Annotated in this window: 47 protein-coding genes and 4 tRNA genes (1 of these 51 running past the window's edge); 22 read left to right on the forward strand and 29 right to left on the reverse strand. The window is 56.1% G+C overall.

Annotation, left to right across the window (positions count from 1 at the left end; all coding sequences use genetic code 11):
- Positions 1–270 precede the first annotated feature (270 nt).
- Complete coding sequence (locus tag PZA18_RS18090; RefSeq protein WP_284102277.1) at positions 271–1,236, reverse strand: MBL fold metallo-hydrolase; 966 nt, start codon at positions 1,234–1,236, stop codon at positions 271–273.
- A 102-nt stretch (positions 1,237–1,338) separates the two neighbouring features.
- Here PZA18_RS18090 and PZA18_RS18095 point away from each other — a divergent pair, with 102 nt between their 5' ends.
- Entirely contained in the window at positions 1,339–2,229 is an 891-nt protein-coding gene (locus tag PZA18_RS18095) for a LysR family transcriptional regulator (protein ID WP_284102278.1), read from the forward strand.
- 18 nt (positions 2,230–2,247) lie between these two features.
- On the opposite strand, the gene PZA18_RS18100 is transcribed toward PZA18_RS18095, so the two are convergent.
- Positions 2,248–2,865: a histidine phosphatase family protein gene (locus PZA18_RS18100; RefSeq protein WP_284102279.1), complete on the reverse strand. Its 618-nt coding sequence runs from the start codon at positions 2,863–2,865 to the stop codon at positions 2,248–2,250.
- Between the two features lie 636 nt (positions 2,866–3,501).
- Between PZA18_RS18100 and PZA18_RS18105 the strand changes: the two genes are divergently transcribed.
- The gene (locus PZA18_RS18105; RefSeq protein ID WP_284102280.1) at positions 3,502–4,269 is read left to right on the forward strand and encodes an iron-containing redox enzyme family protein; all 768 of its coding nucleotides are present in this window, start codon (positions 3,502–3,504) and stop codon (positions 4,267–4,269) included.
- 262 nt (positions 4,270–4,531) lie between these two features.
- The gene (zigA, locus tag PZA18_RS18110; RefSeq protein WP_284102281.1) at positions 4,532–5,749 is read left to right on the forward strand and encodes a zinc metallochaperone GTPase ZigA; all 1,218 of its coding nucleotides are present in this window, start codon (positions 4,532–4,534) and stop codon (positions 5,747–5,749) included.
- Positions 5,750–5,765: 16 nt separating this feature from the next.
- Here the strand turns inward: zigA and PZA18_RS18115 are convergent, their stop codons facing one another.
- A complete protein-coding gene (locus PZA18_RS18115; protein WP_284102282.1) occupies positions 5,766–6,773 on the reverse strand; it encodes a 2-dehydropantoate 2-reductase in 1,008 nt (335 codons plus the stop codon).
- Positions 6,774–6,860: 87 nt separating this feature from the next.
- Between PZA18_RS18115 and PZA18_RS18120 the strand changes: the two genes are divergently transcribed.
- The 7 genes from PZA18_RS18120 to PZA18_RS18150 all read left to right on the forward strand — a co-directional run bounded on the left by PZA18_RS18120 (position 6,861) and on the right by PZA18_RS18150 (position 15,398).
- The gene (locus PZA18_RS18120) at positions 6,861–7,322 is read left to right on the forward strand and encodes a (2Fe-2S)-binding protein (RefSeq protein WP_284102283.1); all 462 of its coding nucleotides are present in this window, start codon (positions 6,861–6,863) and stop codon (positions 7,320–7,322) included.
- Positions 7,319–9,481 (forward strand): xanthine dehydrogenase family protein molybdopterin-binding subunit, encoded by a 2,163-nt coding sequence (locus PZA18_RS18125; protein WP_284102284.1) that lies wholly within the window; start codon positions 7,319–7,321, stop codon positions 9,479–9,481. Before PZA18_RS18120 ends, PZA18_RS18125 begins: the two co-directional genes overlap by 4 nt.
- An 86-nt stretch (positions 9,482–9,567) precedes the next feature.
- A complete protein-coding gene (locus PZA18_RS18130) occupies positions 9,568–11,208 on the forward strand; it encodes an AIPR family protein (protein ID WP_284102285.1) in 1,641 nt (546 codons plus the stop codon).
- 40 nt (positions 11,209–11,248) lie between these two features.
- Positions 11,249–12,220, forward strand: coding sequence for an XdhC family protein (locus PZA18_RS18135; protein WP_284102286.1), 972 nt, complete (start codon positions 11,249–11,251; stop codon positions 12,218–12,220).
- Positions 12,207–12,806 carry a nucleotidyltransferase family protein gene (locus PZA18_RS18140; protein ID WP_284102287.1) on the forward strand — a complete coding sequence of 200 codons (600 nt, stop codon included), beginning with the start codon at positions 12,207–12,209 and terminating at the stop codon, positions 12,804–12,806. The genes PZA18_RS18135 and PZA18_RS18140 overlap by 14 nt, the downstream gene beginning before the upstream one ends.
- Before the next feature lie 229 nt (positions 12,807–13,035).
- Positions 13,036–13,554: a hypothetical protein gene (locus PZA18_RS18145; protein WP_284102288.1), complete on the forward strand. Its 519-nt coding sequence runs from the start codon at positions 13,036–13,038 to the stop codon at positions 13,552–13,554.
- Between the two features lie 212 nt (positions 13,555–13,766).
- The gene (locus tag PZA18_RS18150) at positions 13,767–15,398 is read left to right on the forward strand and encodes a GGDEF domain-containing response regulator (RefSeq protein ID WP_284102289.1); all 1,632 of its coding nucleotides are present in this window, start codon (positions 13,767–13,769) and stop codon (positions 15,396–15,398) included.
- A 38-nt stretch (positions 15,399–15,436) separates the two neighbouring features.
- On the opposite strand, the gene PZA18_RS18155 is transcribed toward PZA18_RS18150, so the two are convergent.
- The 7 genes from PZA18_RS18155 to PZA18_RS18185 form a co-directional block, all read right to left on the reverse strand.
- Positions 15,437–15,787: a DUF3147 family protein gene (locus PZA18_RS18155; RefSeq protein WP_284102290.1), complete on the reverse strand. Its 351-nt coding sequence runs from the start codon at positions 15,785–15,787 to the stop codon at positions 15,437–15,439.
- A 114-nt stretch (positions 15,788–15,901) separates the two neighbouring features.
- Positions 15,902–16,504, reverse strand: a complete 603-nt coding sequence (locus PZA18_RS18160; RefSeq protein ID WP_284102291.1) for a peroxiredoxin — start codon at positions 16,502–16,504, stop codon at positions 15,902–15,904.
- A 234-nt stretch (positions 16,505–16,738) separates the two neighbouring features.
- Entirely contained in the window at positions 16,739–17,434 is a 696-nt protein-coding gene (locus PZA18_RS18165) for a 2OG-Fe(II) oxygenase (RefSeq protein ID WP_284102292.1), read from the reverse strand.
- A gap of 149 nt (positions 17,435–17,583) precedes the next feature.
- Positions 17,584–17,979 (reverse strand): hypothetical protein, encoded by a 396-nt coding sequence (locus PZA18_RS18170; RefSeq protein ID WP_284102293.1) that lies wholly within the window; start codon positions 17,977–17,979, stop codon positions 17,584–17,586.
- 103 nt (positions 17,980–18,082) lie between these two features.
- A complete protein-coding gene (gspE, locus tag PZA18_RS18175) occupies positions 18,083–19,558 on the reverse strand; it encodes a type II secretion system ATPase GspE (RefSeq protein ID WP_284102294.1) in 1,476 nt (491 codons plus the stop codon).
- Positions 19,555–21,693 (reverse strand): type II secretion system secretin GspD, encoded by a 2,139-nt coding sequence (gene gspD / locus PZA18_RS18180; protein ID WP_284102295.1) that lies wholly within the window; start codon positions 21,691–21,693, stop codon positions 19,555–19,557. The genes gspE and gspD overlap by 4 nt, the downstream gene beginning before the upstream one ends.
- 10 nt (positions 21,694–21,703) lie before the next feature.
- Positions 21,704–22,558: a type II secretion system protein N gene (locus PZA18_RS18185; RefSeq protein WP_284102296.1), complete on the reverse strand. Its 855-nt coding sequence runs from the start codon at positions 22,556–22,558 to the stop codon at positions 21,704–21,706.
- A 375-nt stretch (positions 22,559–22,933) separates the two neighbouring features.
- Between PZA18_RS18185 and PZA18_RS18190 the strand changes: the two genes are divergently transcribed.
- From PZA18_RS18190 to hrpA, 5 genes are all read left to right on the forward strand, one after another.
- Positions 22,934–23,009, forward strand: a tRNA-Val gene (locus tag PZA18_RS18190).
- A 24-nt stretch (positions 23,010–23,033) separates the two neighbouring features.
- Positions 23,034–23,110: transfer RNA gene (locus PZA18_RS18195), tRNA-Asp, on the forward strand.
- A 90-nt stretch (positions 23,111–23,200) separates the two neighbouring features.
- Positions 23,201–23,276: transfer RNA gene (locus PZA18_RS18200), tRNA-Val, on the forward strand.
- Positions 23,277–23,316: 40 nt separating this feature from the next.
- Positions 23,317–23,393, forward strand: a tRNA-Asp gene (locus tag PZA18_RS18205).
- 192 nt (positions 23,394–23,585) lie between these two features.
- Positions 23,586–27,566 (forward strand): ATP-dependent RNA helicase HrpA, encoded by a 3,981-nt coding sequence (gene hrpA / locus PZA18_RS18210; protein WP_284102297.1) that lies wholly within the window; start codon positions 23,586–23,588, stop codon positions 27,564–27,566.
- 311 nt (positions 27,567–27,877) lie between these two features.
- Here hrpA and PZA18_RS18215 read toward each other — a convergent pair whose 3' ends face one another.
- From PZA18_RS18215 to PZA18_RS18225, 3 genes are all read right to left on the reverse strand, one after another.
- Positions 27,878–28,480: an O-methyltransferase gene (locus PZA18_RS18215; protein WP_284102298.1), complete on the reverse strand. Its 603-nt coding sequence runs from the start codon at positions 28,478–28,480 to the stop codon at positions 27,878–27,880.
- 33 nt (positions 28,481–28,513) lie between these two features.
- Positions 28,514–29,002 (reverse strand): pantetheine-phosphate adenylyltransferase, encoded by a 489-nt coding sequence (gene coaD / locus PZA18_RS18220; RefSeq protein ID WP_284102299.1) that lies wholly within the window; start codon positions 29,000–29,002, stop codon positions 28,514–28,516.
- Between the two features lie 84 nt (positions 29,003–29,086).
- A complete protein-coding gene (locus PZA18_RS18225) occupies positions 29,087–31,135 on the reverse strand; it encodes a winged helix-turn-helix domain-containing protein (RefSeq protein ID WP_284102300.1) in 2,049 nt (682 codons plus the stop codon).
- A 354-nt stretch (positions 31,136–31,489) separates the two neighbouring features.
- Between PZA18_RS18225 and PZA18_RS18230 the strand changes: the two genes are divergently transcribed.
- The gene (locus PZA18_RS18230) at positions 31,490–33,241 is read left to right on the forward strand and encodes an MBL fold metallo-hydrolase (protein WP_284102301.1); all 1,752 of its coding nucleotides are present in this window, start codon (positions 31,490–31,492) and stop codon (positions 33,239–33,241) included.
- A 121-nt stretch (positions 33,242–33,362) separates the two neighbouring features.
- Here the strand turns inward: PZA18_RS18230 and PZA18_RS18235 are convergent, their stop codons facing one another.
- From PZA18_RS18235 to hisC, 10 genes are all read right to left on the reverse strand, one after another.
- Entirely contained in the window at positions 33,363–34,346 is a 984-nt protein-coding gene (locus tag PZA18_RS18235) for a peptide ABC transporter ATP-binding protein (protein ID WP_284102302.1), read from the reverse strand.
- Entirely contained in the window at positions 34,339–35,322 is a 984-nt protein-coding gene (locus PZA18_RS18240; protein WP_284102303.1) for an ABC transporter ATP-binding protein, read from the reverse strand. The genes PZA18_RS18235 and PZA18_RS18240 overlap by 8 nt, the downstream gene beginning before the upstream one ends.
- 7 nt (positions 35,323–35,329) lie before the next feature.
- A complete protein-coding gene (locus PZA18_RS18245; RefSeq protein WP_284102304.1) occupies positions 35,330–36,250 on the reverse strand; it encodes an ABC transporter permease subunit in 921 nt (306 codons plus the stop codon).
- Positions 36,251–36,260: 10 nt separating this feature from the next.
- Positions 36,261–37,271, reverse strand: coding sequence for an ABC transporter permease subunit (locus PZA18_RS18250; RefSeq protein ID WP_284102305.1), 1,011 nt, complete (start codon positions 37,269–37,271; stop codon positions 36,261–36,263).
- A 195-nt stretch (positions 37,272–37,466) separates the two neighbouring features.
- Positions 37,467–38,405, reverse strand: coding sequence for a formimidoylglutamase (hutG, locus tag PZA18_RS18255; RefSeq protein WP_284102306.1), 939 nt, complete (start codon positions 38,403–38,405; stop codon positions 37,467–37,469).
- Positions 38,406–38,611: 206 nt separating this feature from the next.
- Positions 38,612–40,438, reverse strand: coding sequence for a GYF domain-containing protein (locus PZA18_RS18260; RefSeq protein WP_284102307.1), 1,827 nt, complete (start codon positions 40,436–40,438; stop codon positions 38,612–38,614).
- Positions 40,439–40,765: 327 nt separating this feature from the next.
- The gene (locus tag PZA18_RS18265) at positions 40,766–41,422 is read right to left on the reverse strand and encodes a hypothetical protein (protein ID WP_284102308.1); all 657 of its coding nucleotides are present in this window, start codon (positions 41,420–41,422) and stop codon (positions 40,766–40,768) included.
- A gap of 193 nt (positions 41,423–41,615) precedes the next feature.
- Positions 41,616–42,635, reverse strand: coding sequence for a 3-deoxy-7-phosphoheptulonate synthase (gene aroF, locus PZA18_RS18270; RefSeq protein ID WP_284102309.1), 1,020 nt, complete (start codon positions 42,633–42,635; stop codon positions 41,616–41,618).
- Between the two features lie 313 nt (positions 42,636–42,948).
- Entirely contained in the window at positions 42,949–43,620 is a 672-nt protein-coding gene (elbB, locus tag PZA18_RS18275) for an isoprenoid biosynthesis glyoxalase ElbB (protein WP_284102310.1), read from the reverse strand.
- Between the two features lie 65 nt (positions 43,621–43,685).
- The gene (gene hisC / locus PZA18_RS18280; protein ID WP_284102311.1) at positions 43,686–44,783 is read right to left on the reverse strand and encodes a histidinol-phosphate transaminase; all 1,098 of its coding nucleotides are present in this window, start codon (positions 44,781–44,783) and stop codon (positions 43,686–43,688) included.
- Positions 44,784–45,255: 472 nt separating this feature from the next.
- Between hisC and PZA18_RS18285 the strand changes: the two genes are divergently transcribed.
- The gene (locus tag PZA18_RS18285) at positions 45,256–45,534 is read left to right on the forward strand and encodes a hypothetical protein (protein WP_284102312.1); all 279 of its coding nucleotides are present in this window, start codon (positions 45,256–45,258) and stop codon (positions 45,532–45,534) included.
- Between the two features lie 402 nt (positions 45,535–45,936).
- Here PZA18_RS18285 and PZA18_RS18290 read toward each other — a convergent pair whose 3' ends face one another.
- The 3 genes from PZA18_RS18290 to pheA form a co-directional block, all read right to left on the reverse strand.
- Complete coding sequence (locus tag PZA18_RS18290) at positions 45,937–46,518, reverse strand: LOG family protein (RefSeq protein WP_284102313.1); 582 nt, start codon at positions 46,516–46,518, stop codon at positions 45,937–45,939.
- A gap of 146 nt (positions 46,519–46,664) precedes the next feature.
- The gene (locus tag PZA18_RS18295; RefSeq protein WP_284102314.1) at positions 46,665–47,057 is read right to left on the reverse strand and encodes a nuclear transport factor 2 family protein; all 393 of its coding nucleotides are present in this window, start codon (positions 47,055–47,057) and stop codon (positions 46,665–46,667) included.
- Positions 47,057–48,130, reverse strand: coding sequence for a prephenate dehydratase (gene pheA / locus PZA18_RS18300; protein ID WP_284102315.1), 1,074 nt, complete (start codon positions 48,128–48,130; stop codon positions 47,057–47,059). The genes PZA18_RS18295 and pheA overlap by 1 nt, the downstream gene beginning before the upstream one ends.
- 144 nt (positions 48,131–48,274) lie before the next feature.
- Between pheA and PZA18_RS18305 the strand changes: the two genes are divergently transcribed.
- Positions 48,275–49,693 (forward strand): aspartate aminotransferase family protein, encoded by a 1,419-nt coding sequence (locus tag PZA18_RS18305; RefSeq protein WP_308447421.1) that lies wholly within the window; start codon positions 48,275–48,277, stop codon positions 49,691–49,693.
- Positions 49,694–49,965: 272 nt separating this feature from the next.
- On the opposite strand, the gene PZA18_RS18310 is transcribed toward PZA18_RS18305, so the two are convergent.
- Positions 49,966–51,771 carry a S8 family serine peptidase gene (locus PZA18_RS18310; RefSeq protein WP_284102316.1) on the reverse strand — a complete coding sequence of 602 codons (1,806 nt, stop codon included), beginning with the start codon at positions 51,769–51,771 and terminating at the stop codon, positions 49,966–49,968.
- A gap of 1,307 nt (positions 51,772–53,078) precedes the next feature.
- On the opposite strand from PZA18_RS18310, the gene PZA18_RS18315 reads away from it, so the two are divergent.
- From PZA18_RS18315 to PZA18_RS18330, 4 genes are all read left to right on the forward strand, one after another.
- A complete protein-coding gene (locus PZA18_RS18315) occupies positions 53,079–53,639 on the forward strand; it encodes a DUF6891 domain-containing protein (RefSeq protein ID WP_284102317.1) in 561 nt (186 codons plus the stop codon).
- Positions 53,632–54,291 carry a hypothetical protein gene (locus PZA18_RS18320; protein WP_284102318.1) on the forward strand — a complete coding sequence of 220 codons (660 nt, stop codon included), beginning with the start codon at positions 53,632–53,634 and terminating at the stop codon, positions 54,289–54,291. The genes PZA18_RS18315 and PZA18_RS18320 overlap by 8 nt, the downstream gene beginning before the upstream one ends.
- A 161-nt stretch (positions 54,292–54,452) precedes the next feature.
- On the forward strand, positions 54,453–54,884 hold the full coding sequence (locus PZA18_RS18325; RefSeq protein ID WP_284102319.1) for a response regulator: 432 nt from the start codon (positions 54,453–54,455) through the stop codon (positions 54,882–54,884).
- 88 nt (positions 54,885–54,972) lie between these two features.
- On the forward strand, positions 54,973–55,965 hold the full coding sequence (locus PZA18_RS18330; RefSeq protein WP_284102320.1) for a GGDEF domain-containing response regulator: 993 nt from the start codon (positions 54,973–54,975) through the stop codon (positions 55,963–55,965).
- A gap of 40 nt (positions 55,966–56,005) precedes the next feature.
- Here the strand turns inward: PZA18_RS18330 and PZA18_RS18335 are convergent, their stop codons facing one another.
- The gene (locus PZA18_RS18335; protein WP_284102321.1) at positions 56,006–56,788 is read right to left on the reverse strand and encodes a substrate-binding periplasmic protein; all 783 of its coding nucleotides are present in this window, start codon (positions 56,786–56,788) and stop codon (positions 56,006–56,008) included.
- Positions 56,789–56,800: 12 nt separating this feature from the next.
- A protein-coding gene (locus tag PZA18_RS18340; RefSeq protein ID WP_284102322.1) for a M64 family metallopeptidase crosses the window boundary here: on the reverse strand, positions 56,801–57,671 show its 3' end. 1,067 nt of this gene lie beyond the right edge of the window; 871 of the gene's 1,938 nt are visible here — the last part of the coding sequence; the start codon falls outside the window, past its right edge; it ends in the stop codon at positions 56,801–56,803.

Below are 57,671 nucleotides of genomic sequence, written 5' to 3' on the forward strand. Positions count from 1 at the left end.
GTTTGTTGCGTCGTTTGGGTTCTTCCCCCCCCCCCCCCCCCCCCCCCCCCCCCCCCCCCCCCCCCCCCCCCCCCCCCCCCCCCCCCCCCCGCGACCGGAAACAAAACGTCAACAGAGCCTAGCCATCAGTATAGAAACTGCGGGACGTACTGCAGGCAACATGCCGACCAGCATTCAGCCATCAGCCATGAAAAATGCCCGCCCCATCGTCATGGCACGATGGGGCGGGCATCGACTGGCGCCACGCGTCAACGCGGCAACGAGAACCGCTTATTTCTTGCTCAAGTCTTTATAGGCCGCCGGTACATTCAGGCCCGGATGCACCCAACCGAACAAGGCATAACCAGCAAATTCCGGCATGGCAACCTGCTTCACGGTCTGCTCCAGGCTCAGCCCCTGATCAACCGCCGTCTGAACCTGCTTGCGCACGGTATCGAGATAATTGATGTGCCAGTTCAGATCATCGCGCGTCATCGGCACGCCGTGGCCCGGCACAATGCGGGCATCGGCCGGCAGGAAGGTGTGAACCCGCTTCAGCGTCTCCAGCGTGGCCACCAGATTGCCATCAAGCAGCCAGGGCAGTGCCGGTTTGGCTGCAATCACCGGGTTACCCGCCCACAGCACTTTCGATTGCGGCTCCCAGACCCACAGATCACCGCCTGTCTGGCCAAAACCGAAGTCGATCACGTCAACGGTCTTGCCCCCCAGGTCCAGGCTGAGCTTGCCGCCAGCAGGCACCAGCACATCACCGCTACGGGCGCGGATCTGCTCGATTCCCCGGCCATTCCCGAAGTTCTTGATCATGAAAGCCTTGTCGTCTTCGAGATGGTTGGCAATGTAGTCTCGCGTCACCACATGCTGGACGATGCGGGTGCTGGCCGGCATGAACATATTGCCGAACGAGTGGTCACCGTGCGAACTGGTGTTGACGGCGTAAATCAGCGGCTTGCCCCCCAGCTTCTTGCTGAGATCCTGTACTTGCTGGTTCAGACGCTGATTCAGCATGGTCTCAACCAGCAAGGCGCCTTTGCTGCCCACGATCAGGCCGCCACTGGTTGCGGCTGCGCCGCCTTTCGCATTCAGCTCTTTGGCATCTTTGGCGTAGAACGCATAAACATCTGGTGCCAGCTTTTCGCTGACCATTTCGACCTTGTTGCCATCCCAGATCGGTTCGGCGGCTTGGGCCGACAGAGTAAATGCTGCAGATAGAACAGCCGAGAGTAAGGCGCGTTTCATGATGGATCTCCTTGTTGCGTTGCAGTGTTATGAGATGGACATAGCTTACTCTTTGCATGATTGCACTATAATTCGTAAATTCAGCAAACTGACTTTGCATTAATGCACAGCATCAACGATCTGAACGACCTGCGCTATGTCGAGGCCGTCGTACAAGCCGGCTCACTCTCTGGGGCAGCGCGCAAACTCGGCGTCAATCACGCCACGGTTTTCCGCCGCATCAATCAACTGGAGGCCGAGCTTGGTGTGCGGCTGTTCGAGCGCGACGACGGCCGGTATCAGGCCACCGCAGCCGGCGAGGAGCTGGCGCAGGCCGGCACCCTCATCAGCGAAGCCGCCGCCCAGGCCCTGCTCAAGGTTGCCGGGCGAGACCTGCGCCCCAGCGGCAGCGTGCGCATCACCACCACCGACAGCCTGGCACGCGGCCTGCTCAACCCGATACTGGTGCAATGTCGCCTGCAATATCCGCAGATTCAGCTTCAGCTGCATATCGACAACGCCATGGCCAATCTCTCGAAACGCGATGCTGACATTGCGATTCGGCCCGCCCCCTCGCCTCCTGAACATCTGATTGGCAAATGTATTGGCGAGCTGGCGTTTGCGGTATATGGCGCCCGGCCCTATCTGGCGCAATGTCCTGACACGCCCTTTGCGCAGCACGCCTGGATCGCCCTCGATGACAGCCACGGCCGTCACCGTACCCTCCGCTGGCTTGAACAAATGGTGGCGTTAGACAGCGTGGGCTATCGCATCAACAGCTTTGGCGGCATACGCGATGCGTGTAGTGCCGGCCTCGGTTTGGCGGTATTGCCTTGCTTCCTGGCAGAAGCAGAAGCCGGGTTGCAACGGGTCGGCGCTCCGCTGCCTGACTGCATGTCGGAACTTTGGCTGCTGACCCACCCCGACCTGCGCGACACCCTGCGGGTAAAAGTGATTTACCAGCTGCTTTTGCAGGCACTCTTGCAAAAGCGCGATATTTTGCGGGGAATATAAATATTCAATCCAGGCCAATCAGATCACTCCGGCATTGATACGATCAATGCGATACACCACCGATTCGCCCAATCCCCTCAATGGCTGAATTTGCATGAAGTGCGCGCATTCGCATGAAAAGAAATAGCGCGACATTGCTGAAACCGGAATATTCATCATTACCCCCAGAATATGCTCGATCGTGCCGCCGTGGCAGACAATCAGCCGGTTATATTCCGGTTTGTTTTGAATTTCGGCTTCCAGGCCCGAAAACCAGTTTGCCACCCTTAAACGGTGCGCCGCTACCGATTCCACTCCCTGAATCACCGCATTCGTGTGCCAATAACCTTGCAATTGAATATCCTGGCATTGTTTCAGCGTAATCGGGCTGGATGGCATGAAATTTCTCTCTGCCAGATGATCGATTATTTGTATCGACACCCCGGTATTCTCTGCCATTACCCCGGCAGTCTGAAATGCGCGCAGAATTGGGCTGCTGTATATTTCATCAATTTTTATCTGGCTAAACATCGCTGCCAACTGCTGCGCCTGCTGCCAGCCATATTCTGAAAGGCGGTTTTCTTCGTCGGGAATCAAATAATCCTCCGGGCCCAGTAACTCGCCCAGAGGTTCAGCATGTCTGATCAGATAAATCATTGTTCTCTCACTGTGTCGTGGCAGCGCTTCCTGCCCCGTCGGCCTGACGCATGCCGCACAGGCATTGGCCGGCCAGCAATCCGCCCAGCCCACCCCGGTTGAATTCACTCAAATTTCTAGCACGAAAATTGCGCAAGCATTGCAGTATGCCGCAATCAGTTAAGTAATACCCAATTACGACAAAATGATCAGATAGATTTAATAACCATAATTATTCTATCGATTTTTTATACAGGAAAACCCGTAAAATCGCGTAAAAAGCTACCGTTTAGCACGCGATATCGACCGCTTATCCAGCAAATTCCTAATCACATTGACTGACAATGTTCAACAGTCCAACAATATAAGCAACCTCTGATTCACTTCCGGCAAAAACCTTTTTATCGCATCCGGTAAATCGCGATAACGTTGCCGCCACCCTGTTGATGAGGCTTATCCATTCACTCGCCCCACTCCCGCCAATTGATGGCCGATGGGTAAAAGCACTTTATTGCATTTTGATAAATCATTTACCTGCAAGCGAGTCAGCACAGATTTTTCCAGCCAAAGATAATGCGGGTTCAAACTTTAATTGATATGCCATGCAGAGACACACGCTGTAATTATTTTCTGCCGTCCTAAATCAGGAGATCCATCATGACTACTGAAGTTTATACGGGTTATCGCCATATTTCCGATCAGGTATTGCAGGAGCTGGCAGATCGTCACCGCTGGATTGTCGAGCCGATTTTCCGGGCCAGCAGTTATGTCCGCAAAATGCCATTTTTTGAATTTGTGCAAGGCATGCGTTCGCATCACGACTTCAAGCCTGCCGCCTTGCAGCTGTATCACCACTCCGCCACGTTTCCGAAAGTCATGGGCTTGATGCTGGGCCTGACCCCGATGTCCGAGAATCACATGATGCCTTTCTACGCCGAGCATGCTTTTGGCGAGGGGCCGCATCATCGCATGCTGTTCGACTGGATGCTGCACAACGGGGTGATTCTTGGCGAAGAAGAGGTGCGGCGCGTCATTCCAACCGTCGAGACCAATGCCTGCGTCAATCTCGCTTATCAGATGGCCATCGAACAGGATCGCGACAAATGGCTGGTCGCGCTCAATTGCGGTATCGAGCGCTGCTCGAACGACTTCTTCAAGGTGGTCGCACCGAAGATGTATGAGCTTGGCGTTGGCCATGCCTATTTTGATGTACACGTTGAAGCCGACGAGCACCACAGCATCATGGGGCTCGATCACATCCACACCGATCTGAGCGCCGAGCGGCAGCGGGTGCTGATTGCCAAAGCGCTCGAAGGCATCACGCTGTGGGCCGCCATGCTGCATTCGTGGATCGGCATCACTGCGGTACCGGCCTTTGACCTCGATGGCATGCCGATCAAACGCGCCACACTGACTTGCCATTGAACCGATGGCATCCGGCATTGCTGAGGTTTTCATGCAGGCAATTGATTTCAAATGGGGAATTCAAACCCGCAATCTAAAAATTACATTTAAAAATCATTTAGTTATCTAGAAAGCTCCAGCAGCACCCAGGCAGATTGCGCAGCCACCTCCCTCGCAGTCTGCCTTTTTTGCTTGGGCAGCCATGCGGCATACCGCGACTGGCGTATTTCTTAAATGTTATGTTATAACATTTACATTCCACCACTGATGAGGATCAGCCAGCATGCAAGCGCCCGCCAGTCACTCCCGCCTGCCCGTCACAGTCCTGTCCGGCTTTCTGGGTGCCGGCAAGACCACCTTGCTCAACCACATCCTGCATAACCGCGAAGGCCTGCGGGTGGCCGTTATCGTCAACGATATGTCCGAGGTCAATATCGACGCCCAATTGGTGCGCGATGGCGGGGCAGCCCTGTCCAGGGCCGAGGAAAAACTGGTAGAGATGAGCAATGGCTGCATTTGCTGCACCCTGCGTGAAGACCTGCTGCGAGAGATCCGGGCGATGGCGCAAGCCGGCCGGTTTGACTATCTGCTGATCGAATCAACCGGCATTTCCGAGCCGCTGCCGGTGGCCGAGACATTTACCTTCTGTGATGACGCCGGCCAGAGTCTGGCAGACATCGCACGGCTGGATACCCTGGTAACCGTCGTCGATGCCTTCAACTTTCTGCATGACTACCGCAGCGAAGACCTGCTGGCCGAGCGTGGCCATATCGCAGCAGAAGGTGATGATCGCTCGCTGGTGGATCTGCTGGTGGAGCAGATTGAATTCTGCGATGTGCTGGTGCTCAACAAGACCGATCTGGTCAGCGCCAACGAGTTGGCATGGCTCAACGCCACGCTGCGGGCACTCAATCCGCGCGCCAGAATCCTGCATAGCGAATTTGGCAAGGTGTCACCCGAGCAGATTCTGAATACCGGGCTGTTCGACTTTGAAACCGCTGCCGAAGCGCCCGGCTGGTTACAAACCTTGCGGGGCGAACACCCTCCCGAAACCGAGACGTATCAGATCAGCAGCTTTGTTTACCGGGCCCGCCGGCCGTTTCACCCCGGCCGTTTCTGGGCGCTGATCCACCGCGAATGGCCGGGCGTCATCCGCTCGAAAGGCTATTTCTGGCTGGCAAACCGGCCGCAGTTTGTGGGCAGCTGGTCGCAGGCCGGGCTGGTATCGCGTTACGGCGCTGCCGGACTATGGTGGGCCAGCGTGCCGCGCCGCGACTGGCCGGAAGACGCCGAAGCCGTCGAGGCCATCGAAGCCGCCTGGCACCCGCACTACGGGGATCGCCATCAGGAAATCGTGCTGATCGGGGTGGGTTTGAATCAAGCAACCCTGATCGCCCAGTTTGACGCCTGCCTGATGACCGACGCCGAACTCACCCAAACCACTGCACTCGACGACCCCTTCCCGCTCTGGGACACCGAAGCATGGCAGGAGGCGGCCTGAACGCCAGAGCCTAGGCTCACCCTTCCAGCAACTGCCTGGGCAACAGGCTGGGCGAGCCGTGGGCCTCGGCCTCGGCTTTACGGATGGCGGCAACGATGCGGGTGGCAATGGGTGCCGGGCGGTTGAGGGTGCGGGCCAGGGCGATGACAGCACCTTGCAGATAGTCGATTTCGGTCAGCCGGCCTTGCTGCAGGTCTTCCCACATTGACGAGCGGGCCTCCGGGTCTATCTTCAGCATCCGGCCCGCCACCAGCCGGAACAAGGGGGTGGGCAGCCGCAGAATGTAAGGAATTGCCCAGGGCGGCACCTTCTCGATGGTGGCCGGCTGAATGCCGGCCGCCTTCAGCAGATCAAGCGCTTCCCGCATCGAGGCCGCCAGCAGGCGACGCCAGGCCGGATGCGAGAGTTCCTGCACCAGTGGCACCCCGCTGAGCGCGTTCAGTGCATTGTTGAGGTTGATCAGCAGCTTTCCCCACATCACCGCCGACATATCGGCATGCGAAGCAACCGGGAGTCCCTCAACCTGTAGCGCCTGCGCCAGCCCTTCACAAGCGGCATCGACAAGCAGCGAGCCACCGGTCCCCCGGTGAAACCGTCCCCCTTCGAGCTGCACCACATTGAACGGCACCATGCCGCCGTAGGCAGTCTGCTGAAAGATCAGGCTGCGCAGCACATCGGTATTGCCCACGCCATTTTGCAGACTGACGATCACCGCGCCGCGCGCCGCATTGCGGGCAATGGTGCTGGCGATCGTGGCCGTGCCCGAGCTTTTGACGGTCACCAGAATCAGATCGGCCGTGGCCAGGCAACCGGGGTCGGTCGCCAGCGCCATATCCCCCGCCGCGATGCGCCGGTCGCGGCCTTCAAAATCAGTCAGGCGCAGGCCGTGGCGTTGAATGATGTCAGCCATTCGCGGCCGCACCAGCAAAGTCACCGGACGGTTGGCGAGTCGTAAACACCCCCCGACATAACAGCCGACACTGCCGGCGCCAGCAATCACGATGCGGGGATTGGGTTTCAGCATGGGTAAACCACTAAGCGCAGATTCATTGCTTGAAAGTCAAAGTCCAGTAGTCCAGAACAAACAGCATAGCTGCTGAGGAGGCCCTCTATGAAGATCAAGGTAAACGGCAAAAGCCGAAATGTCGATGCCAGCCCCGATACCCCCCTGCTGTGGGTGCTGCGCGATGAGCTGGAAATGACCGGCACCAAGTTTGGTTGCGGCATGGCGCTTTGCGGTGCCTGCACGGTCTGGGTGAATGGCCAGCCGACGCGCTCGTGCATCACACCGGTATCAGCCGTGGGCACTGCCAGTGTAACTACCATCGAAGGTCTGCAGGGCCGCGCCGCCAGCGCCGTACAGATGGCCTGGGAAAAACTCGATGTCGTGCAATGCGGCTACTGCCAGAGCGGTCAGGTGATGGCGGCCACCGCCTTGCTGATGAAAAACGGCAAGCCGACCGACGCCGACATCGACGCCGCCATGAGCGGCAACGTCTGCCGCTGCGCCACCTACCAGCGCATTCGCGCCGCTATCCACGAAGCCGCCAAGATCATGGGAGGCAAAGCATGAGCGCCGAACTCAGCCGCCGCGATTTTCTGAAAGCCAGTGCCACCGTTACTGGCGGTCTTTCCCTGGCGTTCTGGCTGCCGGGCACCGCCGAAGCCATCAATACCGACCAGTTCAAACCCAACGCCTTTATCAAGATCGAAGCCGACAACAGCGTCACCGTCATCTCGAAGCACCTGGAAATGGGCCAGGGTGTCTACACCGGCCTCGCCACCATCGTGGCCGAAGAGCTTGATGCCGACTGGAGCCAGATCAAGATCGAAGGCGCCCCGGCCGACGCCCGCCGCTACAACAACCTGCACTGGGGCCCAGCCCAGGGCACGGGCGGCAGCAGCTCCATCGCCAACTCCTACATGCAGCTACGCCAGGCTGGCGCCACGGCCCGCGCCATGCTGGTCAGCGCTGCGGCTGAAGCCTGGAAGGTGCCGGCAGAAGCCATTACCGTCGAGCGCGGTACCCTCAGCCACCCCCCTAGCGGCAAAAAGGCAAAGTTTGGTGACTTCGTCAGCCAGGCGCTACGCCAGCCGGTGCCCGAGAAAGTCGCGCTGAAAGACCCCAAAGACTTCAAGCTGATCGGCAAACACGCCCCGCGCAAAGACAGCCGCGCCAAAACAACCGGCCGCGCCCGTTACACCCAAGACGTAAAAATGCCGGGCCTGCAAACCGCCCTCGTCATCCACCCGCCCCGCTTCGGCAGCAAGGTTAAAAGCTTCGATGCCAGCGCCGCCAAACCGATGAAGGGCGTATTCGACGTCGTACAGATCCCCTCCGGCATTGCCGTACTCGCCAAAGATTTCTGGACCGCCAAACAAGCCCGCGACCAGGTAAAAGTCGAGTGGGACGACAGCAACGCCATGACGCAAGGCACTGCCGAACTACTGGCCGAATACCGCGAGCTGGCCAAACAAGACGGATTAGTCGCCCCCGGCAAGCGCGGTGATGTCGATGCCGCACTGGCCAAGGCCGCCAAGGTGATCAACGCCGAATTCCTCTTCCCCTACCTCGCCCACGCTGCGATGGAGCCGATGAACTGCGTGGTCAAACTCAGTGCCGACCAATGCGAAGTCTGGAACGGCGAGCAGCTGCACACCGGCGACCAATACGCCCTGGCACAAATCACCGGCCTCAAACCCGAGCAGATCAAGATCAATATGCTGTTTGCCGGCGGCAGCTTTGGCCGTCGTGCCAACCCGGTATCTGACTACGTACGCGAAGCGGCCAGCATTGCCAAGGCTATCGACGGCAAGGCGCCGGTCAAACTGGTCTGGACCCGCGAAGACGATATGCGTGGCGGCCACTACCGGCCGTTCTACCTACACGCCCTCAGCGTAGGGCTGGATGAACGCGGCCAGCCAATCGCCTGGAAACAGCGCATCGTCGGCCAGTCGATCATGGCTGGCACACCGTTCGAGAGCTTCGCCGTGAAGAACGGCATCGACAGCACGTCGGTTGAAGGCGCGGCCAATCTCGCTTATGGCATTGCCAACCTGCAAGTTGACCTGCACTCGCCCAAGCATGCCGTGCCCGTGCAGTGGTGGCGCTCGGTCGGCCACACCCATACCGGCTTTTCAACCGAAGTGATGATCGACATGGCCGCCCATGCCGCCTCGCTCGACCCGGTGGCCTACCGGCTGGCCCTGCTGCAAGACCACCCGCGCCATAGCGCCGTGCTCAAGCTCGCCGCCGACAAAGCCGGCTGGACCAAACCGCTGGCCCCCGGCAAAGCCGGCGAAAAACGCGGCCGGGGCGTGGCCGTGCATGAATCATTCAACACCGTGGTCGCACAGGTGGCCGAAATCACCGTCAAGGCCGATGGCAGCTTCAAGGTCGATCGGGTCGTGTGCGCCGTCGATTGCGGCGTGGTCATCAACCCCGACAACGTGCGCGCCCAAATGGAAGGCGGCATCGGCTTCGGCCTGGGCGCCGCCCTGCACGACGCCATCACCCTCAAGGCCGGCGCCCCCGAACAATCCAACTTCCACGACTACCCGGCCCTGCGCATCAACGAAATGCCGCAGATCGAAGTCCACATCATCCCCTCCACCACCAACCCCACCGGCGTGGGCGAACCCGGCGTCCCACCCATTGCCCCGGCAGTAGCGAATGCCTTGGCCGCCGCAACGGGGAAACGGGTGTTTGAGTTGCCGATGGGGCGGGGGTAAAGCACAAGCACATGATTTAACAGGCAAGCTCCTGAGTTGCAGATCTTGCAGATTCAAAGATGAGTTATAAGTTTCGGGAGAAGAAATTGAGCCATATCTTGTCTAAAAGAATATCAACTCATATTGAAAACAGTATCAGGGAGCATTTATTTCTAGATGATGCCAATCAGAGTGCCAAAATAAACAGTAGAGGTTTGGTTGCAATCTGCCTAGCGAGTCTAGCATCCACCACTTACAGCGAGCTTAAGTCTTACATAATAGATGGTAGCGGAGACAATGGAATCGATGGGGTGTTTTACGACCATCCCAGGAACAATCTATTTGTAGTACAGGCAAAATGGTCAGAAAGAGGCAGCAGCACCATAGATACTGGTGACCTTAGAAAGTTCATAGCAGGCACTTATGACTTACTTAATGAAGACTGGGGAAAATTCAATGATCGCTTAAGATATATTTCTTCCTCAATCTCTCAATCCCTAAGAAATGATCCAAAAATTACTTTAGTTGCAGCCTTCAACAGTGACAATCCAATCAGCCCTGATTGCCAAAAAATAATTGAAGAGTTTCTAAAAGAAAACAATACAGACTCTCAAGAAGTGGTAACATTCATCCAATTTAATCTAACTAAAATTGTTAGGGCAATAAAAACTATTAACTCAGCAGAGAAGCCAGATCTTGAAGTAGTATTACTAGACTGGGGGCAGCAAACCACGCCTTATTATGCAATATATGGGAAGATACCATGCGCAGACATAGCCGAATGGTACAATAAATTCGGAAACTTACTTTTCTCGGAAAACATAAGGAATACTCTTTCAGAGAGCGAAGTAAATAATCAAATCGAACAAGAACTCCTAACAAATCCATCTGATTTTTGGTATTTAAACAATGGAATTACCGTCATTGCTGACCGTATTACCAGAAAGGCACTAGGGTTAGGGGAAGGCAGAGAAAGTTCATATTGGAAGATAGACAATGCAAAAATCGTAAACGGTGCACAAACCACAGGATCAATTGCCAAGTCATATCAAAGGAATCAATCAAAGGTCAAGCAAGCATACATCCAAATTAAAATAATTTCATTAGACAATGCCCCTGGAAATATTGCAGCTAGAATTACAGTCGCAACAAACACACAAAACAAAGTAGAGCCAAAAGATTTCTTGGCGCTAGATCCAATCCAAGACAGTCTTTCGGAGTCTTTTAAAAGTATTGGTATACAATATTCATACAAAAGAGGGGACAGTATTATTGACCCCAAAAACGGCCTGGACATTCAAGACTTGGCAATTACACTAGCTCTATACAGCGAGAGCATTGCTAACGTCACAACAGCAAAAAGAAATGCCGGATCTCTAACAGATAGGAATGGGTACTATGAAAAAATTTTCACCGGCCAAATAGATGTTAAAAAAGCCTGGGAGAAGGTAAAAATATGGAGGCAAACATCAGACCTCCTAGCTACAATTTCAAAAAGCACAACGGGAAGGGATTCACAACTAACCATACATGGAAATAGATTCATTGAGCATTTAGTATTAACACTAGACCTTCCTTCAAACTCTAAGTTATTAAACATAATAATTAGATTAATAATGTCAATCATATCAGAATCATACGGAAACGAATGCTACTTGGCAGTTTTATTCAAAAATACAAGGAAATGCGAATTCATAAAAGATAAACTCCTCATCCAGCTGCTTGAAGCCCTGAATTCCAAGTCATAATTACAGAATATTACCCATATGGTATAGGAATTTAATTTTCATGATTGAGAAGACTAGCTCTATCCTCCCCTGGCTCCAATCCCATCATGCCGTCACGCTGGTCACCGTTATCGAAACCTGGGGTTCCGCGCCTCGGCCGGTGGGGTCGCTGATGGCGGTGCGGGATGATGGGTTGGTGGAAGGGTCGGTGTCGGGTGGTTGCGTGGAGGATGATCTGGTGCGACGGGTGTTGCGCGGGGAGTGGCCTGCGCAGCCGCAGTTGGTGACGTATGGTGTGAGCCGGGACGAAGCGGCGCGGTTTGGCTTGCCATGTGGTGGCACTTTGCGGCTATTGGTGGAGCCTTTGCGCGACGCTGGTTGGATTGCCGAATTGCAGGCACGGATAGCGCGGCACGAGCTGGTGGCGCGCCGGCTGGATCTGGCCACGGGAGCGGTCGAGCTGGTGCCCTCGTTTCGGGGTGATCGGCTGCAGTTTGACGGGCAGACGCTGCATGCACCGTTCGGGCCGCAGTGGCGTTTGTTGTTGATTGGTGGCGGGCAGCTTTCGCAAGTGATGGCGCAGATGGCGCCGCTGCTGGGTTATCAGGTGCTGGTGTGCGATCCGCGTCGCCAGTATCGCTCGGGCTGGGAGGGCCTGGATGTGGTCTGGCAGGAGGGCATGCCGGATGACGTGGTGGTGGCGATCCAGCCCGATGCCCACACCGCGATTGTGGCGCTGACGCACGATCCGAAGCTCGATGATATGGCGCTGCTGGAGGCGCTGAAGTCGCCGGCTTTTTATGTGGGGGCGCTGGGCTCGAAGGCCAATTCGCAGAAGCGGCGCGAGCGGCTGGCCTTGTTTGATTTGGGCGAGGCGGAAATCGCGCGGCTGCATGGGCCGGTGGGTTTATCTATCGGCAGCCGTACGCCAGGCGAGATTGCGGTGTCGATTCTGGCCGAGATGACGGCGGTGAAGAACGCTATCCGCCCGCTGGCACAGCCAGACAGCGTAGGTTGCCATGCCGGGCGCTGAGCCCGTCGGGCTGTTGCTGGCCGCCGGCCGGGGCAGCCGCTTTGATGCCAGCGGCCAGCGCAACAAGCTGCTGGCGCCGCTGGCTGATGGTCGCCCCCTGGCGGTGGTCGCCGCGCAACATTTGCTGGGCGTCTTGCCCAGGGTGGTGGCTGTGGTGGCCCCCGATGCCACGCTTCTGGCCAAGCATCTGGCCGATGTCGGCTGTGAAGTCGAGCTTGGCCTGGCCGCAACGCCGGGGATGGGCGCCAGCCTCGCCTGTGGGGTTGCCGCCAGCCGCGAGGCCAGCGGCTGGGTAGTGGCGCTGGCCGATATGCCCTGTATTGCCGCTTCCACCATCGCCAGTGTGCGCGATGGCCTGCTGGCGGGCCACGATCTGGTTGCCCCTCGCTACGCCGGTCAGCGCGGCCACCCGGTCGGCATCTGCGCCCGCCATCTCAATACCTTACTCACCCTCAGCGGCGATCAGGGCGCCCGCAGGCTATTCGCGACCGAGCCTGTTCATTGGGTAGACGTGGAGGATGAGGGAGTGCTGCGAGATGTGGATACGCCAGACGATCTAAACCACCTGCCTCTGCGTGCCACCTGACGCCACCGCCACGCTCACCGGGCCTGCTCACGACCCAAAGAGCGGAGCTTTCTGATTTCTTACATAATCCTTACTTATCAAATACCTGCGCAAGCGCCGCCCCCATACGACCCGATTTGCACCGCCCAATTTACCGAAAGAATGATGACATTTAAATTAATTTACTTTAATATTTAAATATTTGAATTGAACTTTAATCAATCGCAAACTGTTAAATTGGAGGGGCGATATGAATGCTCAGCAGCTGCGTGAATACGCAACCGAAGCATGGACTTATTATGGATTACTAACCATCGATACCCGGCGAATGAGGCACGACCCAGATAGCCATAATTTATGCACTGCAATTATCGAACACCCCGATGGTAGCATTTATAAATTTGCCGCCTATTCCAATCTGAGCGCACTGAGAGCCAGAAGATTTGCCAACTACGAGTTCGTTACGGGCAGTGACAGATCCATTATAAATAGAGGGGATAATAACTATCTTGATTTTCATACCGAGGTGCGCCTACTTAACCATGCTCATTCGCAAGGGGTACTGGCAGAGGGTGCGACGGTTACGCTATTCAGCACTCGAACAATTTGCCAGGGATGTCGCGAGGCGATGGTGATTGCAGCACAGGGCTATCAGAACAATATTACGGTCGCCGGGTATGAATTCAGGCATGAGGGAAATGATGAGTACCTCAGCACTATTTACCCAATGAATGGTTCCCCTCAATCCGGGACGAATCTCGGATTATAATAAATAGTCATAGTGCAAACCCGGTCATCAGGCGGCCATTTTAAATGGGAACCTCTGTTTAACAATCCTGATTTATTTAAATAATCCGCCTTATTTCCTATCTCATCAAGCATCACTGGAATGCAATGTCCGCATAGTCCTTCGATGTTGTCAGCATGGGGCTATACTGAAGTAGTTGAGGTTTATTTGGTTTAGCTCATTGGAGACGCCCCATGCCCATTCCTCCAGACTTCGAAGCGCAGATGCAGCTGTTGCGCGATGCCTATGCGCGGGAACTGCCAACCAAGCTTGATGATCTGGAAGCCCTGCTGCAAGCCGCCGCCGGCAGCGCAGATGCGGAATCGTTGGCACCCGTGCAAAAAGCGGCGCATTCGCTGGCCGGTTCGGGGGCGACTTTCGGTTTTGCACACATCACCCAGCATGCGCGGGAAATCGAGTATCTGATTGCCGACTTGCGCAAGCAGGCCGTGGTGATAACGCCAGCGGTTCTTGTTGATTTGACGCAGCGTATCGGCAGTTTGCGGGGTAATGAGGCGCCGCCGGCCTCGGCAGCCGTTGCGCCAGTTGCCGTCGTGGAGTCCCTCTCCAGTGTGCCGCAACCCTTGATCTACCTGATGGAGCGTGACGTGGCGCACGCCGAGGAGGTATCTCGCCAGCTGGGTTATTACGGCTATCAGGTGGCATGCCTGCCTGCTGACACCAATCTCGCAGCGCTGGAACCCGCCAGCCATGCCAGAGCACTGATCATCGACACCGAGCTGCTGCCGCGCAGTGAAGATTTTTTAAATAGCCCTCGCCCCCAATGCGTGCTGCCAACGTTTTTCATTTCGGCGAGTGACGATATGCAGGCACGTCTGCAGGCGGTGCGGGCCTGTGGTCAAGGATTCTTTGTTAAGCCTTTGGATATGAGCGCGGTAGCTACTGCGCTGGATTTATTGAAGGCTGCCGATCCACCAACCCCGCAACGGATTCTGATCGTCGAAGACTCGAAAGCAATGGCGGACTATATCGGCAGGATCTTGCAGGATGCCGGCTTTGATACCCGTGTCTTGACCCAGCCGTTGCAGGTGCTTGGGGTGTTAGCCGAGTTTTCGCCCGATCTGATTCTGGTGGATATGTATATGCCGGAGTGCAGCGGCGTCGAGCTGGCTGCCGTAGTCCGGCAACAGGATGCCTTTGTCAGCGTGCCGATTGTGTTTCTCTCAGGCGAGCAGAGTACCGAACGGCAGCTGGAAGCGATGGCGACCGGCGCGGATGACTTTCTGACCAAACCATTCCTGCCGGAGCAGGTGGTTGCTGCGGTCAAGCTGAGGGTGGAGCGCCATCAGGTGATCCGCCGCTATATTGAGCGTGATGGGCTGACTGGTCTGCTGAATCACACGCGGTTTACCGAAAGGCTGGATATTGAGGTGATGCGCAGCCATCGCACCAAACGCCCGATCGCGCTGGCAATCATCGACCTCGATCATTTCAAGCGGGTGAATGATACCTATGGGCATGTTGCAGGGGATCATGTCCTGCGGAGCCTGAGTCGCATGCTGTCGCGGCGTCTACGCCAGACGGATATTGCCGGGCGGCTGGGCGGTGAGGAATTCGGCGTGATCCTGACGGAAACCGATGCCCAGCATGCCCGTAAGGTGCTGGAGACCTTGCGCCTGGACTTCAGTCGTATTCAGCATTTGTCTGGTGGGCAGCCGTTTTATTGCACTTTCAGCTGCGGTCTGGCCGATCTCAGCCAGCGCCAGACGGCTCCCGCGCTGCTGGAAGCGGCAGATCTGGCCTTATACGAAGCCAAGCGTGCCGGGCGCGATCGGGTGCTGGTATTCGGCAACAAGCCGGCCTGAATGGCGCCCGGTGGCGGCTTGGGCCCTACCACCCTCCCCTACAGCAGTTGAATGCCAAACCGGCGTAGCAGCATGGCAAACAGCACAAAGCAGACCAGCGTCAGCAAGGCGCTAGCCAGCAGGGCCGGCCAGAATCCCAACCGGCTCTGCAAGGCTGGAAACAGCAGGAACATCGGCAGCGTAGGCACGACATACCAGAAGGTATACCAGGCATGATTGGCAATCCGCTCCGGAGTCTGGCGCTCTACCTGTAACCAGATCAGGGTCAGGATGGTGACCAGCGGCAATGCGGCAATCAGCCCGCCCAAGCGATCGCTCCGTTTGGCCACTTCCGAGATCACCACGACCAGCGCTGCGGTGATGCCATATTTGGTAATCAACCAGGCCATGATTCACCTCTTCCATCCAATTGCCATTGCGGGCCTTGCAAATTGAGCCCTATCAATGAAAAGAGCACCGACCAGCGGTGCTCTCTTTGCGCGAATGACTGGCAAACGCAGCGATTACAGCGCCTTGCCGTGCTCGGACAGGTAAGCCGCAACGCCGTCGGCGGTAGCCTTCATGCCGGCCTTGCCCTTGTTCCAGCCTGCCGGGCACACTTCGCCGTGCTCTTCGGTGAATTGCAGGGCATCTACCATGCGGATGGCTTCGTCGATGTTGCGACCCAGAGGCAGATCGTTAACAACCTGATGGCGAACCACGCCATTGCGGTCGATCAGGAAGGTGCCACGGAATGCAACGCCGTCGGCAGACTCTACGTCGTAAGCCTTGCAGATGTCGTGCTTGACGTCGGCCACCAGGGTGTAACCAACGGGGCCGATACCGCCCTTGTCTACCGGGGTGTTGCGCCATGCGGCGTGGGTGAACTGGCTGTCAATCGACACACCAATCACTTCAACATTGCGCTTCTTGAATTCTTCGAGACGATGGTCGAATGCCAGCAGCTCGGACGGGCAAACGAAGGTGAAGTCGAGCGGGTAGAAAAACACCACGGCATACTTGCCCTTCGCAGCTTGCGACAGGGTGTAGTTTTCTACGATTTCGCCATTGCCCAGTACGGCGGCGGCGGTGAAGTCGGGTGCTTGCTTGCCTACGAGAACAGCCATTTGCAATCTCCTGTTTGGGTCTTCAGTGAACAGCAGGGAAACGGATATATGGGGCCAGCGCACTCGCCACCACGCCCTTTACCCTTGGTTGGTGGCGGAATCTACTCGCCGGCTATCTTAGTGTCAAATTGATAATCAGCATGGTTTCAATAGAGAATCTCTATCACCCCAGCAAGCATTCCTGGCCTGCCTGACAATCTGGCCCTGATGGGCTCGCGCCCGCTTTCGCCGGCGTTATTGGCCGTACATGGCTTCAGCACGCTGGAACAGTACCCACGAGTTGACGATAGTCTTGTCGCCCGACAACGGGATATGCCCCTTGTGGGTATGGGTAAAGCCTGCAGGCGCAATCACCAGCCGCCCGGCTTTGGGCGCCACCTTGCGGTTCTGATAGAGAAACTCGGTCTCACCACCTTCGGTCACATCATTGAGGTAGTACTGGTATAGCAGAACCCGGTGCAAAGTCTCGCAGGTCTGGTTTTGCGGGTAGATTTCGGAATGCCAGTGGTGGTACCCCCCCGTCCCCTGCAGGTATTTCTGCACGTTGATAAAGGACAGGCGGTACATATGCTTGACCAGATCGGCCAGCAGGGGCACGCCCAGCCGATCGAAGTTTTCCGGCCCCAACACCGCAGGCTGGCCGCTTTCCGGATCGACGACCGACGGCGACAGCGCTCCCATCAGCAGAAAGCGATATTTACCCATGTACTCGCACATATAGCGCAAGGTGTTATCCGCCAGCTTTTGGCTGATGTCCCGCCAATCGGGAAAATTAGTGATAGTCAGGTCGTAGCTATCCTTCTTTTCTACGTCTACCCCATTGCCCGTCACCCCCCGACCGACATGCGGGCTGGCTTCAAAGCGCTGAAGAATCTCGGCGCACAGCTCTGGCGGCAGCGCGTTGTCGTAGACCTCGATGAAGTCATCCATTTTGCAGCTTCCCTCTGATTTATCGTTTGTATGGTTCGTTTGTATGGTTCGCGGTGGCTACGATGGCCAATATGCCCAAGCTCCAGCCGTACCTCGCACAGGGCGGAGAACTCGCCCCCTCGCGACCAGCAATGAAACGCCAGCAGCGCCTAGCCACCTTCCTGCGCAGGTTTCGCCGGCTCGTCCATCGTTAGCGCCAGCCCCATCTCAGCAGCCAGCTCCTTGGGCGATTTAGTATGAAAGATCAAAGACTGGCGCATATTGCCCTGGCGCAAAGACAGGCCGATGGTATGCGTGAGCTTGTCGTAATTGACCGAGAATTCCTGATCTTGCGTATTGTTTTCGGTCATCAGCGTGCCGGGGCGCTGGAAGATGTCACCAACCACTATGTAGCTGCACAAGGCCGAGGCATCGGCCTTGGCAATCAGCTCTTCCACAGGCACCTTATCAACCGTCAGATAGCGGGCTACCCGACCTTCCAGCTTTAACGCCTTGCAGGCTCCAGTAAGATAAGGGGGTTTCTTGTTGAATCCGAACAGGCCCATTTTGCAACCCTTTCATCGGGACCCGCTCGTTGACCTGACACCGCCTTTCCCGCCCCTGGCAAACCCGGCGAAACACAAGCTGCAAGCCATACGTCAACAGAGCCTAGCCCTCGCGGGTAACGCGCAATACTTCTTCCAGGGTGGTTCCACCCGCCAGCACTCGCCGCACCCCATCCTGCCGCAGGCTGATCATGCCCCGGCTACTGGCGTACTCACGCATCTTGTGCTCGGAAGCGGAATCGTGAATAAGGCGCCGCAGGGTGTCATCAATACTCAACAGCTCATACACACCGGCACGGCCCTTGTATCCAGTGTAGTTGCAGGCCGGGCAGCCGACTGCTTTATAAATGGGCTGAGGCTGGTTGAGGCCCAGCACTTCCATTTCTGTATGGTCCGGTTCGTAAGGCTGACGGCACTCGGGGCATAGATTTCGCGCCAGACGCTGTGCTAGCACGCCAATCAGGCTGGATGCGAGCAGAAAGGGCTCGATTCCCATATCCACAAGACGGGTGATGCTTGATACCGCGTCATTGGTATGCAGGGTGGCCAGCACCAGATGGCCCGTCAGCGAGGCCTGGACCGCTATCTGGGCTGTCTCCAGATCGCGGATTTCCCCGATCATGATCACATCCGGGTCTTGCCGCAGAATGGCGCGCAAGGCACGGGCAAAGCTCATTTCGATCCGTGAATTCACCTGAGTCTGACCTACGCCATCCAGGTCGTACTCGATGGGATCTTCAACCGTCATGATATTGCTGCGGGCGGCATCCATCTGCGCCAGCGCTGCATACAGGGTAGTGGTTTTGCCAGAACCCGTCGGCCCGGTCACCAGTACGATGCCGTGTGGCTGGGAAATCAGCTCACCAATTTCAGCGAGAGCACTCGGATTCATGCCCAGCTTGGCCAGATTGAGGCGGCCTGTTGATTTATCGAGCAAGCGCAGTACCGCACGCTCGCCGTGTCCGGTCGGCAAGGTCGAAACCCGCACATCCACAGGGCGACCAGCAATCCGCAGTGTGATACGGCCATCCTGTGGCAGACGCTTCTCGGAAATATCAAGACTCGCCATCACCTTGATCCGCGATACCACTGCCGCATGCAGCGCACGTTTGGGCTCAATCACATCACGCAGACGGCCATCAATCCGGAAGCGCACGACGGATCGCGTCTCAAACGGCTCGATATGAATATCTGACGCCCCTTCGCGCAGGGCTTCAGTCAGCAAGGCATTGATCAGGCGGATGATTGGCGCATCGTCTTCAGTTTCCAGCAGATCTTCAATCGCTGGCAGATCCTGCGCCAAGCGCGACAAATCAATGTCCTGCTCCAGATCCTCCGCAACCGTGGCCGACTGGCTATCGCTACGGCTGAACATCTGCCCCAGTCGGGTTTCGTATTCTTGCACCGGCAAATGAATCACGTTGACTGGCCTGCGCAACATGCGCCGCAGTTCCGCCAGCCCGGACCAGCCCGCGTCTTCGCGCATCAACACATCGACAGCGCCGTTCTCCTGCAGGCCCACATCAACCACGCCGCGATTCTTGGCGAACCCATAGCCAACCAGACGTTGATAACTCATTGGTTGCTGGCTCCATCAGCCAGTTTGGCGCCCTCCGACGGTGCTTCCTTCATCGCTGCCGGCTTGGTATCGGCGGGTTTGGCAGGTGGCAGCTCCGGAAGCTTGGCAGGCGCAATATCGGGCAGGAACAGGTGCTTTTCGTTGCTATAGCCCCCCTCTACCTGCCGCAGGCTCTGATAGCGATCGTTCGACAAGGTCTGAGCCGACTGGCTGTCACGCAGGATGATCGGGCGCAGGAACACCATCAGATTGGTCTTCTTGGTCGAACGCTTCTCATACTTGAACAGATTGCCAAGCAGCGGAATTTCACCGAGCAAAGGCACCTCGTTCTTGCCTTGCTCTTGTTGGTCTTCAATCAAGCCACCCAGTACCAGTACCTGCCCGTCATCAACCAGCACTTTCGATTCGATCGAACGCTTCTTGGTCGCCAAGCCCGCGCCGCCGGTGGACAGGCCCGTATCCACTGACGATACCTCCTGATACACCTGCATGGTAATGGCGCCGCCTTCCGATACCTGCGGCTTCACTTTGAGGGTAATACCAATATCTTTGCGCTCGACGGTGGTAAACGGGTTGGGGTTCGAGCCGGTTGAAGCCTGGGTTCCCGTTACAAATGGCACATTCTGGCCGATAACAATCTTGGCTTCTTCGTTGTCGAGCGTAACCAGATTCGGTGTAGACAGAATATTGGCTGCGCCATTGTTCTGAAGCGCAGTCGCCAGCGCACCAAGATTCGGTATCCGGCTACTATCCTTACCCAGCACCCCATTGAGCAACCCGAAGGTAAAGCCGCCCGGCAGCGGCGCCCCGCCCGCCTTGCCGGCCGCCAGATTGGCCAGCGATCCAGCTACCGTCTGGATGTCACGCGAACTATCGGCGCCAAAATTCCCCAACGAGGATGACCCCAGGCCAGAAATCGTGCCATTGCTGCCCGCAACCAGCCATTGCACACCGAATTCGCCAACTTTACCGACGTTGACCTCTGCAATCATCGCTTCGACATAAACCTGAGCGCGGCGTGCATCCAGCTTGTCGATCACCGCCCGCAGATTGTTGTACACATTATCTGGCGCGGTGATGATGAGCGAGTTGGTAGTAGGCTCGGCCTGGATTGCCACCCCCGGAGATACCGTACCGCCGCCAGTGCCGCCACCCGAACTCGCAGGGGCTGACGGGATCGGTGGGGAAATTCCGCCTGGTGTCGGCGCGGCAGGTGCCATGCTGCCGCCTGAAGGCAAGGCCGGGATTTCCGATCCGGTCAGGATGGCCTTCAAGGTACCCGCCAGGCGGGTCGCATCGGCGTTTTTCAAATAGACCACGCGGATATTGCCACCCGCACCCGGCTTATCCAGCATTTCAACCATCTTGCGAATCTGCTGGGCATGCGCCGAGGTCTCGCTACGAATCAACAGGGTATTGCCACGCGTATCTGGCACCACCACGCTCTTGCGAATCCCCTCCGCACCCACCATTGCTGGTGCCGGGGCGCCACCCGCTACCGTCACTTCCGGCATCAGGCGCGACATGGTCTGCGCTACTTCCAATGCCGATGCGTATTTCAGCGAGATCGAAATCAACTCACTCTGCGAGGGCTGATCGATATTGGCAATGATGCGATTGAGCCGGCGAACGTTATCGGCGTAATCGGTGATCACCAGCGTGTTCGAATTGGGATAAGCCGCAATCGTGTTATTGGGCGTAATCAAGGGTCTCAGAATCGACACCATACCAGCAGCCGACTCGTGCTTGAGCGGCAGAACCTGAGTGATGATGCGATCACCTGAAACATTCAGCTTGCGATCAGTGGTCAATCCCCAGTTCTGCTTGGCGTCGGCTTCCGGCAGGATCTTGATCACCCCTTCCGTCTCGACGGCAGTCAGCCCCTGCATGCGCAATGCGGACAACAACACGGGATAAACCAGATCTTTGGCCACAGGTGTCGATGACACAATATTGATCGTGCCCTTGGCCCGCGCATCCAGTACAAAATTCTTGCCCGTAATCAAACCAATGGCCTTCACCGTTGATTCGAGGTCGGAGTTGACGAAATTCAGCATTACCTTGTTATCGTCCGCCGCAATCGCCAACTGGCTGGCAACAAGCAGGGACAGGGCAATTTTCTTAAATGGTTTCATGAGTTTGCCGTTAGTTCTGAATGCTGTAAGCGAAAGAAAGGGGCCCACCGCGCCGCACCAGCCTTAAAGTGGCTTTGCGCTGCTGTCCCAGTGCCCCGAAAAGTACCGATATATCTGCCGGCCCTGCCAGATTCTGACCATTGATGCCCTTCAGGACATCTCCAGGCATGACCCCCATAGCGCGCAAAACCGGCTGAGCGGAAAGATCTTCAACCAGAATCCCGCCATCAGGCGCGGTGCCAAGTCCCTTGGCCAGCTCGACTATATTGAGTGACTGCAAACTCGCCGCCAGCGCCTTGCGACGCAATACCATGGGGGCGCCAGAGCTTCCGCCCTCAGGTTTGGCTACCGCCTCGGCTTTGGCAGGCGCCTCTTCCACCTTGCCGCTCGACACCACAGGTATTTCAACTGCTGGTTTGTCATCCAGCTTGATCCGCTCACGCCGGCCATTGTTGGAAATCAACACCTCATTCGCCGCAACGGATATCAATTCCACACCAGGCTGAATGCTCTCGCCTTCGCGTACTGCAGTCTCTTTGGGCTCCGCGCCCGAGAAAATGGCCGCAGCAGGCTGGGTCTTGGTTGCGGTTATGATGCCTCGCAGTTTGTACGGCAAGCTGGAATCAACTACCTCACCACTGGCAGCTGCAGCCTTGGACTGGCCGAATAAATGAAAGCCCGCCAATGCCTGACCTACGTCGGCTTGAACCACCCTGACCTGTCGCGGCTCGATTGCAACCGGCATTTTGGGTTTGGGTGCCAACAATAACCAGATCAAACCTGCCAGTTGCCAGGCGATGAGCCCCAACAACAACAGATTCAGCAGGCGATAGAACCAGGGAGATTTAGGTAGCGACAGGGTCATCGGCCTTACACGTTCTTTTTTGGATTATATATACCAACTGTCAGACCGCTATTTAACCGGTCACAGTTGCTGAACAAGCCCGCATTTATAGCAGCTTCCGCCATCGACGTGGATGCTTTCTCGATTTCCTGAGAAAATCCGCGAAAATTCGCATGCGTCTTACACCAGATTTTTATCAACACCACCTCAAACGTCAAAAAAATTTCACCCAGAACAAATACAACAACCAATTGATTAACAATCAATAACAGCAAAAATTACCTTGCAATTCAAAATTTATTTCACAAAAAGCATTGACAGAGGAAAGATCATCTGCTTTAATGCCGATCTCTCGACGCAGCGCTGACAGCAAAACAGCAGCAAGCGCAAAGCAACGGGTGGTTAGCTCAGTTGGTAGAGCGTCTGCCTTACAAGCAGAATGTCGGCGGTTCGATCCCGTCACCACCCACCAAGTAGCGTCGATTAAATACCGCACGGAGCGGTAGTTCAGTTGGTTAGAATACCGGCCTGTCACGCCGGGGGTCGCGGGTTCGAGTCCCGTCCGCTCCGCCAAGTTTCAGTAAACGCCTCGCCAAATGGCGCTGCGTTTTTTAATAAAGCAGGGTCTGATAAAAAATTTCAGGTATCTCTGTTTTATTTGCCGGGTGGTTAGCTCAGTTGGTAGAGCGTCTGCCTTACAAGCAGAATGTCGGCGGTTCGATCCCGTCACCACCCACCAGGTTTTGGTTGGAATTACAGTTTAGTTGTTTATACCGCACGGAGCGGTAGTTCAGTTGGTTAGAATACCGGCCTGTCACGCCGGGGGTCGCGGGTTCGAGTCCCGTCCGCTCCGCCAAATTATGCAGATTAAAGCCCCGGCAATTTGTCGGGGCTTTTTGCTTTGGACGATCAAAATGATCAACTTAAGCGCCCAGATTCCTGTTGCCGATTGCTGCGTCTGGTACTTTGTACGATTATCGCCACCCAAGCCAAGGAAAACACTCATTGGTTTTGCCATCGGCCCCTATCCCTTTCTACGCTCTTTATCATGACCGCCTCTATCCAGACACTCTCCCGTGCCGTTGACGGCTGCCTGATCCGAGACCGCCATTCCATCCGCCAGAAACTGCGGACGGCTCGAGAACGCGCCCAGAAACAACAAGATCATCAGAAGCTCCTTAGCGAGATTGAGGCGCAGATTACCGCCTCGCAAGGACGCGTTGCTGCCAGACAGGCCAAGCTACCCCTGCCAGAATACGATGACAGTCTGCCAGTCAGCCAGAAGCGCAAAGAAATACTGGCGGCTATTGCCAAGCATCAGGTCGTTATCGTCTGTGGCGAAACTGGTTCTGGCAAGACAACCCAGCTCCCCAAGATCTGTCTTGAACTCAAACGCGGCGTTCACGGGCTGATTGGTCATACCCAGCCTCGTCGCCTCGCTGCCCGTTCGGTGGCGACAAGAATTGCTCAGGAATTGAAAACTGAAATTGGAGATCTGGTTGGTTTCAAGGTCCGTTTTACGGACAAGACTTCTGATACCAGTCTGATCAAGCTGATGACCGATGGGATATTGCTGGCGGAAACCCAGAATGATCGCTTCTTGTCCCAGTACGACACCATCATTGTCGATGAAGCCCACGAGCGAAGTCTGAATATCGACTTCCTGCTTGGCTTTCTCAAGCAACTGCTTCCCAAACGCCCCGATCTGAAAGTCATTGTCACCTCAGCCACCATTGATGCGGACCGTTTTAGCCGGCACTTCGATGGCGCGCCAGTGATTGAGGTTTCAGGAAGAACCTATCCGGTGGAAGTCCGTTACCGTCCGCTATCGCGCCCTTTCACAGCGGCACAGAATGAAGACAGTCAGCGCGGAAGAGCTGCGCTGGACGATGACGACGCAGAGCTGGAAATGGAAGAGGCCGTTGTCGCCGCTGTCGAGGAGCTATGGCGCCATGATGGCGCGGGCGATGTGCTGGTCTTTTTGCCGGGCGAGCGAGAAATCCGGGAAACTGCCGAGCAGCTGAGAAAAGCGCGACTAATGGGGGCGGAGATCCTGCCATTGTTCGCCCGCCTGTCAGCCGAAGACCAGCAGCGTATTTTCAAATCGTCCGGCGGTCGCCGCATTGTGCTATCCACCAACGTTGCCGAAACATCGCTAACCGTGCCCGGTATTCGCTACGTGGTGGATACGGGCCTGGCCCGCGTTAACCGTTACAGTCCGCGAGCGAAAGTCGAGCAATTGCTGGTCGAGAAAATTTCCCAGGCTTCGGCCAGGCAACGGGCCGGGCGTTGTGGTCGCGTCTCGGCCGGGGTTTGCATCCGGCTGTATGACGAAGCAGACTTCAACGCCCGCGCACCATTTACCGACCCCGAAATCATCCGCTCATCGCTCGCTGCCGTCATTTTGCGGATGCAGGCACTGAAACTTGGCAAAGTGGAAGACTTCCCGTTTATTGAAGCCCCTTCCGGGCGATTGGTGGCCGATGGCTATCAGTTGCTGCATGAGCTAGGGGCCGTCGATGAACAAGGGGCGCTGACCAGCCTCGGTCGCGAGCTGGCACGACTGCCGATCGACCCCCGGATTGGGCGGATGTTGATTGCCGGCAGGGACGAGGGCTGCCTGAAGGAAATGTTGATCCTGGCCTCCGGTCTGTCGATTCAAGACCCTCGGGAACGCCCTTTCGAGGCGCGCGAGGCAGCAGATCGCGCCCAGCAACGCTTTGTTGATGAGAAATCGGACTTCGCCGGCTACCTGCGGCTCTGGGATTTTTTTGATGACGCCCTGCGCCACAAGAAGTCAAACCGCCAGTTGCTGCAGCTCTGCCATGACCATTTTCTTAGCTATCTGCGCTTGCGCGAATGGCGTGAGTTACATGGTCAGCTAGCCGAGATCGTGGCCGACATGAAGTACCGGATGAACGAAACGCCCGCCAACTACGAGGCGCTGCATCGAGGTCTGGCTGCCGGCCTGTTGGGCAATGTCGGCATGAAGCAGAGCGAAGATGAGGAATATCTGGGCGCTCGCGGCATCCGCTTCCATATCTTTCCGGGTTCTGCCCTCAAGAAGGCTCGCCCCAAGTGGATTGTGGCAGCCGAGCTGGTTGAAACCAGCAAGCTCTATGGCCGCTGTGTCGCAGCCATTCAGCCGGAGTGGCTGGAGAAAATGGCCAGCCATCTGGTCAAGCGCGACTATTTCGATCCTCATTGGGAGGAAGGTCCGGGCCAGGTGACGGCCAGCGAGCGGGTCAGCCTGTATGGCCTGCCCATCATCGCGCGGCGCCGGGTCCACTTTGGCCCCATCGACCCCGTCAAGTCGCGTGAAATACTGATCCGCGAGGCTTTGGTCGGCCAACGACTGAATACCCGCGCCGAGTTCTATCGCCATAATCAGAAATTGATCGCAGAAGTCGAAGAGCTGGAGCACAAGGCTCGGCGCCAGGATGTTTTGGTTGATGAAGACGCGTTGTTCGGTTTTTACGACAGCCGCGTACCTGCTGGTATTTTCAATGCCATCAGCTTCGAGGCCTGGCGCAAGGAAGCAGAAAAAGCCGACCCACGCCTGCTGTTTCTGACCCGTGAAGAGCTGATGCTGCATACGGGCAGCCATATTACTGCCAATCAGTTTCCGGTAACGTTGGTTGCGGGCCTGGATGCGGCAGGGGAACCGCTCGAATTGCCCTTGGCCTATCGCTTTGAACCCGGTCATGCGCTGGATGGCGTGACGGTCCAGCTACCGCTGCATCTGCTCAACAGCGTCAATGCGGCCCCTTTCGACTGGCTTGTGCCCGGCATGCTGCGCGAGAAGATCACGTTTCTGATCAAATCCCTGCCCAAAGCCATTCGTCGGCTGTGTGTGCCCGTGCCCGACTTCGTGACAAAAGCCATGACAGAACTGGATCGGGCCGACCTCACCGCCCCCCTGCTGCCACAGCTGGCCCAGGCCACCACCCGAGGCATCGGACAGCCGGTGTCAGCCGATGCATTTGATCTCGCAGACCTGCCCGCCCACCTGCAAATGAACATCCGTGTAGTTGATGATGCGGGGCAGGAGCTCGCTTGCGGACGGGATCTGGTCGAACTGCGCAATCGTCTGGGCGAAGCCGCACAGATGACATTCAGAGGGGTCGCCAGTGCCAAGCCGGGCAAACAGAAGGCTGCCAGCGGCCCGCAAATCGAGAAGGATGGTATTACCAGCTGGGACTTTGGCGATCTGCCAGCCAAGCTGGCATTTGAGCGCCAGGGCGCCAAGCTGACCGGCTACCCGGCACTGGTGCCACTCGAAGCCGCCTGTGCCGTTCGCCTCTACGACACCGAAGCGATTGCGGAAGCAGAGCATCGGCGCGGTGTAATACAGCTGATGCGGCTGGAACTCAAGGAACAGGTCAAGCAGTTGCCCAAGACCTTCAGCCAGTTCACCCAGCTGGCCTTGCAGTTGCGGCATGTCGCCAACAGCGATGAACTGATGGAAGACCTGGTAGCTTGCGTGTGTGATCGCGCCTTTATCGGGGAAGATGCCTTGCCGCGCAGCAAAAAGGACTTTGATAACCAGAAGTCCCGCGCCAAGACCCGTTTACCCGCCGTGCGCGATGCCGTCATGAAGACGCTGACCGAAATCGCGATCGAGTGTCAGGCTCTGCAGGGCGCGCTGGCCAAACCCGTGCGCTTGCAAGCAGAGCTGAAACAGCAGTTATCGAGACTGGTCTACAAAGGCTTTCTGAGTGCCACGCCGTGGGAACAGTTGCCGAATCTGCCGCGCTATTTGAAGGCGATGCGCATGCGACTCGACAAGTATCCCGGCAACCCGGCGCGTGATGAATTACGTAGCGCAGAAGTGGCGGCGATCTGGAGCCGCTGGGAAGCCGAACAGGAAAAGTGGCGCAAGGCCGGGCGCGACATCACGCCCTTGCAGCCGTATCGCTGGATGATCGAGGAGCTGCGCGTTGGTTTGTTTGCACAGGAACTACGGACACCCTATCCGGTATCGGTCAAGCGTCTGGACAAGCACTGGGCAGAGCTGACACGCAGCTAGGGGTGGGGGCGGATTAGCAGGCTAAATCAGCGCCCCCCAACGACGCCACGCCTCAAATATCGACCCGGCCTGCGTGGCTGTTGCCGCAAAGCGCCTTACGGCCACGGCATCCCCCTCGCGAGGACGAAGGATTTCGTCGGATTTAGGCCTGCTGTCGCGTTGACTGCCAGGCTGTTGGCTTGCAACGCAAGCCAACAGCCTGCGCGCCAAGACGGCAAACCGCTTGGCTTACCACTAAGCGGCGCACTTTTCGCCTTGCAGCAGGCCCAAATCCGACGAAACGCGATCCGAAAACAAAACGTCAACAGAGCCTAGGCCAAGGCTAGCTGCGAAATCTTCAAGGCAGTGAACTCACCATTGCCGATCGGAATCAAGGAAGTAATGAAGCGCTCGTCGGCGCTGATGGCTGCCATAAACGACTGCAGCTCGGTCTGATGGGAAATCGCATTATCTACAACCAGCAGACCCTGACGCGACAGCACCCTGTCCAGATGCGGCCACCAGCTGCTGTATTCGCTACGTTCCGAATCGAGGAAGAGAAAGTCGATGCTGCCATCCGCCAGGTCAGCCAGATACGCGCCAGCGTCTGCGTGGATCACCTCAATCGCCCCAGTCAGACCACACTCAGCAAAATTTGCCTGGGCCAATGCCAACTTGTCCTCTGCGCACTCCACCGTCGTCAAGCGCGCGCCAATGGCCATCGCTGCTTTGGCCAGCCAGATTGTGGAATAGCCGTTGGACGTGCCGATTTCCAGAATTTGCTCGGGCCGACTGCTGCGGATCAGCAGTTCCAGAAATGCGCCGGTCTCTGGCGTGATATTGAGCATGCGCTCATGGCGGACAGTGTGTTCACGATCATTCTGCTGACCGAATCCATACAACTCAGCCAGAAAGTCATTCAAGGATATCGCCATGACCCCTTCCCTCTCACACAACAAACCGTCTGCTTAAGCCGGCCGATTAATAAAGCGCTGGTACACGGGCGCCGGCACGTAGTTGCGCAATACATCCTGCCAGCCCTCAGGGCCCACCAGCCCCTTTACCATGGTGGAACTGACTTCAGCGATTTCACGCGGAGGCATAAGAAATACGGTGACAATGCCCGATACCAGATCGGAATTCACATAGCGCATGGTGCGTTCGAATTCGTAATCACTGGCTGTGCGGATGCCACGCAAAATATAGTTAGCCCCGACGGAACGGGCGTAATTCACCAGAAACTGGTTTTCGAAACTGGCGACTTTGAGATTGGGCAGATGGGATGTGGTTTCGCGCAGCATCGCTTCGCGTTCTTCCACGCTGAAGGTGCAACGCTTGTCTGGATTGATACCGATGGCGACGATCATTTCGTCGAATAGCTGATAGCCCTGCTCTATCATCCACAGATGGCCGTTGGTGACCGGATCGAAGCTGCCGGCATAAACGCCTCGTTTCATCTGGAACTCCCTCGTTTTTGTTAGGCGAGATTGCGCGCCACTATAGCATGCCTCAACCGCGTTTTTGCGGCGCAACAAGACAGTTCAGCCCGCCCCAGCTTTCAATAACGGCGCCAATTTCTGCCGCTCGGTAGCCAGATGCCGCTCCAGAGTTGCCATAAGCGTCCTGAAACGGGGCTGTGCCTGGAACTCGGCCCATATTGGATCTACCCGCAAGGCCCGCCGTTCGCTGAAACCCAGCGCCAAAGCCCGTTCTAGAGCCATCAGCGCCGCATCGGCTTGCTGACCGTGCGCCAGAGTCAAGGCTAGCTGGTACTGACGCTCTGCATCTTCAGGCGCCATGGCAGCGCGACTCTGAACTTCGGCCAGCAGCGTAGCGGAAGGTCGGCCGGGTTCCAGCAAGGCTAGTCGCAGACTGGCGTAAGCCGCATCATCGCCCTTGCCCATCTCGGCAGCCCGCTGGTAATAGGTGCGCGCTGCCGGTCGTTCGCCCCGATACATCGCCAGATCTCCCCGCTGATTCCAGGCGGGGGCGTAATCCGCATGTCGTTCGGTCAGCCACTGGCACTCTGTAGCCGCCCGGGCCAATTCGGCTGCCTCAACCAGATAGCCACAGAAGATGGTCTGAGTAATGGCGCTATCCGGTGCATGGCGACGTACCTGATTCAATACCTCTCCCGCCTGCTGCAGATAACCCGCCCCCATCAAAACCTGGGCCGAAATCAAATACGCATAGGGGTCCAAGGGGTCTAACAGACTGGCACGACGGGCCGTCTGATAAGCCTCGGCCAGCCTGCCGGCATCGCGCAGGACAATCGCTTCGTTGACCAGTGCATCTGCATAATTCGGACTGAGCTGGCTGGCTCGGCGGTAGCTTTCCAGCGCCAGCTTGCGATGTCCTTGCAAGTCCAGCGCCAGGCCTCGTGCCTTGTGGGCTTCGGCCAACCCAGGTGCGACGGCAATGGCGGCCTCGGCATAGCGCAAAGCCTCGGCCAGCTGCTCTCGTGGTGCCCCAAACTGATAAACCGCCTGCGAAGTCGCATCCGCCAGCCCGGCCAGTGCCAGCGCATATGCGGGCGAACGTACCAGACTGGCTCGAAACAGCGCCTGAGCGGCGGCGTTGTCGGCAGCGGTGTAGCGCATATAGCGCTGACGCCCTTCCAGATAGTAGCGATACGCGTCTTCATCAGTCTGCCCAACGGGCAGGCTGGCCAGTCGAACGCCCAGTACTGCCGCGACCTCTGCAGCAATGTTCTGTTCCAGCAGCAGCAAGCCCCGCCCGTCTCCATCAAAGCGCTGGCTCCAGCGTACTTGCTCGTTGCGGGCATCAATCAACCGCAATGTCACTTCCAGATGCTGGGCTCGCCGCCTGACGCTCCCTTCCAATACCGTACCCACACCCAGCTCCGCCGCCAGCTCGGCAACCCGACGGGGTCGGTGCTTGAAGCTCATCGCGGTAGTACGGGCGATAACCTGCAAACCCGGCGTCTTTGCGAGATTCTGGATCAGTTGATCGGTCAGTCCATCTGCCACAACCTGGTCTGCGGTCTGGCTCGATAGCAAGGTTAACGGCAGAACGATCAATCTTCGGGGATCAGGCTCTCGTGTATCAGCAGGCCGAAACGACAACCACGCCAGCACCAGCAATACGCCTGCCAGCAGCCACATCATGCCCATGCGCCAACTTGGCCAAAATCGTGGCCGAGAGATTGCAGTGACCTGCGCTGTCGCCTGGGCAATCGCAGCCGTTGGCGCTGCCGTCATCGGCTCGACCGCCACCCTTTGCACCGCTAAGGCTTGTGGTCTCTCCAGCAGACGGTAACCACGCCCCCGCACCGTAGCGATGTAACGCGGTGCTTCACGGCTATCTTGCAGGGCCTTGCGCAGCAGTTTGATGCGCTGCTGCAAGGTTTCATCCGTCACGATCTGATTGGGCCAGACTTCGGCCATCAAGACATCCGCCTCCACCAGATCACCTGCCCGTCGCGCCAAAGCCAACAGCAGCGCCAGCGACAGTCCCGGCAAGGACACACTTTCCCCAGTCCGCGTCAACGTGCCTTGACGCACATCGACCTGCCACTCCCCCAGCTGAAACTGGGATGGCAAGTCAATCATGATGGGCAGGTCAGGCATGCTGATTTGTCTAGACAAGAGTGAAGGACCTGCGATTACAAACCGAAGCACGCATAGATGCAAGTGTTTGAACAATTAGTGTTTTCGGAAAGCTTCAGGAAAGCTTCAGGCAATCTTCAAGCAGGGAGGCTCAGACTGTTGAACGATGCCTCCCGCACTGCCGATCGGGTGAATGGCTGCCATCTGGCGGCGGGCTGTTGCCATGGTGCGACGACGCAATAGCTGCGAACCGTCATCAACTCGTATCAACACCCCTGCACACTGCCGGGCAGTCCAGGTAAAGCCTGCCCGGGACTCGGGATTACAGCCATGCCCACTGCATTGCCACGACAAACTTACAACTGACCTACACACATGAGACTTCTTGCCTTATCTGCCCTGCTCGCACTCTCGGCCCACGCCGGTGAATTGAAAATCCACGCCATCAATGTTGGCTGGGGCCAATCCGTCTTAATCGAAGGCCCCAACGGCACAAAACTGCTGTTTGATGCCGGCCTTGAATCAAAAAAGGATGTTGTCAGCAATTACCTGAAAAAGCAGGGCATCAACCAGCTCGACTACTTTCTACTCAGCCACAATCACGCCGATCACGGCGGCGCGGCGCAGCATATCGTGCGCGACTTCAAGCCCCGTCAGAGCTTCTACAGCGGCTCACCCCACAATGCTGAAGCAACCTTCATGCGTAACTGGTTCGCCGCCTACAAAGAGACCGGCAGCGATGCCCCCAAAGCCATGCCACTTGGTCACCGTATTGACCTCGGCGATGAGGCAAGCGCAACGGCCATTGCCGCCGATTGCCATGTGATGCATGAAGACGCTGTGGTAGCCACCCTGCAACAAATGCAGCCCGACTACCGGATGCCGGACTGCGACCACATCAACGACTCTTCGCTCGTCATTCTGGTGAAATACCGGGGGTTTGATTATCTGGTGAGCGGTGACCTGGGCGGCCATCAGCAAAATGGTCAGGAGGACTTCGAGACACCGGTCATTACCTCGATACAAGTTTCCCCCGAGCCTTGGGTACGCACCCCGCTACGCGGCATCGACGTTCTGCACCTTGGTCATCACGGCTCAAAAACCAGTAGCAATCTGAATTACATAGATCTGGCCGGGCCGGAAATCGCGCTGGTTTCGGTTGGCCCCAACCAGACACATGGTCTGCCCAATACTGAATCCATCACCCCTCTGTTGGACCGGCAGGTCAAAGTCCTGCAAACCGATGAGGGCCGCCTGACCGACAGTCGAACCTATCGTGGCGGCGCCGTGGTGGGCCACATCACCATCAAGACCGATGGCCTGCGTTATCAGGTCAGCGCGGACCCTTCGGGCATTGATACCGTTGCACAGCCGCCCGTGCAGTCAGAAGCCGCCAGCATGGGCTTGCCGCTCGATCTGCCAGTAGATGGCGATAGCGCGGGCCCGCTACCACCTGTTGATCAGCAGGCACCCACCGTGAGCCTCCTCCTGTCGGAAAATCAGCAGCAATACTTGATGCAGGCTCAGGTCAGTGATGACATCGGCGTCAGTCAGGCCGCATTTCTGCTGGATGGTGTAGTGATTGGCCAAGTTACGCCAGAGCAGCCCCTGAAAAATGGCCAGCTCGAATTCAGCTTTGATGGAAAAGTTTTGGTACCCGGCAAACATCTGGCGCAGGTAAAGGTACAGGATGCTTCAGGCAAGCAAGCGATCTCCACCGCCATCGAGTTGATGATTGCCGAGCCAACCCCAACCCCCGTGCAACGTCTCGAAGAAATTGAGCCCAATGACAGCCAGGCACAAGCCAATTCGGTGGCGGGCGCAGTCAATCGCATCATCGGCTTCTTCCCCAAGGCTGCGGATACTGCCGACTGGTACACCCTGACAGTGGCCGCCGGCACCCAGCTCAATCTGAACATGACCGGCCCGACGGCCTCCAGCCAGAATTACAACCTTTACCTGTACGGAAGCACGGGCAACCTGCTGGCCAAATCAGAAGGCAAAGGCACAACCGAAAGCCTGAGTTATCGCAATAGTGGCAACACGGCCCAGACAGTCAGCATCAAAGTCAGCCGGGTCAGCAGCTATAGCCGGGTAACGCCTTATGAAATCACCGTCACCCGCTAACTGACTGTGTCGCGTGGCATGCGCACGCATCACGCCAGCCTGTGCCCCCTTCCGCTTGTAAGCACCCTCAAAAAGAAAAAGCCCGCCATTGGTTTGGCGGGCCTTTTCGTATTTTCTGCACTCAGGTGTTGATCTCTTCAACCCTGTGGCAAGCCACTTTGCGCTGATCAATCTCGCGCAGCTGCGGTACCTCCTTAGCGCAGCGCTCGACGGCATAAGGGCAGCGCTTGTGAAAGGCGCAGCCGCTTGGCGGATTGAGCGGGCTAGGTAATTCACCCTGGATCTTGATCTTGATCTGACGATCTTCAGGATGAATCGCCGGCGTCGCAGACATCAGCGCCTGGGTATACGGGTGCATAGGACGCTGGTAAATACGTGACTTCGCGCCATACTCCACCGCCGAGCCGAGATACATCACCAACAGATCGTCTGCGACGTGTTCGACCACAGCCAGATTATGCGAAATAAACACATAACCCGTGCCGTACTGGTCTTGCAGATCCATGAACAGGTTCAGAATCTGCGCCTGAATGGAGACGTCCAGTGCAGAGACCGGCTCATCGGCAACCACAATCTTCGGATTCAGAATCATGGCGCGGGCGATTGCGATACGCTGGCGCTGGCCCCCCGAGAACATATGAGGGTAGCGATGCGAGTGTTCCGGCCGCAAGCCAACGGTTGCAATCATCGCGCGGATACGTTCATCCCGCTCGGACTTGCTCAAAGTGGTATTGATCTTCAGCGGCTCATCGAGCATCGCGCTAATCTGCTTGCGCGGATTAAGCGAAGCAAACGGGTTCTGAAACACCATTTGCACTTTGGAGCGCATGTTGCGAATCGTGCCTTTGTCGGCAGAGGCGACATCCACCCCATCAATGGCCAACTGACCAGACGTCGGCGGCTCGATCATTGTCAGCTGTCGAGCCAAAGTAGACTTGCCGCAGCCAGACTCCCCGACAACCGCCAATGTACGGCGTGCCGACAGTTCGAATGAGACACCGTTGAGTGCTTTAACCGTCGCATGGCCTTTCATGAAACCACGCGAAACTTGATAGTGACGGGTCAGGTCACGGGCCACCAGCAGGTTGGTTTTGCTTTCAGACATGGCGGGGATTACCTTCTACGTCTAGCGGGGTGAAGCAACGGACACGCGACTCAATACTGCCTTCCAGCACGGGGCGCTTACTCCGGCAAAGGTCATTGGCGTACTTGCAGCGCGGCGACAGCAGGCAGCCCTGTGGCCGGTCGTACTGGCCCGGAACAATGCCCGGCAAAGTAGTCAGACGCTTGGCGCCCTTGCTGTGCTCGGGAATGGCGGAAAGCAGCGCTGCGGTATACGGATGGCGGGGCGTGCGGAAGATGGTAGGCACCTTGGCCTCTTCCACCACCTGACCGGCATACATGACGCAGACACGGCTGGCGACCTCTGCGACCACGGCCAGATCGTGCGTAATCATGATCAGTGCCATATTCAGGTCTTTCTGCAGCTTGACCAGAAGATCCATGATCTGAGCCTGAATGGTCACATCCAAGGCCGTCGTCGGCTCATCGGCAATCAGCAGTTTGGGCTCACACGAAATGGCCATGGCAATCATCACCCGCTGATTCATCCCGCCCGACAGCTGGTGCGGGTAGGCACTCAGACGGTTCTTGGCGTCGGGAATCTGTACCAGTTCCAGCAACTCCAGAGCACGCTTGTCGAGGGCCGCACCTCGCAAACTGGTATGCGCCTTCAAGGCTTCCTTGATCTGAAAACCAACCGTATAGCTGGGGTTCAAGCTGGTCAGCGCATCCTGGAAAATCATCGAAATGTCTTTGCCGACGATTTTGCGACGCTTGCTGTCAGAGAGCCCTAGCAGATCCTGGCCATCAAACTTCAGCTCGTCGGCCATCACACGACCAGGGGCATCAATCAAGCCCATCAGGGCCATCATGGTGACGCTCTTGCCTGATCCCGACTCACCGACAATGCCAACAATTTCACCACGGTCGATCTGAAAATCGAGACCATCCACAGCGGGGAATGGGTGTGCATCGCTGCCGAACACCACGCGCAGATTGCGAATATTCAAAATGCTCATCTTGGCCTCATGCAGCGCGCTTGAGCTTCGGATCCAGCGCATCGCGCAGACCATCGCCCATCAGGTTAATCGACAAGACGGCAATCAATACCGTCAGGCCCGGCATGGTCACCACCCACCAAGCACGGGTGATGTAGTCACGCGCCGAGGCCAGCATGGTGCCCCACTCCGGGGTCGGTGGCTGCACGCCCAGACCCAGGAAGCCCAGTGCAGCCGCTTCCAGCACAGCAGATGAAAAGCCGAGCGTGGCATTCACAATCAGCGGGGCCATGCAGTTGGGCAGAACGGTCAGGAACATCAGCCGGAATACACCGGCGCCGGCAACGCGCGATGCGGTCACATATTCCTTGTTGATCTCGGCCATGGCGGCAGCTCGCGTCAACCGGACATAGGAGGGCAAGGTACCGACGGCGATGGCGATCATGGTGTTGATCAGACCGGGGCCAAGAATGGTGATGATGCAAATTGCGAACAGAATGGTTGGCAGAGCCAGCATGATGTCCATCAGACGCATGATGGCTGAGCCCAGCATCCTGGGATAAAACGCCGCAAACAACCCCAACACAATGCCGGGAATCATCGAGAACAGCACCGACATTAGGCCAATCCAGAGGGATACCCGTGCGCCATAAACGAGGCGCGAAAAAATGTCGCGGCCCAGCTCATCGGTACCCAGCGGGAAGGCTGCCAGCCCCCCCGCCGCCCAGGCAGGCGGGGTCAGCATTTTGTCGCGATACTGCTCAATCGGGTCATGCCCCGCTACCAGCGGTGCAAAAATCGCCGCCAGGATGATCAGGCTGACAATGATGAGTGCCAACAAGGCGCCTTTGTTACGGCTGAAGCCTTGCCAGAATTCCTTGAGTGGAGAAGGGTAGGTAATGACCGATTCGGTCGTTGCCTGAACAGAAGCTTGGGTCTGTGTCGTCATCGTAAAACTCCTAGCGCTCGCTGCGAATGCGCGGGTTGACGATGCCGTAGAGAATATCCACGGCGAAGTTGACCACAATGAAGATGGTCGCAGAAATCAGGATGCCAGCCTGAACCACTGGGTAATCGCGTCGCTGGATCGAGTCAACCAGCCACTTGCCGATGCCAGGCCAGGAGAAGATGGTCTCCGTCAGTACCGCGCCAGCAAGCAAGGCACCAACTTGCAGGCCAATCACTGTGATCACCGGAATCAAGGCGTTGCGCAAGGCATGCACGGCAATGATGCGGAATGACGACAGCCCCTTGGCACGCGCTGTCCGCACATAGTCTTCGCGTAGCACTTCCAGCATGGATGAGCGGGTCATCCGGGCGATAACGGCCATCGGGATCGTGCCCAGCACGATCGAGGGCAGAATCAAGTGCATCAGCGCAGACTTGAACGCCCCTTCTTCACCGGAGAGGTAGGAATCAATCAGCAAAAAGCCCGTTTTGACCGGGATATCGAATTCGATGGCAATGCGCCCGGAAACTGGCGTCCACTCCAATTGCACCGAGAACAGCATGATGAGGATGAGACCCCACCAGAAAATCGGCATGGAATAGCCGGTCAGGGCAACCCCCATAACGCTGTGATCTACCAATTTACCTCGCCGCAACGCTGCAATGATGCCGGCGGGCAATCCAATCAGCACCGCCAGGAACAGCGCAAACATCGAGAGCTCGACGGTAGCCGGGAACAGCGTAAGGAACTCTTTGGTAACCGGCTCACGCGTCACCAGCGAATTACCGAGATCGCCATGCGCGAGCTTGCTGATGTAGTCGAAATATTGCACATGCAGCGGCTGATCCAGCCCCAGGCGCTTCATGGCTGCAGCGTGCATGACGGGATCAAGCTTGCGCTCGCCCACCATGACTTCGATCGGATCGCCAGGAATCAGGCGGATCAACGCGAAAGCGACGATGGTAATGCCGATGAAGGTCGGAATTACCGTCGCCAGTTTGCGGAGAATAAAGGAAAACATTGGGTTACTCCCCAGGAAGGATGCCGGCGGACGACCGGATACCAGGCTCTGTTGGCATTTTGTTTCCGGTCCAGAAGCAAAATGTCAACATGGCCAAGACCCCGGCCGCGAAAAAACCGGCGGATATTACCGGCGGCAACCCGTATAAGCAACGGTGCGCCGCAACATGGCAGGGAACTTTTTGCAGATCGCCGACTATCTGGCAAGCCGCCAGACCAAGCGGGCCGCCACCTTGGCGGTTCGATTGTCAATGTCAAAACTTGGGTTCATTTCGGCGACATCGGCCATTTTGAGCTTGCCAGACTGCTTGATCTGATCAATCAAGGTTTCCACGACTTCCAGCGCCACCCCCCTTGCCGCCGGCGCCGAAACGCCGGGCGCGACCGCTGCGGGCAAAACGTCCAGACAGATGGTGAGGTAAATCCAGTCCACGCTCTCGACAAAGGCGTTCACTTGCTGCTGGCTGTCTGCGAGCTGGTGAATACCCATTTCGTCATCCAATCGCCACAGCACATTCAATTCCCGCGCGGTAGCGAACAGCGCCGGCGTGTTACCGGGTTCTGACACACCAAGGCAGCAGTAGCGGAATGGCCAGCCAGACTCCTGGCACATCCGGGCAATCTGGCGAAAGGGGGTTCCCGAGCTGGGGCGCTCGCTACCACGCAGATCAAAATGCGCGTCGAAGTTGATGATGCCGATCCGAGGCGGCTTGGGTTGTGACTCGGCAAAGCGCGCCAGACCCAGGAAACTGCCAAAAGCGACTTCATGCCCACCACCCAGCACAATCGGGAAGTGTCCATCCATCAGGCATTGCGCCACTTCTCTGGCCAACACGGTTTGCGCAGCTTCCAGTTGATCATCTTCGCAATGGACATCGCCCGCGTCATGCACCAGACGGGTCTGATGCCAAGCCATATTCGCCAAAGCCTGCCGGATCACCGTTGGACCTTGCTTCGCCCCTGGTCTGCCCTGATTTCGTGTCACCCCGGCATCGCAACGGAACCCCAGAAGCGCAACCCCCGGCCCAATGGCGCCATGCATGGCGGTTACGCGTTCGTGCCAGCGAACTGCCAGCGCGCCCTCTTCATGATCGACACGGCCACGCCATATCGACATCTCTGCAGGTTGATACACGGATTACCCCTTCAATGTTTGGTGTTTGTTGGTTCTGCGGGTTTGCATGGGACGTTGCGGATGCTGCCCGGTTGATCACTATATATAGATTAGGGTTTTCCCTATATATAAGAGGGTTAATCCTGGCACGGGCGCAGTGGGTATGAATTGGCACGACGCCATCCCGATACATGCGACCGGGATGGCAACCAAATCAGCAAGAGACGTCAGCGGGAAGCGTCCGTGTAAAGGAAGCGCAGCAGCTCGGCAGACTGGCTGGCCGGCAGTGACAGCGCGGCCTGGTAGTAGGCGATGGTCAGCCGGCAAGAGACATAGGGGTTGAAGTTGCCCCGGAACCCCGAGCGCTGGCTGGCCAGGAATGTCTCAACGTCCCGCCCATAGTTTTCGCGCAATGCAGACCACACCTGGCCACTAAGCTGCAAGGCCTGCTGGTCCGACCGGCTGGTACGGGCGGTATCAGCACTCTCGATAACGGCGAGCAGTGCCTCCTTCTCTGCCTGTCGCAAGCGGCCGGGAAAATACGTTGCATACCGGTGCACCGGCTGTGGGTTGTAGGCATAAGCATGGCAAAGCCCGGCATCAACCTTCGACAGCATCCACATTTGCTCGACAAAAACGCGGGTGTAGTCGCGAATGGCCACATCTGCGGCAATTGGCCGGCTGACATCGGTAATCGCTTGCATATGGGGGGACAATTGCGCCTGCATTTCACCACGAGAGATACCATGCGCGTACGCGTCGCTGACGATCTGCGCCATTACATCGAACCGCTCGGGAAAGCGCTTGCGAATCGCCCGGAACATGGGTTCCTGCAGCAACTGGCTGGTGACGTGCGAAGGGTTGTCCGCGTCTTCTTCCCCTGATATCGCGTACTCGTAGCCATCCGTGGTTCGGGTTATCACCCCGGCAGTCTGCAACTCGTCCGGCTTCGGGCTCCACATGGTCTGGTTGGGTGTCAGCACCGCCTTTTGTGCAAAGGCAGGATCCACCCCTCGCTCCTCGAAAAAGCGAAGCTGAACCTGCCGTGCATTCCGCAATAGCGATCCCTTCAAGCCGTACAGGTCAGGCGAGTGATATCCAAGCGTGGCGTGGTCTTTCAGGGCCCGATCTTCGCCGCCCATGAAAGCCAGCGTGCAGGCACTGGCACAAAAGCTCGAAACGTAGGTATTCAACCGGGCTTTGCGGATAACGTCGTGCATTTTCAGCCCTTCGTTTACCAAGCCCCCTGCGCTGGTCAGGTGTACAACCTTGATCCCCTTATGCCGTTCCAGCACTTGCTGCAGTGACTGGGCAGCCCCGCGTCGGAAACCGCCAATGAATTCGACCTCTGCGCCGCTGCGCAGCAAACGCAACTGAAAGGGTGGCAACGTTTCGTCACCATCTTCCTGGCGCAGATTGCTGACAATCCCCTGATAGCCGATGTCGTCGTTCAGAAACTGAAAGCTATGCCCAAGCATGCCTACCACGATCATTGCTTTCGCCATGAAGGGCCAGAAAGTGCGTCCGGTTTCATTCAGATGCCGGCTGGCAGCGCGCCAGGTTCCACACCATAGCCAGACCATCACCAATAGCGTTGCTGCCCAGTAGGTTGTCAGCCAGATCGCCAGGCCATAGGCCATATCTGAGTCATCGAGTACCAGCTCGACCATTGACAGTGCAAAGCGCAATGCCAACCCACCGAGTACACCATGCACCCAATAACTGCGGGCAAGCGAATACTGGCCTTCCCAGTGCCGACGCAGAAAGCCCCCACGCGGTTGCGGCCGCAAATTGAGCTGGGGCTCTTCAGTTATCACCGGGTCTACTGGCGCCGGGGCCGGCGCAGGGCAGGCAGGGGCTTCCATCACCACCGCTATGGCTGGGGGCGGGGTGTTGGTCATTTTCACCACGTCACCAATGCGACGTGGTTGGGTTTCAGCGTCACGCCAGATCAGATCATCCGGTCCCAGTGCGCCACGGTCGATCAGAAGTCGGATCGCAGCAGACGACACCGGCCCAATGCGACGCCCCCGCTGTTCAAAATACCAAGCCATGCTATTGATTGTGAATAAAAAACAGGGCAGCGATTGTACGCGGAGCCAGTCGCTTTTTCTAAGCCGGATGTCGTATTCCCTTAGAGGTATGACTTTTAGTCATCATAATGCCCCATGGAAGTTTACCCCCGATCGCACTGGATTTCAGTCTGCCGTATTGACCGCCAAGCGGCTGGTTCGCACTAAAAACCTGTACAGCCCGTGAACCCAATCGGGGAAACCGAGAGGCATATCGCTGATTGATATGACCTTCGCCTCGCGTCAGACCCAGCACGCTGAAGCGCAATCTGGAAATTGCCTACCAGCAGGGCCTTGCAGGCTCAAGAATCAAGCATCCGGCACTGGCCGCACGACGGGAGGAATACCAGGATTGATACTGACAGACAGATCGGCGGCAATTGTCTGTGGCTGTGCAATCAGGTGCCAACGGTTGTTGGTGTAGTACATAAAACAGAATGCATTGGAAACCGCAGCTGCATCTTCATTGCCATAGTCGGCATAATTGAGCTCGGCGATAATTTCCCGCTGTCCTTGATTGGTAACGATATTAGTGAGATTTGCATTGTGCGGATGTTGATTATGGAAAACCCGCAATCTTCCCCCCGGGGCCGGCACCACCTGCAAGCTGCAACCATTCATTGCCGCTGTAAATAGAAAGGAATGCTCCGGTGCATGCGCCGGGATTTCGATTGAACCCACTTCACTATTGCCCTGAATAAATGGGCACCAATATGCTGAAATCGCCTGCTCGCCACCATTTTCTGAATAATCACCCGATGGTACAAATGTCACGCCACCAGGCTGTGCGCCATTTCTCAGATCAAACTGGCCTTCGCCGAGCGCATTCAGCAGGCTGACTCGCTGCCGCCCCATGGCGCCAAGCGCCGCAACCTGAAAACCGCTCACCGAATTGATCGCAGTCCGACTGATATAACCCGTAGGATCTGCTCTAAAAGAAGTATTATTGCCACGCATAAGCTTCAACGCTACCTATTCAAAATCTGGCGATTATGACGATACAGTTTCAGATATTCAACAATATTCCGCCGCTATGAAATGGTGTCTGATTTTATGTCTATCAATCCATCAAAAGTAAACGAGCTTAACTTTTCATGAAAATACCAATGGAATAAAAATAGCCCGTCTAAGCGGGCTATTTTCCATTCTAAAATGGCAATCACGCCAAATCGCGACCGATTGCCTGCGCAATCGCTTTGAGCGACACCATCAGATCTTTCAGCTCCTGCGGTGTCAGGGCTTGATCGGCATCACACCAGGCCTCGCAAGGATTCGGATGCATCTCAATCAACAAGCCATCCGCACCGGCGGCTACCGCCGCGCGGGCCAGTGCCGGCACCATCCAGGCCTTTCCTCCAGCATGGCTAGGATCGATCACTACCGGCAGGTGAGTTTCCTTCTTCAGCACGGGAATCGCTGTGATATCGAGGACGTTACGGTATGCCGTCTCGAAAGTGCGAATGCCACGCTCGCACAGGATGATGTTGTGATTGCCTCCAGCTGCAATGTACTCAGCCGCCATCAGTAACTCTGAAATAGTGGCGGATAGACCACGCTTGAGAATGACAGGCTTGTTGACCCGGCCAACTTCTTTAAGCAGATCAAAATTCTGCATGTTACGTGCGCCGATCTGGATGACATCGACGTCATGTTCCATGAAGGTGTCCAGCATGCGCACATCCATCAGCTCCGTAACGATGGGGAGCTTGTATTCGCGCGCGGCCTTGCCAAAGTATTCAAGCCCGGTTACGCCAAGCCCCTGAAAGGCGTAAGGGCTGGTACGCGGTTTGAAAGCCCCACCACGCATAAGCTTGCAACCTGCGGCGTGTACCCCGGCAGCGGCAAGATGCATTTGCTCCTGAGTTTCTACCGAACAGGGCCCGGCAATGACCTGCACATCCTTGCCGCCCAGTTTGACACCCCGGATGTCAACAATGGTCCCGTCCGGGTGCCCTTCTCTGGCAACGATTTTGTATTGCTTCACAATATGGATAGCACGCTCGACCCCTGGCAACAGTTCGAAAGCCTGTTCAGATAGTGACCGTTCATCCCCGATGGCGCCGACAATGATGCGCTCTGTGCCACGGGAAATATGTTCGGTCAGGCCAGCCTCACGGATTTTTTCAATGACCGCTGCCAATTGGGAGTCGGTTGCCGAAGCGTTCATAACGATAATCATCTTAAGTGTCCTTGTGCGGTTACCGCTGGCAAGCTTGGGTGATCAGGCCAAAATCTGTGCCGGCGTTGATTTAAGTAAAGAATTGAATGCCCAAAAAGCAACAGGCCCCTTGCGGGGCCTGTTACGTGTTATCTGTGTGTTGCTTGAGGTAAAACTTGGCCGCCCCGCCCGCTATTCCCGGTAGGGATAATAAAAAAACCAAAAAGCTGCGCGCACGCCGACCGTTGTGGGGTCGAAGTGTTGGAGCAGATTGGTCGGGCAGCAGGTCATGGTCGGTAAAAAATTGGCTTGTCAGCGAACTGGACGATTGATCTTACCTCAACATTGTTTGCAATGCAGCAATCGCCGCCTGACAAGATGCAAATATTTCTGCGGGGCTCGCATCACCATACATATAAGCCGGTGCTGACACAAAGCGGTTTGTCTCATCGGCACATGCTTGCTGAACAGGCAAAGCTATGTGGATTTGCCCCCAAGTGGAAATAGCCTCACTCAAAGGCTCCCCCCCTGCTCCCAGCGTGATCTTGGCATTGCGAATTCCAGCCACCTGGGCTGCCAGCCCCAGAATCAACGGAGCCGCACACAGAGCCACCACTGGCTTTTTGGCATGAACAAATGGCATCACCGCAGATTCGACGTCCTCGTACATCTGTGCGGCATCCCCCACCTCAAGAAAATTGGTGAGATTTTTAGCAGCGCCAAAGCCACCCGGAAAAACGATGGCATCGTAATCGTCCGCCTTCAGCGTACCCAGTGCCGCGATGTCCCCCCGAGCGATGCGGGCTGCTTCTGTCAGCATATTGCGCTGCTCATCCGCTGGCGCCCCTTTGGCATGATCAACCACATGCAGCTGCGCACGATCCGGTGCAAAACAGTCGTAGGCAATCCCGGCTTGGGATAGCGAAATCAGGGTCGATACGGCCTCCGTAATCTCCGCTCCATCCAGAAACCCGCATCCTGACAACACCACGGCGACTTTTTTCATCGTTTTCCTCTTGGTTTGGCGGCGGGCCAGCTACCCGCCGTTTCAATCATTTCTGCAATGCGAAATCAGGCAAGGGCTTGTTCCAGCACCTCGATAAAACGCGCATTTTCAGCAGGCAGGCCAATCGACACCCGCAAGCTATCGCGCATACCGTAGCTCGCCAGCGGCCGGATGATCACCCCCCGCTCCAGCATGAAGCGGTTCAGGGCCGGGCCATCACCAACATGGAAGGTGACAAAGTTGCCAAAGCTCGGAATAAACGACACGCCAAGGCGGATGAATGCATCGGTAATCTGCTTCATGCCTTCATTGTTGATGCGCACAGTTTCGGTCAGGAACTCGCTGTCATCCAATGCAGCACATGCTGCGGCTTGTGCCAGGCTGTTGACATTGAATGGCTGACGCACTCGGTTCATCAGGTCTGCCACCTCAGGGGCACACAGACCGAAACCAACCCGCAGACCAGCCAGGCCATAGGCCTTGGACAAAGTACGGCTGACAATCAGATTGGGAAAGCGCTTCATCAAGCCGATGGTGTCGCATTGCTTTTCTGCAGGCAGGTATTCGGTATACGCCTCGTCGATCAACACCAGAACATTCGTGGGGCAGTTCTCCAGAAACTCAACAATGTCGCCAGGGCGGCACATGGTGCCGGTAGGGTTGTTGGGGTTTGCAATAAATACCAGCTTGGTATTTGGCTGGATGGCTTCGAGCATGGCATTGAGATCATGCCCATACTCAACAGCCTTCACCTCAATCCCCTGTGCGCCAACCGCCTGCGTTACCAGCGGATACACTGCGAACGAATACTGGGCATACACCACGCTATCGTCAGCCGTCAAAAAGGTACGGGCCGCCAGCTCCAGAATATCGTTCGACCCATTGCCCAGAACGATGCCTGCGGCCGGGACACCAAACTTCTGCGCAATTTTGGCCTTCAATTCAAAACCGTTGCCATCGGGATAGCGTGTCAGCTCATCCATGGCCTGCAGCATGGCCGCTCGCGCCTTTGGGCTCAGACCAACCGGATTTTCATTCGACGCCAGCTTGACGATGCTCGACTCTTCCAACCCCATTTCACGAGCCAGTTCCGAAATCGGCTTGCCCCCTTGATAGGGAGCGATGGCACGAATGTAGTCAGGGGCGAGTTGGGTTAGCGACATGATGGGATCCTGTTCAATTTTAAAAAATTGCTTCAACGTTAAATCAATACAGCCAGCTGGATATTCTCAAAGCAAACAAGTCTAGCAAATCTCGGCAGCAAAATCCCTTTCTTCCTATTTAAATCGCAGAAAGCACTAGCTGTTTGCCCTTGCGCCTGGCATTCCACCTCTTTGCGAATACCGATTAAGCCCTCGGGATAACTCCACCAAACAAACCCCTACCGCGCAAGCAAACTGCCCAAGAGTCAGCGAGTACCCGAAAGGAATGAAGGAAACCCCACCAGGCTTCATTAAAATATGAGTCCCCACAAGCACAGAAATTGATTGCAATATAGAGAGAAAAGTCAGCACCAAACCTAAATTGCACAGAATCAACGACCCAATCTGCCGGCAGTTTGGCATAAGCGAGCCATTCACACGCCAGTATCGAATAAGCCCAAAGAACATCAGCAAGTAAAAGGTTATACGAAGCATGTGGTTCAAACTCGACCAAAGTACAGCAGGGTTTGAGAGAGAAAGCGAATTAATCTCCCAAACTGTTGCAATGAGCTTATCGATCGACAAGAAGGCAAACGCCAAGCAATACAGAAGGCTTTTTGGAAACGAAGATCGCGAGGGCAGCCGCTCCCCGCTCTGCTCTTTCACACGGGAAAAGATCACATATAGCAACACCCACGGGAGAATAACTGAGAAAATTAGTCCTAGCGCAGTGGATTCTATCTGGGAGAAAAATTCAGAAAAAGGAAAATAAATAGCATTTACCACCAGAGAAGAGGCAATGCAAATGCCGAAAAATTGTAACCTACGCCCCTTAAGGGATGGTCGGCTTATCAAAAACAGAAAAAATAACAAAAGAAACAAGGAATCCAGAATAATCAGCATAAGCAACCCAGATTCCCAGAAAGCGCTATTCATTTTAAAGTTACCCAGAAAATTCAATACCTGCCAGCCATTAGATGAAGAAAACCATTGGCACAGAAAGAGTTCCGGCTTTGAGTTTAGAAGCAGACGGAACCTGACATCTACTCACCCCCGTCGCCCAAAATCTCAAACCGGCCAAGATCGGCCAGCTTGTACCCGTCGGTAGGCAAACGGAAAAAATAGCAAGGCCGCACAAGGCGGCCTTCTGTGCACCACAACTGTAGGCGCCGAATCAGATCTGCTTGGCTTCCAGCACGACCTCTACCACAGGCGCTTGATGGTTGGTCATGGCGTCGAGCAAGGGGCTGATCTCATCCGAGCGTAGCAGCAGACCCGTCTGCTCCGGGCGGACGAAGTCTTCGGCGATGGCGTGGTCTACCATCTGCAGCAGCGGGTTGAAATAGCCTGATGTGTTGAGCAAGGCAATTGGCTTGCTGTGTACGCCCAGCTGTGCCCAGGTGATGATCTCGAACAATTCGTCGAAGGTACCGAATCCGCCGGGCATGGCGATGAAGCCATCGGCCATCTCGGCCATCAGAGCTTTGCGCTCATGCATGGTCTTGACCACTTGCAGCTCGGTCAGGCCATAGTGGGCCACTTCACGCGCAACCAGAAACTCGGTCATCACGCCATACACTTTGCCACCCGCTTCAAGGACGGCATCGGCAATGACACCCATCAGGCCTACCTTGCCGCCACCATATACCAGGGCGAGATCGCGACGGGCCAACTCGGCGCCAAGTGCCCGGGCAGCCGCGACGTATTCGGGTTTGGCGCCATCACGGGAGCCGCAAAAAACACAAACTTTTTTCATTTTCGTTTCTCTTGCAAAGGGTCAGCTAACTAGGCTTTTCTCGATCCGCAAACAGGGACTGCAAAGCCTAACCCCACCAATACTTGGGGGACCACCTTGGAATGCCGGGCTAACTTATTGGTTCACTGTGGAAATCCCGCAGTTCTCTATGCGGGCATCCTCTCCACCAGATGTGCACGGTTTGGCGGAGCCGGGAAGGGCTCAGGCCAGTACTCAAGCTGAGAGACAATCTGCCCCCCATCCACCGTACTGAAAGTGATCGCGCGCACTGACAGCACGCCGTCCGTCACCGATACATCGCTGACCACTTCGCGGCCATCGCTGACAAGCCGGTTCAGCGTGAACCGCCACTTGCCGTGGGCGGGATATTCAGCGTTCATGCGGGTGAAATTCTCCCGCCCGCGAAGACGCTCACCAGACTGGGGCCAATCCAGGACGTAGTCTTCGGCCAAGAGCTGCGCCGCATAGGCAAAGTCGTTGGTTTGCATACGCTGCCAGTATTCGCGGACCAGTTGTGCCGCTGCATCTTCCTGAACCATCAGATCACCGCTACCGGGTAAGCTCCCAGTACCTTTACGAAAGCTGCCTTGTCGCGCAGCTGATCCAGCGTCCGCATGACCCCGGCTTCATCGGCATGCCCTTCTACATCGACAAAGAATACGTATTCCCACAAACCCGTGCGGGAGGGTCGCGACTCGAACTTGGTCATCGACACCCCATTTTCGGCCAGGGGTGACAGCAAGGTATGCACGGCGCCCGGCTTGTTTTGTGCCGACATGACGATGGATGTTTTGTCTCGGCCTGATGGGGTGGTCTTGTGATAACCCAGCACCAGAAAACGGGTGGTGTTGTTTGGTTCGTCTTCAATGTTGTCAGCCAGTTTGATCAGGCCGAAGCGCTCAGCTGCCGCATCACCGGCAATGGCGGCGCAATCGCTATCCAGGCTTGCCAATCGGGCTGCTTCGGCGTTACTGGATACGGAGACCCGTTCGACATCGGCTGGCAGGTTTTTATTCAGCCATTCATGGCATTGGGCGAGCGACTGTGCATGTGAATACACACGCCGGATGCCTGTCTGGCTCGGTTCGCGCCGTAACAGATGGTGGTGGATGCGCAAGACGACTTCGCCGCACACGCTGAGGGGGGTGGCAAGCATCAAGTCCAGGGTTCTACCCACAGCGCCTTCGGTCGAGTTCTCGACTGGCGCCACCACATAATCGGCGCTACGCGCCTCCACCACCCGGAAAGCCTCGTCGATACTGGCGCAAGCCAGTGTTACCGCAGCGTGGCCGAAGTGCTTGATCGCGGCAGACTGGCTGAAGGTACCGTCCGGCCCCAGAAACGCGATGGTAAGCGGGCGCTCGATCGACAAACAGGCCGACATGATTTCGCGAAACAGCTTGGCGATGGACTCATCGGGCAACGGCCCTTGGTTCAGACCTTTGATGCGGCTGAGCACCTGCGCTTCGCGCTCGGGGCGATACACCAGGCCCCCGCCCTTGATTTCGCCAATATGGCGGGCATGCTCGGCACGTTGATTGATAAGGCGGAGAATTTCGACGTCGAGCGCGTCGATGGCATCACGATGTTGCCGGAGGAGTTCGTCGGACATAAATCAAGCCCAGGTTTGCGGAGTCCTAAAGATGACAGTCACCCCCGGCAGATGGCTTGTATCAACAAGCCGCAGCAAGCGCAAAGCCTGTCTGCATAAACACTTCGAGGGCGAACCAGACACCCGAGGATAGCACAGGCGGACATGCGCGCCTTGCGTGGTTGCACCGCAACAGACAACTTGGCAGCGGCCCAGCCACTCGCCATACTCGAAACCATTCCAACCCGCCCTGTTGAGCGCACCATGACAGATACCACCGATCTCTCGCATTACTGGATGCCCTTCACCCACAACCGCTACTTCCGCGAGCACCATGCCTACCGGATGCTGGCCAGCGCAGAAGGTGCCTATTACACCACCACCGAAGGCCAGCGATTGTTTGATGGGCTTTCCGGGCTTTGGTGTTGTGGTCTGGGTCACCGTCAGCCACGTGTGGTCAAAGCGATTCAGCAACAAGCAGACACCCTGGACTACGCCACCGCATTCCAGATGGGGCACGAACCAGTATTCCGCCTCGCTCAGCGTATTGCCAAGCTGGCACCGCAAGGTCTGGACCATGTCTTTTTCGTCAACTCCGGCTCAGAGGCTGTCGATACCGCGCTGAAAATCGCCCTCGCCTACCACCGTGCCCGTGGCGACGCGAGCCGTACCCGGCTCATCGGCCGGGAAAAGGGCTATCACGGCGTAGGGTTCGGCGGCATCTCGGTTGGTGGCATGGTCGCCAATCGCAAGTTGTACGCACCAGCAATGATTCCCGGCGTAGACCACCTGCCCCATACCCACAATCTGAAGGAAATGGCGTTTTCGCGGGGTCAGCCCGGCTGGGGCAGCCATCTGGCCGACGAGCTGGAGCGCATGGTCCAGCTGCATGATGCCTCGACCATCGCCGCCGTCATCGTCGAGCCGATGCAAGGCTCAGCTGGCGTAGTCATCCCTCCTGTTGGCTACCTCCAACGCCTGCGCGATATCTGCACCAAGCATGGCATCCTGCTGATTTTTGACGAAGTCATCACTGGCTTCGGGCGCATGGGAGCTATGTTTGGCGCCCAGGCATTCGACGTCACCCCGGATATCATCACCTTTGCCAAAGGCGTCAATAACGGTGCTGTCCCCATGGGTGGTGTCATCGTGCGCGACGACATTCACAAAGCCTTCATGACCGGCCCCGAGCACATGGTCGAATTCTTCCACGGCTACACCTACTCCGGTCATCCACTGGCTGTAGCAGCCGCCCACGCCACGCTCGACGTCTATGCCGAACAGGACACCCCGGCCCGCGTGCGTGAGCTGGCGCCCGTCCTTGAAGACGCCGTACATGGCTTGCGCAGTGAAGCAAACGTTATCGACATCCGCAATTTCGGCCTCGCAGCAGCTGTTGAACTCTCCGCCGCCGACAAGCCCGGTTTGCGCGCCGTACGCATTTTTGAAGAATCCCTGAAGCGCGGCCTGCTGGTGCGCTTCACAGGCGACATCATCGTACTCGCCCCTCCATTCATTGCGAGTACGGATGAAATCTGGCAGATGACCGAGACCTTGAAAGAGGCCATAAAGGCCGCCGGTTAATCGCAATCTGCCATCCATGAAAATGCCGCCACGAATTTATATTTCATGGCGGCATTTCTTTTAAATCTTGCCATTGCAGTGGATCAGTCAACTTCAACGCATCATCATCAAGCCCGGCAAACCTGCAGCACACCACAACCAACCCAACTTGGATCATTCATCCGAAAAACCCATAGATAATGGCAAATTACCAATACTTTTATGCAATCAAAAAGTGATAAAAGGCCGGGCAATGTTCAATATGCCCGGCCAACTATCCTTTCAAATACTAATTACTGTGCACAGTATTTGGGTGCCAGTTTAACGAACTCATCACTCGTTACGAAGTTTTTAACCAGATCAGCCCAAGAAATTTGATTGGCATCCAGCTTGGCAAGCCACCAGTTATAGCCTGCTGTGTCGGGCTGCCTCGCGAACAAGGCCCTATAAGCAGCATCCAGCCTGGTTGCATTGGTCTTGTTGGTATTTAAGAAGTCCGAGGTTGTGAGAATATCATTCGCAACCGCCCCCAGCTTGCTCAAACTACAACCGCCATTACCTTTTATGGCATTCATCCAAAAGTCAAACCCCGAATCATCCGGATAGCGATTAAAGCCCTCGATATAAATCTTCCCAAGAAAATAACCAGGCCCCGAGGAAACCCGAGCAACTGCTGCCTCGGTGTCCAAAATCTTAATATCACCAGACACCCGTGCTGTTTCCTGAATGGCTTTCTTGATGTCCGCAGGCTTCAGTGAAGGGTTCTGTGAAAGCATCATTGCCGCTGCAGCCGAAACCTGGGGTGCAGAGAATGAAGTACCATCATGATAATTCCACGAATCCATTCCCCAAACGGTAAATACTCTTACGCCGGGCGCATATACAGCGACTTTATTCGCACCCCAGTTACTACCCCATTCTCGTCCTGACGCGGGTTGCGGAATAACCCGATTATCCTCTTGATCTGATGCGCCCACCGTAATCACGTTATTACAGCCCGCAGGTGAATACGGTGTTGTGTCGATATTCAAACCCGAATTGCCTGCAGCAACAACCGATACAACCCCCAGTTTGGCCACATCATCAATCGCGGTTTGAAGAGAAATTCCACATTGACCACGCCCACCCAGAGACATATTAATCACTCTGACTTTTTCAGGTATCGCTCTGGCGGGCTTTCCATTCCAGGTCATATTGACACCAGAGGCGTGATAAATGGCAGCAATAATATCCGACGTTGCACCACCGCATTTACCAAGCACTCTTAATGGCATTACCTTTGCACCATACGCCGCCCCGGCCACCGATGCGCCATTATTGGTCGTTGCCGCCATAATGGATGAAACTGTCGTGCCATGCCATGAACTCTGGATGTGTACCGGATCCAGCCCACAAGAACCTTCTGGTGCCATATCACCGGGATCAGTAGGATCAGTATCCCAATCATCACCATCACCAGAGTTATCTACCGATTTATATTTGATAATCTTCCCGGTTGAATCTTTCTCAGCAGGAACAGAGATATTTTTACTTGTAAAATCGTATCCCGGGATTATATTTTCAATTAAATCCTGATTACGGACATTTCCCGTATCAATTGCTGCAATTCTGACATGCTTTCCATTTGTTCTATTCCAAGCCACATCAGTTCGGGTATTTTTCAAATGCCATTGTACAAAGAAAAAGGGATCATTTGGTTTGCTGCGATCTGGCTCATCCAAGGCATGCATCAACAGATCTGGTTCTGCGTATTCAATGGATGGATTCTGTTCCTTCAGCTGTTTGGCAAGATCCCGAATCTTGCTTTCAGTCGTAGATCCATTAAGGGAATAAACCTGAATCTCCCTCTTTGAGAGGGCATTGACTTCGAAATTAGCCTTTTCTCGCAGTTCAAGCCCCATGGAGCGCCCTGCCGACATCACACGGGCGGAACGGTCTTGTTTCTGGGTAGCCCGAAGCTGATTGGGCTGATTTTTGAATTTTACAATCAACCCCACCACAACAGGCTCTTCCGCATGCACAGTTGCCATTGCAGATAACCCCAATACAGATGCAGCCAGTATAGTTCTTGTGAAAATCGTACTTTTCTTGAGTTGCATGACCTTATATTTCCTTTGTTTGGTTTTGATTAAAAGGCACAAACGACAACACATATTGAATTGAAAAGACAGGCAACCGTATTCTGAAAACGGTTAAAGGCACCCTGCGAATGCCATAAAAAATACACCCGCCGTGCCAATTTAGCATGGCACGGCAGGTACCCTTTATTGCCGAGGCAATATTGTTATTTGTTTTTCACAAAAGGCCATATACTTAAAAAGAGGCAATTATATACACCGCTTATGTACACGCATCATATACATATTTGACTTACCACATCGCAAGATGTTTTTTGTTTTCAGGCAAATCGTTCCAGTTTTGGCATTTCATTTCCAAGAAGCCAGCACACAAACTGGTTCTTAATAATTTGTTTTCCGGATTGAAATTAACAAAACGATCACGAAGCAGATTCTTGTTTTTCCTGGGACATCTGTCAACCATACAGTTTGTTAGTTTTTCACAAGACAGTTGAAACTTACAACTTTCTCCTATTTTTTTCATAAAAATCATAGCGTTAAAAACACCGACAGCAAACGAATTGAAAATAAATCTGTGTCTAATATGCACAACTCAAGGAAACTCATAAGGTTCCGTATCAATTCAAATTTACACACTGTTCTTCATTGCAGAACAATAAATCTTCAATTAATACATACTCTAGGTATTTTAAACATCATCAAAATACTGAGAGAATGTTATTTCGTTTGGCCATTTAGTCCGCAGTACCTGCTTTCGGGGTACATCTGAGCATATAGGGGTAGTCACAGGACACCTCACCATGCAGTCGAATTATTTGAACAAATGGAGTCCACCCCCTTCGACAAAGCAGCCCGCGCTTTCGCATAAATCTCTCTGATTATTCAATTACCTGCATCGCAGTGCATACAGAGTTGCAGCGCCCAAGACTGTCTTTACGCAAAAAATCTTAAGACATCTCTGCAATCTATTGATTTTTATTGAAATATTAGTGACATTTATTGACACCCTTTCAATTTCCTTGCGCAGGGCGCTGTAATCTGGCCTATTCTTGTGTTAGAAGATGCTTATGCTGATGGGCTAAACAATTCGGGCTATGTAGAAGGGGCATCAACGTCAGGGCTGGCCGGTTGGTTGGTCGCTCGGGCTTGCAAGTCCCCCGGCACATCAGACAAGTAACGAACCGTAACGGCGCGTGCCAGCCGGGCAAGCTTCCACTCTCCATGTTTGGCAGACTTGCCAAGCGCCTGCCCTGCAGTCGAAAGCTGCAGGCAGTTGCTTGGGCAATGCGCTATGGCCTTTCTCCTAATACGACTCGGAGGCTTTGGAGATGAATCAAGAAATAGTCGATGCAGTAAGGCGCCTCGTGTGGTCTGGCCTGTTCCCTGGCGATGAGATTCCTGAAATCGTGCATGAGGTGTTTGCCGAAGAGAAACTTGACCGCAAGGCGGTATCGAGCCAAATCGCCAGCGAGCTGGCCCGCAAGGCAGAGGCTGAGCGCAGCTGGCCGAACAAGACGGACTGTGACCGGCTGGATTCCGCATTCGATACCCTGGACGACGGCGGCATCATTGCTCTGCAGAACGCCGGGTATACCCATGAAGACGGGGTCAGTGAGTGCTCGGAGGTCTACCACGATCGTGGTGGCGCCAAATCAGGGATTACGGGCTACTGCTTTTATCACGGACAGGATCTTGAGCAGGCAGTAGATGGCCAGGGTCTGTATATCGCGGTGGGGGCGTTCAGTGGCAAGGAGGCGGACAAACAGGCCGTTGCCGCCAAGGTGGTCGAAGTTCTGCAAAAGAAGGGGCTGAACGCCAAGTGGTCTGGCAGTGCCGGGGCGCGCATTGAGTTACCCGAGTTTCGCTGGCAGAAGCGGGGCGGTGGCTAATAACCGTCTACCGAACCCTGAGCCCCGCCATGCCTGCTGGCGGGGCTGGCGTCTGCTGGTCGGGTTGCTGACCGGAACCATCGCTTTGACCAATGGTGCCGTCGCGACCGAAGCGCCTGCATCGTCCCCTCCCCCGCCTGCCGTGGACAGCGCTGTTTCTCATGTTCCGGATGGCCCCAAAAATTCTTCTTCGCTTGCCAGCATCCGGGCTTGGCAAGTGCAGGTTTCTGCCACCCCAATGGGCTGGCCTTGGAGTTCGCCGCCCAGACATTCCGTCAAACTACGCGATGCGGGGCCAGCACAGACGCTGTACTGCGTCGGCGGAGGGGCTCGCAGTGGCGAATACCGCCTGTTTGGTCATCATCGTGGCAGGGTGAGGGTGCTTTCCGGCATCATCGAGCAGGCGCACCATCCGGTATATCGGCTGCGCCATCAGGTGGCCGGCTGGCATGACTTCCAGACCTATCTGCCCAACTGGGGCAGCGGTGGTCATGAGGTCACCGCCATCACCTATCGTTGGCAGGGCAATGTTTATCGCCCCATCCAGTTTCAGTCTGGCCGCTGGTGTGACTTCCCCTACTTTCACCAGACATCACCCGAATGTCTGGCAAGCCAACCAAACTTCCCCGCCGCCATCACCCCGGATTCTTGATCTATAAATAAGGTCAGATACACGGGCTCTGCCGACGTTTAATCAAACATGGCGTCTCGTCGGAACTGGGCCGATCACACATCGCTTGTTACGCCTTGCCTTGCCCCGCAGCGGCCTGGCAACGCACTGCAACTTTGCAAACCGCCTCTGAGGAATTCACGATGAAACAGGGAATCCTGCTGTGTGTGGATGACGAAGCCATCGTGTTGAATGCCCTCCGCGATCAATTACGCAAAGTCTATGGCAGCAAACACATCATTGAGGTCGCAGAAAGTGCGGAAGAAGGATTGGAGATTCTGGACGAGCTGGCTGGGGAGGGTTTATTGCCGCTGGTCATCATTTCCGACTTTCTGATGCCCGGCATGAAAGGCGATGCGTTTCTGATTGAGGCATCGAAGCGCTTCCCATTTGTGATCACCGTCATGCTGTCCGGGCAGGTTGAGGAGTCAGCCGTGCAACGCACCAGGGACGAAGCAGGACTGTTTTCCTTCTTCGCAAAACCGTGGGATTCAGATGAGCTACTCCTTTGCATCGACAACGGTCTGAAGCAGTTTGCGGAGCGTTTTCAGGAGGCCCAGCATGGCAGCCACTGAGGGGGCACAGCCCGCTGTTATCGCTCCCTGGCGCTGGGCAAGCTTTTCTGATCTACCCTTTGCCATCCGCCCAGACAGGTGCTGAGTCATGGGGCCACACGCCATACTTTGTGTCGATGACGATCAAGGCGTGCTCAATGCCATGCGTTTTCTGCTCAGCAAGAATCTGCAGCCCGACCAGATTCTGGAATTGGCTGAGAGTGGCGAAGAAGCTCTGGAGATCGTCCACGATATGCAGGCGGAAGGCACCGAACTTTGCGTGGTGATTTCCGACTACATCATGCCCGGCATGAAAGGGGATGAGCTGCTCGTCCGCATCCACAAGCTCCTGCCCAAGGCCATCACCATCATGCTGACCGGCCAGAGCGACCTGCAAGGTGTCAAGCGCGCCATTAACGACGCCAATCTTTATCGGTTCCTCGAAAAGCCCTGGAATAACGAAGATGTCCTGCTCACGGTTAACTCGGCCTTGCGTGTCTACGATATGGCCCAGGCGCTGGAACAGCAGAATGCCGAGCTGCGGCGTATGAATGAAGAGCTGGAACAGATCGTGGCAGCGCGTACTCAGGAGCTCACCGAGAAGAACCAGCAGCTGGAAAAGCTGGCCATCACCGACCGGCTGACCGGCCTGTATAACCGCCATTACCTTGACCGAGTCTGCGAACATGAATTCGCCACCGCCCAGCGCTATGGCAATGCCTTCTCACTGATCCTGCTTGATGTCGATCTCTTCAAGCAGGTGAATGATCAATATGGCCATGCGGTGGGCGATGCTGTACTGGTCGATATTGCCCACATTCTGCGGCAGCGTGTCCGCGAGACAGACGTAGTCGGACGCTGGGGGGGCGAGGAATTTCTGGTGATCTGTCCCAACACCACGCAGCAAGGCGCCTGCGAGGTGGCAGAAGTCCTGCGCGAGCGTATCGCCCATCACAGCTTCGCCGATGTAGGCCAACGCAGTGCCAGCTTTGGCGTGGCCAGCTATCGGGCAGATGACACCCTGACCAGCCTGTATGTGCGGGCCGACCAGGCGTTGTATCAGGCCAAGGCCGGTGGTCGCAATCAGGTACAAAGCTTCTAGGTTCTGTTGACGTAAGGTTTACAGAACCCAGGAGGCCACATTACTTGGCGTCGCGCTTGGGAACGACAGGCATCGGCGCTTTGGGTGTCGGTAAATAGGGCTGGATCAGTCGATCAAAGTCTGGAGGGCCGGCCGTCGCAATCGCTGCGTCAATCCGCCGTGCAATGTCTTCGCGCAGATGCAATGAGTAAGCCGCATGCAGGGCAATGTGCGGCACGGGTAACTTCACCATGCGCATTTCCACCCCGCCCCTACGGGAAAAATAGTCTGCGGTACGAACATCCGAAAAATACGCAGCGTCGATGCGCCGCAGCTTGAGCTTGTTGAGATTGGCGCTTTCCCAATCCGCTTGGCCAGTCAGATCCAGCTTGATCTGCGGATGTTTGAGGATGTCTGGAAACGCCGCCGCTTCGATATACCCGACCGTCATCCCATACAGGCTGGACTGATCTTTGATTTCGACGAGATCCGAATGGGTGCGCACCGATAGCAGCGGCTGAAAATACATGAATGGTGCAGGGCTGAAGCGGTAGCGGGACAGGCGTTCCGGGGTACGGGTCAGTATTGGTGTAAAGCCAAAATCACCAGTTTCCAGATTGCGGGTGAGACGGGCCACCGATACCGGCCCGGTCCAACGAAAAGTCACCCCGGCACGCGGGGCGACTTCTTTGTCGAAATAGTCAATCAGCGCGCCAGTGGGCGTGCCCCCCTCATGCACCATCACATAAGGGGCCACCGTAAATACCCCCGCTACCACGCTATCGCTCGCAGAGGCTTGTTCTGCCAGCAACAGGCCGAGCATCGCCATCCCCAGCAATTTCATGGCCGGCCGACACTACTGCACGGTGTAGACCTTGGCGAAGGTCTTGGCGGCAAAAAGACTATTGTCTGCTTCAGTCGGGCTGCTGCCGACACCGTAACCCACATAAATATCCAGACCTTTATAAGGCGTGAGGTTGGATGGCGTGCCGACAATCGGCAGGGAATGCTGGCCGAGTGTCACCGAGGCAAATACCGGCAGTGCCTGCCCGGCCGCAAATGCCACCCAGCCACGGGAAGGATCAAGCAGGAACAGCTGTCCCCCAACAATCGCCGCCACATAGAGCTGACCCGCCTTGCCCATATCCGTGGAAGGCACATTGATCGCCGCCGTCAGGGTCTGGGCCGTAATGGCACCGCTGACACCGGCACCGTCCGTCAGAACCGGGAAAGTCGCGGCGGTGCCGCCCGCCTTGATGGTGACCGTAAAAGTCGTTGTCCGGCTGACACCATCCTGGGTGAATGTCGCCGTCACCGTTGCCACCGTATCGGCAGTCACCGAGCCCGCTGTCAGCAGGCCACTGCTGCTGATGGTGGCGGGGCCCGATACACTCCAGTTCGCATTGACCGTTGACACGCTGCCATCTGAATAACTGGCACGGGCCGTCAGTTGCAATGTCGCGCCACTGGCCACCGAGGCATCCCCTGAAACCGACAGGCTGCTGAGGGTAGCGGTCGTGCTGCCGATAAAGTATTGCAGGCGGGGCTTGAGCGAGCGTTCGATGCTCGGGCCGTTATAGGTGAGGATGCCCAAGGTCAGCATCACGCTGTCTTCCGGCCGGCTGAAATTGGGCCGGGCATCACAGGAGGTGCTGCAGCGCAAGGCCAGATTCTCGAAGTCGGAACAGGTGGCCTTGCAGTTGGCACACTCGTTGTAGGCGTAGCCT

Source organism: Parachitinimonas caeni (assembly GCF_030129945.1).
Classification (GTDB): domain Bacteria; phylum Pseudomonadota; class Gammaproteobacteria; order Burkholderiales; family Chitinimonadaceae; genus Parachitinimonas; species Parachitinimonas caeni.

What these genes read in the sequence shown, in the direction of transcription:
- PZA18_RS18090 (WP_284102277.1), bottom strand. Translation starts at nt 1,236, where the DNA reads ATGAAACGCGCCTTACTCTCGGCTGTTCTATCTGCAGCATTTACTCTG.
- PZA18_RS18095 (WP_284102278.1), top strand. Translation starts at nt 1,339, where the DNA reads ATGCACAGCATCAACGATCTGAACGACCTGCGCTATGTCGAGGCCGTC.
- PZA18_RS18100 (WP_284102279.1), bottom strand. Translation starts at nt 2,865, where the DNA reads ATGATTTATCTGATCAGACATGCTGAACCTCTGGGCGAGTTACTGGGC.
- PZA18_RS18105 (WP_284102280.1), top strand. Translation starts at nt 3,502, where the DNA reads ATGACTACTGAAGTTTATACGGGTTATCGCCATATTTCCGATCAGGTA.
- zigA (WP_284102281.1), top strand. Translation starts at nt 4,532, where the DNA reads ATGCAAGCGCCCGCCAGTCACTCCCGCCTGCCCGTCACAGTCCTGTCC.
- PZA18_RS18115 (WP_284102282.1), bottom strand. Translation starts at nt 6,773, where the DNA reads ATGCTGAAACCCAATCCCCGCATCGTGATTGCTGGCGCCGGCAGTGTC.
- PZA18_RS18120 (WP_284102283.1), top strand. Translation starts at nt 6,861, where the DNA reads ATGAAGATCAAGGTAAACGGCAAAAGCCGAAATGTCGATGCCAGCCCC.
- PZA18_RS18125 (WP_284102284.1), top strand. Translation starts at nt 7,319, where the DNA reads ATGAGCGCCGAACTCAGCCGCCGCGATTTTCTGAAAGCCAGTGCCACC.
- PZA18_RS18135 (WP_284102286.1), top strand. Translation starts at nt 11,249, where the DNA reads ATGATTGAGAAGACTAGCTCTATCCTCCCCTGGCTCCAATCCCATCAT.
- PZA18_RS18140 (WP_284102287.1), top strand. Translation starts at nt 12,207, where the DNA reads ATGCCGGGCGCTGAGCCCGTCGGGCTGTTGCTGGCCGCCGGCCGGGGC.
- PZA18_RS18145 (WP_284102288.1), top strand. Translation starts at nt 13,036, where the DNA reads ATGAATGCTCAGCAGCTGCGTGAATACGCAACCGAAGCATGGACTTAT.
- PZA18_RS18150 (WP_284102289.1), top strand. Translation starts at nt 13,767, where the DNA reads ATGCCCATTCCTCCAGACTTCGAAGCGCAGATGCAGCTGTTGCGCGAT.
- PZA18_RS18155 (WP_284102290.1), bottom strand. Translation starts at nt 15,787, where the DNA reads ATGGCCTGGTTGATTACCAAATATGGCATCACCGCAGCGCTGGTCGTG.
- PZA18_RS18160 (WP_284102291.1), bottom strand. Translation starts at nt 16,504, where the DNA reads ATGGCTGTTCTCGTAGGCAAGCAAGCACCCGACTTCACCGCCGCCGCC.
- PZA18_RS18165 (WP_284102292.1), bottom strand. Translation starts at nt 17,434, where the DNA reads ATGGATGACTTCATCGAGGTCTACGACAACGCGCTGCCGCCAGAGCTG.
- PZA18_RS18170 (WP_284102293.1), bottom strand. Translation starts at nt 17,979, where the DNA reads ATGGGCCTGTTCGGATTCAACAAGAAACCCCCTTATCTTACTGGAGCC.
- gspE (WP_284102294.1), bottom strand. Translation starts at nt 19,558, where the DNA reads ATGAGTTATCAACGTCTGGTTGGCTATGGGTTCGCCAAGAATCGCGGC.
- gspD (WP_284102295.1), bottom strand. Translation starts at nt 21,693, where the DNA reads ATGAAACCATTTAAGAAAATTGCCCTGTCCCTGCTTGTTGCCAGCCAG.
- PZA18_RS18185 (WP_284102296.1), bottom strand. Translation starts at nt 22,558, where the DNA reads ATGACCCTGTCGCTACCTAAATCTCCCTGGTTCTATCGCCTGCTGAAT.
- hrpA (WP_284102297.1), top strand. Translation starts at nt 23,586, where the DNA reads ATGACCGCCTCTATCCAGACACTCTCCCGTGCCGTTGACGGCTGCCTG.
- PZA18_RS18215 (WP_284102298.1), bottom strand. Translation starts at nt 28,480, where the DNA reads ATGGCGATATCCTTGAATGACTTTCTGGCTGAGTTGTATGGATTCGGT.
- coaD (WP_284102299.1), bottom strand. Translation starts at nt 29,002, where the DNA reads ATGAAACGAGGCGTTTATGCCGGCAGCTTCGATCCGGTCACCAACGGC.
- PZA18_RS18225 (WP_284102300.1), bottom strand. Translation starts at nt 31,135, where the DNA reads ATGCCTGACCTGCCCATCATGATTGACTTGCCATCCCAGTTTCAGCTG.
- PZA18_RS18230 (WP_284102301.1), top strand. Translation starts at nt 31,490, where the DNA reads ATGAGACTTCTTGCCTTATCTGCCCTGCTCGCACTCTCGGCCCACGCC.
- PZA18_RS18235 (WP_284102302.1), bottom strand. Translation starts at nt 34,346, where the DNA reads ATGTCTGAAAGCAAAACCAACCTGCTGGTGGCCCGTGACCTGACCCGT.
- PZA18_RS18240 (WP_284102303.1), bottom strand. Translation starts at nt 35,322, where the DNA reads ATGAGCATTTTGAATATTCGCAATCTGCGCGTGGTGTTCGGCAGCGAT.
- PZA18_RS18245 (WP_284102304.1), bottom strand. Translation starts at nt 36,250, where the DNA reads ATGACGACACAGACCCAAGCTTCTGTTCAGGCAACGACCGAATCGGTC.
- PZA18_RS18250 (WP_284102305.1), bottom strand. Translation starts at nt 37,271, where the DNA reads ATGTTTTCCTTTATTCTCCGCAAACTGGCGACGGTAATTCCGACCTTC.
- PZA18_RS18260 (WP_284102307.1), bottom strand. Translation starts at nt 40,438, where the DNA reads ATGGCTTGGTATTTTGAACAGCGGGGGCGTCGCATTGGGCCGGTGTCG.
- aroF (WP_284102309.1), bottom strand. Translation starts at nt 42,635, where the DNA reads ATGATTATCGTTATGAACGCTTCGGCAACCGACTCCCAATTGGCAGCG.
- elbB (WP_284102310.1), bottom strand. Translation starts at nt 43,620, where the DNA reads ATGAAAAAAGTCGCCGTGGTGTTGTCAGGATGCGGGTTTCTGGATGGA.
- hisC (WP_284102311.1), bottom strand. Translation starts at nt 44,783, where the DNA reads ATGTCGCTAACCCAACTCGCCCCTGACTACATTCGTGCCATCGCTCCC.
- PZA18_RS18285 (WP_284102312.1), top strand. Translation starts at nt 45,256, where the DNA reads ATGTGGTTCAAACTCGACCAAAGTACAGCAGGGTTTGAGAGAGAAAGC.
- PZA18_RS18290 (WP_284102313.1), bottom strand. Translation starts at nt 46,518, where the DNA reads ATGAAAAAAGTTTGTGTTTTTTGCGGCTCCCGTGATGGCGCCAAACCC.
- PZA18_RS18295 (WP_284102314.1), bottom strand. Translation starts at nt 47,057, where the DNA reads ATGGTTCAGGAAGATGCAGCGGCACAACTGGTCCGCGAATACTGGCAG.
- pheA (WP_284102315.1), bottom strand. Translation starts at nt 48,130, where the DNA reads ATGTCCGACGAACTCCTCCGGCAACATCGTGATGCCATCGACGCGCTC.
- PZA18_RS18305 (WP_308447421.1), top strand. Translation starts at nt 48,275, where the DNA reads ATGCGCGCCTTGCGTGGTTGCACCGCAACAGACAACTTGGCAGCGGCC.
- PZA18_RS18310 (WP_284102316.1), bottom strand. Translation starts at nt 51,771, where the DNA reads ATGCAACTCAAGAAAAGTACGATTTTCACAAGAACTATACTGGCTGCA.
- PZA18_RS18315 (WP_284102317.1), top strand. Translation starts at nt 53,079, where the DNA reads ATGAATCAAGAAATAGTCGATGCAGTAAGGCGCCTCGTGTGGTCTGGC.
- PZA18_RS18325 (WP_284102319.1), top strand. Translation starts at nt 54,453, where the DNA reads ATGAAACAGGGAATCCTGCTGTGTGTGGATGACGAAGCCATCGTGTTG.
- PZA18_RS18330 (WP_284102320.1), top strand. Translation starts at nt 54,973, where the DNA reads ATGGGGCCACACGCCATACTTTGTGTCGATGACGATCAAGGCGTGCTC.
- PZA18_RS18335 (WP_284102321.1), bottom strand. Translation starts at nt 56,788, where the DNA reads ATGAAATTGCTGGGGATGGCGATGCTCGGCCTGTTGCTGGCAGAACAA.